The organism is Maribacter spongiicola, assembly GCF_052119685.1.
Lineage (GTDB): Bacteria > Bacteroidota > Bacteroidia > Flavobacteriales > Flavobacteriaceae > Maribacter > Maribacter spongiicola_A.
In genome coordinates this window covers 1-57,671 of record NZ_JBGQOO010000016.1, presented here as the reverse complement: position 1 = coordinate 57,671, position 57,671 = coordinate 1, and the positions used below count along the sequence as shown (strand labels likewise).

The 57,671-nt window shown below is 34.6% G+C and carries 51 protein-coding genes and 1 tRNA gene (1 of these 52 running past the window's edge); 30 read left to right on the top strand and 22 right to left on the bottom strand.

Annotation, left to right across the window (positions count from 1 at the left end; translation table 11 throughout):
* Positions 1-3,096 carry the 3' portion of a thrombospondin type 3 repeat-containing protein gene (locus tag ACEN2N_RS17625; protein WP_441825552.1) on the top strand. 1,179 nt of this gene lie to the left of the window's left edge, so 3,096 of the gene's 4,275 nt are visible here — the last part of the coding sequence; its start codon lies off the left edge, out of view; its stop codon occupies positions 3,094-3,096.
* Entirely contained in the window at positions 3,093-3,821 is a 729-nt protein-coding gene (locus tag ACEN2N_RS17620; protein ID WP_441825551.1) for a hypothetical protein, read from the top strand. The genes ACEN2N_RS17625 and ACEN2N_RS17620 overlap by 4 nt, the downstream gene beginning before the upstream one ends.
* Before the next feature lie 65 nt (positions 3,822-3,886).
* On the opposite strand, the gene ACEN2N_RS17615 is transcribed toward ACEN2N_RS17620, so the two are convergent.
* The 4 genes from ACEN2N_RS17615 to ACEN2N_RS17600 all read right to left on the bottom strand — a co-directional run bounded on the left by ACEN2N_RS17615 (position 3,887) and on the right by ACEN2N_RS17600 (position 10,464).
* Complete coding sequence (locus tag ACEN2N_RS17615) at positions 3,887-4,588, bottom strand: hypothetical protein (RefSeq protein WP_441825550.1); 702 nt, start codon at positions 4,586-4,588, stop codon at positions 3,887-3,889.
* A gap of 603 nt (positions 4,589-5,191) precedes the next feature.
* Positions 5,192-5,923: a hypothetical protein gene (locus ACEN2N_RS17610; RefSeq protein ID WP_441825549.1), complete on the bottom strand. Its 732-nt coding sequence runs from the start codon at positions 5,921-5,923 to the stop codon at positions 5,192-5,194.
* 13 nt (positions 5,924-5,936) lie between these two features.
* Positions 5,937-7,379: a RagB/SusD family nutrient uptake outer membrane protein gene (locus ACEN2N_RS17605; RefSeq protein WP_243835435.1), complete on the bottom strand. Its 1,443-nt coding sequence runs from the start codon at positions 7,377-7,379 to the stop codon at positions 5,937-5,939.
* A 19-nt stretch (positions 7,380-7,398) separates the two neighbouring features.
* Entirely contained in the window at positions 7,399-10,464 is a 3,066-nt protein-coding gene (locus ACEN2N_RS17600; protein ID WP_441825548.1) for a SusC/RagA family TonB-linked outer membrane protein, read from the bottom strand.
* A gap of 208 nt (positions 10,465-10,672) precedes the next feature.
* On the opposite strand from ACEN2N_RS17600, the gene ACEN2N_RS17595 reads away from it, so the two are divergent.
* The 3 genes from ACEN2N_RS17595 to ACEN2N_RS17585 all read left to right on the top strand — a co-directional run bounded on the left by ACEN2N_RS17595 (position 10,673) and on the right by ACEN2N_RS17585 (position 14,566).
* Positions 10,673-11,260: a ribonuclease HII gene (locus ACEN2N_RS17595; protein ID WP_441825547.1), complete on the top strand. Its 588-nt coding sequence runs from the start codon at positions 10,673-10,675 to the stop codon at positions 11,258-11,260.
* 36 nt (positions 11,261-11,296) lie between these two features.
* Positions 11,297-13,756 (top strand): ribonuclease HII, encoded by a 2,460-nt coding sequence (locus tag ACEN2N_RS17590; RefSeq protein ID WP_441825546.1) that lies wholly within the window; start codon positions 11,297-11,299, stop codon positions 13,754-13,756.
* Between the two features lie 117 nt (positions 13,757-13,873).
* The gene (locus tag ACEN2N_RS17585; RefSeq protein WP_441825545.1) at positions 13,874-14,566 is read left to right on the top strand and encodes a TapB family protein; all 693 of its coding nucleotides are present in this window, start codon (positions 13,874-13,876) and stop codon (positions 14,564-14,566) included.
* 33 nt (positions 14,567-14,599) lie between these two features.
* On the opposite strand, the gene lipB is transcribed toward ACEN2N_RS17585, so the two are convergent.
* From lipB to ACEN2N_RS17570, 3 genes are read right to left on the bottom strand one after another with little or no spacing between them, the layout of a single operon-like run.
* Positions 14,600-15,313 carry a lipoyl(octanoyl) transferase LipB gene (lipB, locus tag ACEN2N_RS17580; protein WP_441825544.1) on the bottom strand — a complete coding sequence of 238 codons (714 nt, stop codon included), beginning with the start codon at positions 15,311-15,313 and terminating at the stop codon, positions 14,600-14,602.
* A gap of 26 nt (positions 15,314-15,339) precedes the next feature.
* Positions 15,340-16,077, bottom strand: coding sequence for a hypothetical protein (locus tag ACEN2N_RS17575; protein ID WP_441825543.1), 738 nt, complete (start codon positions 16,075-16,077; stop codon positions 15,340-15,342).
* Between the two features lie 11 nt (positions 16,078-16,088).
* Positions 16,089-16,244 (bottom strand): YqaE/Pmp3 family membrane protein, encoded by a 156-nt coding sequence (locus tag ACEN2N_RS17570; RefSeq protein WP_073240341.1) that lies wholly within the window; start codon positions 16,242-16,244, stop codon positions 16,089-16,091.
* A 96-nt stretch (positions 16,245-16,340) separates the two neighbouring features.
* Here ACEN2N_RS17570 and ACEN2N_RS17565 point away from each other — a divergent pair, with 96 nt between their 5' ends.
* The 10 genes from ACEN2N_RS17565 to ACEN2N_RS17520 all read left to right on the top strand — a co-directional run bounded on the left by ACEN2N_RS17565 (position 16,341) and on the right by ACEN2N_RS17520 (position 30,535).
* Positions 16,341-17,393, top strand: a complete 1,053-nt coding sequence (locus ACEN2N_RS17565; protein ID WP_441825542.1) for a helix-turn-helix domain-containing protein — start codon at positions 16,341-16,343, stop codon at positions 17,391-17,393.
* A gap of 106 nt (positions 17,394-17,499) precedes the next feature.
* The gene (locus ACEN2N_RS17560; protein ID WP_441825541.1) at positions 17,500-18,063 is read left to right on the top strand and encodes a TlpA family protein disulfide reductase; all 564 of its coding nucleotides are present in this window, start codon (positions 17,500-17,502) and stop codon (positions 18,061-18,063) included.
* An 87-nt stretch (positions 18,064-18,150) separates the two neighbouring features.
* Positions 18,151-18,876: an SGNH/GDSL hydrolase family protein gene (locus tag ACEN2N_RS17555; protein ID WP_441825540.1), complete on the top strand. Its 726-nt coding sequence runs from the start codon at positions 18,151-18,153 to the stop codon at positions 18,874-18,876.
* A gap of 39 nt (positions 18,877-18,915) precedes the next feature.
* Positions 18,916-20,607, top strand: coding sequence for a lysine--tRNA ligase (gene lysS, locus ACEN2N_RS17550; RefSeq protein ID WP_441825539.1), 1,692 nt, complete (start codon positions 18,916-18,918; stop codon positions 20,605-20,607).
* A 55-nt stretch (positions 20,608-20,662) separates the two neighbouring features.
* Positions 20,663-22,093, top strand: a complete 1,431-nt coding sequence (locus ACEN2N_RS17545) for an SLC13 family permease (protein WP_441825538.1) — start codon at positions 20,663-20,665, stop codon at positions 22,091-22,093.
* Positions 22,094-22,287: 194 nt separating this feature from the next.
* Positions 22,288-24,777: a zinc-dependent metalloprotease gene (locus tag ACEN2N_RS17540; protein WP_441825537.1), complete on the top strand. Its 2,490-nt coding sequence runs from the start codon at positions 22,288-22,290 to the stop codon at positions 24,775-24,777.
* Positions 24,778-24,957: 180 nt separating this feature from the next.
* Complete coding sequence (locus ACEN2N_RS17535; RefSeq protein WP_133688013.1) at positions 24,958-25,137, top strand: hypothetical protein; 180 nt, start codon at positions 24,958-24,960, stop codon at positions 25,135-25,137.
* A 162-nt stretch (positions 25,138-25,299) separates the two neighbouring features.
* Positions 25,300-25,755: a hypothetical protein gene (locus tag ACEN2N_RS17530; protein WP_441825536.1), complete on the top strand. Its 456-nt coding sequence runs from the start codon at positions 25,300-25,302 to the stop codon at positions 25,753-25,755.
* A 254-nt stretch (positions 25,756-26,009) separates the two neighbouring features.
* Positions 26,010-29,939 (top strand): DUF2194 domain-containing protein, encoded by a 3,930-nt coding sequence (locus ACEN2N_RS17525; RefSeq protein ID WP_441825535.1) that lies wholly within the window; start codon positions 26,010-26,012, stop codon positions 29,937-29,939.
* A gap of 221 nt (positions 29,940-30,160) precedes the next feature.
* On the top strand, positions 30,161-30,535 hold the full coding sequence (locus ACEN2N_RS17520; RefSeq protein ID WP_441825534.1) for a hypothetical protein: 375 nt from the start codon (positions 30,161-30,163) through the stop codon (positions 30,533-30,535).
* Here ACEN2N_RS17520 and hemL read toward each other — a convergent pair.
* From hemL to ACEN2N_RS17500, 4 genes are read right to left on the bottom strand one after another with little or no spacing between them, the layout of a single operon-like run.
* Complete coding sequence (hemL, locus tag ACEN2N_RS17515) at positions 30,532-31,812, bottom strand: glutamate-1-semialdehyde 2,1-aminomutase (protein ID WP_441825533.1); 1,281 nt, start codon at positions 31,810-31,812, stop codon at positions 30,532-30,534. The genes ACEN2N_RS17520 and hemL overlap by 4 nt on opposite strands.
* Positions 31,813-31,830: 18 nt before the next feature.
* The gene (locus ACEN2N_RS17510) at positions 31,831-32,658 is read right to left on the bottom strand and encodes a glucosaminidase domain-containing protein (protein WP_441825532.1); all 828 of its coding nucleotides are present in this window, start codon (positions 32,656-32,658) and stop codon (positions 31,831-31,833) included.
* Positions 32,655-33,560, bottom strand: a complete 906-nt coding sequence (locus ACEN2N_RS17505; protein WP_441825531.1) for a 1-aminocyclopropane-1-carboxylate deaminase/D-cysteine desulfhydrase — start codon at positions 33,558-33,560, stop codon at positions 32,655-32,657. Before ACEN2N_RS17505 ends, ACEN2N_RS17510 begins: the two co-directional genes overlap by 4 nt.
* A gap of 11 nt (positions 33,561-33,571) precedes the next feature.
* Positions 33,572-33,901 (bottom strand): hypothetical protein, encoded by a 330-nt coding sequence (locus ACEN2N_RS17500; protein ID WP_441825530.1) that lies wholly within the window; start codon positions 33,899-33,901, stop codon positions 33,572-33,574.
* Between the two features lie 196 nt (positions 33,902-34,097).
* Here ACEN2N_RS17500 and ACEN2N_RS17495 point away from each other — a divergent pair, with 196 nt between their 5' ends.
* Positions 34,098-34,256 carry a DUF5522 domain-containing protein gene (locus tag ACEN2N_RS17495; RefSeq protein ID WP_441825529.1) on the top strand — a complete coding sequence of 53 codons (159 nt, stop codon included), beginning with the start codon at positions 34,098-34,100 and terminating at the stop codon, positions 34,254-34,256.
* A 73-nt stretch (positions 34,257-34,329) separates the two neighbouring features.
* The gene (locus ACEN2N_RS17490; RefSeq protein WP_441825528.1) at positions 34,330-34,902 is read left to right on the top strand and encodes a DUF4136 domain-containing protein; all 573 of its coding nucleotides are present in this window, start codon (positions 34,330-34,332) and stop codon (positions 34,900-34,902) included.
* A 58-nt stretch (positions 34,903-34,960) separates the two neighbouring features.
* Here ACEN2N_RS17490 and ACEN2N_RS17485 read toward each other — a convergent pair whose 3' ends face one another.
* Positions 34,961-35,428, bottom strand: a complete 468-nt coding sequence (locus tag ACEN2N_RS17485) for an Lrp/AsnC family transcriptional regulator (protein WP_441825527.1) — start codon at positions 35,426-35,428, stop codon at positions 34,961-34,963.
* Positions 35,429-35,597: 169 nt separating this feature from the next.
* On the opposite strand from ACEN2N_RS17485, the gene ACEN2N_RS17480 reads away from it, so the two are divergent.
* Positions 35,598-37,355: an aromatic amino acid hydroxylase gene (locus tag ACEN2N_RS17480; RefSeq protein ID WP_441825526.1), complete on the top strand. Its 1,758-nt coding sequence runs from the start codon at positions 35,598-35,600 to the stop codon at positions 37,353-37,355.
* Here ACEN2N_RS17480 and ACEN2N_RS17475 read toward each other — a convergent pair.
* The 5 genes from ACEN2N_RS17475 to alaS form a co-directional block, all read right to left on the bottom strand.
* A complete protein-coding gene (locus ACEN2N_RS17475) occupies positions 37,345-37,959 on the bottom strand; it encodes a DUF4230 domain-containing protein (protein ID WP_441825525.1) in 615 nt (204 codons plus the stop codon). The two genes, ACEN2N_RS17480 and ACEN2N_RS17475, sit on opposite strands and share 11 nt — an antisense overlap.
* Complete coding sequence (locus ACEN2N_RS17470) at positions 37,956-38,912, bottom strand: GSCFA domain-containing protein (protein ID WP_441825524.1); 957 nt, start codon at positions 38,910-38,912, stop codon at positions 37,956-37,958. The genes ACEN2N_RS17475 and ACEN2N_RS17470 overlap by 4 nt, the downstream gene beginning before the upstream one ends.
* Positions 38,909-39,760, bottom strand: a complete 852-nt coding sequence (locus tag ACEN2N_RS17465; RefSeq protein ID WP_441825523.1) for a tetratricopeptide repeat protein — start codon at positions 39,758-39,760, stop codon at positions 38,909-38,911. The genes ACEN2N_RS17470 and ACEN2N_RS17465 overlap by 4 nt, the downstream gene beginning before the upstream one ends.
* A 193-nt stretch (positions 39,761-39,953) precedes the next feature.
* Complete coding sequence (locus ACEN2N_RS17460; RefSeq protein WP_441825522.1) at positions 39,954-40,997, bottom strand: hypothetical protein; 1,044 nt, start codon at positions 40,995-40,997, stop codon at positions 39,954-39,956.
* A 72-nt stretch (positions 40,998-41,069) separates the two neighbouring features.
* Positions 41,070-43,685 (bottom strand): alanine--tRNA ligase, encoded by a 2,616-nt coding sequence (gene alaS / locus ACEN2N_RS17455; protein WP_441825521.1) that lies wholly within the window; start codon positions 43,683-43,685, stop codon positions 41,070-41,072.
* A 104-nt stretch (positions 43,686-43,789) separates the two neighbouring features.
* Here alaS and ACEN2N_RS17450 point away from each other — a divergent pair, with 104 nt between their 5' ends.
* From ACEN2N_RS17450 to ACEN2N_RS17430, 5 genes are read left to right on the top strand one after another with little or no spacing between them, the layout of a single operon-like run.
* Positions 43,790-44,767 carry a M23 family metallopeptidase gene (locus ACEN2N_RS17450; RefSeq protein ID WP_441825520.1) on the top strand — a complete coding sequence of 326 codons (978 nt, stop codon included), beginning with the start codon at positions 43,790-43,792 and terminating at the stop codon, positions 44,765-44,767.
* A complete protein-coding gene (locus ACEN2N_RS17445; RefSeq protein WP_424002408.1) occupies positions 44,767-45,096 on the top strand; it encodes a MerR family transcriptional regulator in 330 nt (109 codons plus the stop codon). The genes ACEN2N_RS17450 and ACEN2N_RS17445 overlap by 1 nt, the downstream gene beginning before the upstream one ends.
* A gap of 10 nt (positions 45,097-45,106) precedes the next feature.
* Entirely contained in the window at positions 45,107-45,706 is a 600-nt protein-coding gene (locus ACEN2N_RS17440; RefSeq protein ID WP_441825519.1) for a LemA family protein, read from the top strand.
* Positions 45,707-45,712: 6 nt separating this feature from the next.
* Entirely contained in the window at positions 45,713-46,150 is a 438-nt protein-coding gene (locus tag ACEN2N_RS17435) for a TPM domain-containing protein (RefSeq protein WP_441825518.1), read from the top strand.
* Positions 46,131-46,925 (top strand): TPM domain-containing protein, encoded by a 795-nt coding sequence (locus ACEN2N_RS17430; RefSeq protein ID WP_441825517.1) that lies wholly within the window; start codon positions 46,131-46,133, stop codon positions 46,923-46,925. The genes ACEN2N_RS17435 and ACEN2N_RS17430 overlap by 20 nt, the downstream gene beginning before the upstream one ends.
* A gap of 301 nt (positions 46,926-47,226) precedes the next feature.
* Here ACEN2N_RS17430 and der read toward each other — a convergent pair whose 3' ends face one another.
* From der to ACEN2N_RS17410, 4 genes are all read right to left on the bottom strand, one after another.
* A complete protein-coding gene (gene der, locus ACEN2N_RS17425) occupies positions 47,227-48,531 on the bottom strand; it encodes a ribosome biogenesis GTPase Der (protein WP_441825516.1) in 1,305 nt (434 codons plus the stop codon).
* A 51-nt stretch (positions 48,532-48,582) separates the two neighbouring features.
* Entirely contained in the window at positions 48,583-49,314 is a 732-nt protein-coding gene (locus ACEN2N_RS17420; RefSeq protein WP_441825515.1) for a NeuD/PglB/VioB family sugar acetyltransferase, read from the bottom strand.
* A gap of 228 nt (positions 49,315-49,542) precedes the next feature.
* Complete coding sequence (gene era / locus ACEN2N_RS17415; protein WP_441825514.1) at positions 49,543-50,427, bottom strand: GTPase Era; 885 nt, start codon at positions 50,425-50,427, stop codon at positions 49,543-49,545.
* The gene (locus tag ACEN2N_RS17410) at positions 50,414-51,778 is read right to left on the bottom strand and encodes an alanine/glycine:cation symporter family protein (protein ID WP_441825513.1); all 1,365 of its coding nucleotides are present in this window, start codon (positions 51,776-51,778) and stop codon (positions 50,414-50,416) included. Before ACEN2N_RS17410 ends, era begins: the two co-directional genes overlap by 14 nt.
* Positions 51,779-51,972: 194 nt before the next feature.
* Between ACEN2N_RS17410 and ACEN2N_RS17405 the strand changes: the two genes are divergently transcribed.
* From ACEN2N_RS17405 to ACEN2N_RS17390, 4 genes are all read left to right on the top strand, one after another.
* A tRNA-Met gene (locus ACEN2N_RS17405) sits at positions 51,973-52,045 on the top strand.
* 54 nt (positions 52,046-52,099) lie between these two features.
* The gene (locus ACEN2N_RS17400) at positions 52,100-53,419 is read left to right on the top strand and encodes a tyrosine-type recombinase/integrase (protein WP_441825512.1); all 1,320 of its coding nucleotides are present in this window, start codon (positions 52,100-52,102) and stop codon (positions 53,417-53,419) included.
* Entirely contained in the window at positions 53,412-54,155 is a 744-nt protein-coding gene (locus ACEN2N_RS17395) for a hypothetical protein (protein ID WP_441825511.1), read from the top strand. Before ACEN2N_RS17400 ends, ACEN2N_RS17395 begins: the two co-directional genes overlap by 8 nt.
* A gap of 37 nt (positions 54,156-54,192) precedes the next feature.
* Positions 54,193-54,615, top strand: coding sequence for a hypothetical protein (locus tag ACEN2N_RS17390; RefSeq protein ID WP_441825510.1), 423 nt, complete (start codon positions 54,193-54,195; stop codon positions 54,613-54,615).
* Between the two features lie 46 nt (positions 54,616-54,661).
* On the opposite strand, the gene ACEN2N_RS17385 is transcribed toward ACEN2N_RS17390, so the two are convergent.
* A complete protein-coding gene (locus ACEN2N_RS17385; protein ID WP_441825509.1) occupies positions 54,662-55,060 on the bottom strand; it encodes a hypothetical protein in 399 nt (132 codons plus the stop codon).
* An 89-nt stretch (positions 55,061-55,149) separates the two neighbouring features.
* Here ACEN2N_RS17385 and xerA point away from each other — a divergent pair, with 89 nt between their 5' ends.
* From xerA to ACEN2N_RS17370, 3 genes are all read left to right on the top strand, one after another.
* Positions 55,150-56,280 carry a site-specific tyrosine recombinase/integron integrase gene (gene xerA / locus ACEN2N_RS17380; RefSeq protein WP_441825508.1) on the top strand — a complete coding sequence of 377 codons (1,131 nt, stop codon included), beginning with the start codon at positions 55,150-55,152 and terminating at the stop codon, positions 56,278-56,280.
* Between the two features lie 109 nt (positions 56,281-56,389).
* A complete protein-coding gene (locus ACEN2N_RS17375) occupies positions 56,390-56,932 on the top strand; it encodes a hypothetical protein (RefSeq protein WP_441825507.1) in 543 nt (180 codons plus the stop codon).
* Positions 56,933-57,033: 101 nt separating this feature from the next.
* Positions 57,034-57,582 (top strand): hypothetical protein, encoded by a 549-nt coding sequence (locus ACEN2N_RS17370; RefSeq protein WP_441825506.1) that lies wholly within the window; start codon positions 57,034-57,036, stop codon positions 57,580-57,582.
* Positions 57,583-57,671 lie beyond the last annotated feature (89 nt).

Here is a 57,671-nt window from a genome sequence, read left to right as displayed (position 1 = left end):
ACTGGCTGCCTAAATGTTTGGAAAAGCACAAACGGTGGTGATATCTTCACTAGAATAAACAGATGGAATGTTAGTGACCAAGGTTATACTCATGCTGACATACATACCATAAAAATTTTCAACAATAAATTATATATTGGTAGTGATGGTGGTATCTATATGTCTGAAAATGGCGGTAGTTCTTTTATTGATTATACAGCTGGTATATCTATTAGTCAATTCTACAGAATATCTGTAGCTAAAAATAATTCTGGCAAAATAACAGGTGGATTGCAAGATAATGCTGGTTTTATTCGTGATCAAAATCAATGGAATGTTTTCACTGGCGGTGATGGAATGGATTATGAAATTGACCCCAATAATAGTAGCTTAGTTTATGGATTTGTACAATTTGGGGGTAGTTTATTTATATCTTCCGATTCTGGGCAGTCTATTGGTGTGATTGGTGCACCAACTGATGCAAATGGAAACACCATTCAAGGGAACTGGGTAACTCCATTAACAATAAGCTCTGACGGCTTCGTTTATGCGGGTTTTGATGCGTTATATAGATTAGAAAATAATCAATGGAGTAAAATATCTTCTTCCATTGGCTCAGGAAATATTGATGATATTGAAATTGACCCAACAAATCCTGAAACGATATTTGCCGCTGAAAGCAACATATTATATAGAAGTCGAAACAGCGGAGCCACATTTAGCCTTATTAAAGTGATGGATTCTGAAATTTCTGATATTGCAATTAATTCTAACGACAGCAATATTATTTACCTAACAACTTCTGACAGGGTGGGTATAGCCCAAAGCGACCAACCCTCGGAAAGAGGCATCTTCAAATTAACTATCGGAGAAACTGTAACAACTTCTGAAAATATAACATTTGATATACCTACAGATCAAGCATTTTTTTCGATTGCTCATCAAGGCAGACATACTGACAACCCAATTTATGTAGGTACAAGTTTAGGTGTATATAGACTTGATGACACATTAACGGAATGGGAAGAATACTATACCAACTTTCCGAATGTAGCTGTTAGCGATATTGAAATTAATTTAGATGACGAAAAAATTATAGCTTCAACTTATGGTAGAGGAGTGTGGGAATCTACAATACCAGTTCAAATACCAGATAATGAAATTAGATTAGTTTCTATTACACCTAATTCAAATGACGTATTATGTAACGACTTTGCACCAACTGCCACTATAGAAAACCAAGGTGTAAATGCCATTACCGCTGTAGATATTGAATATTCTATTGATGGCAACACCTCACAAACCTTCAACTGGACAGGTAATTTATTAAGCAATGAAACAGCTACTTTAGAACTACCTTTAGAAACAACCGTTAATTTTGGCGAGTCTACAATTGAGATAACTGCCATAATTGCTAATGATAGCTATGATGACAACAACACTTTACAAAATAGATTCTTTTTAAACACGCCTAGTTCAGGCGGTGAACTAAAGACTTTTGAAACTGAACAAGAATCTTTGATTTCATATAATGATGGTAATTCTGAAAGCGTATGGCAAAGGGGTATACCTACAGGCTCAAACTTAAACACAGCTACATCTGGTAGCAATGTTTACGGAACCAACTTAAATGGCGATTACCCAAATAGCACCAAAGCCATCCTTCTTAGTAATTGTTATGATATGACCTCTATTATCGCTCCGGTTCTTAAATTTAATATGGCATATGACCTTGAATTAAATTTCGATATAGTATATGCTGAATACTCGATTGACGGGGGAAGTAACTGGAATATTCTAGGAAGTATCGATAGTGAACCAAATTGGTATAGCAGTGATAGAACTAATGCACTTTCTGAAGAAGCAGATGATTGTCAAAACTGTCCTGGAGCACAATGGACAGGTGAAAGTACCGAAATGACAGAATACGCTTATGATTTTAACTTAAATGCCGCTAATGGTGAACAAAACCTTACTGGCGAAACGAATGTACTTTTTAGAATCGTATTTCAATCTGACCCTTCTGTTACAGAAGAAGGTGTAATTATTGATGACTTCGTAGTTGATGGTTCACCCGACGACGACGACGACGATAACGACGGTATTTTAGATATTGATGATAATTGCCCTTTAACCGCAAATGCTAATCAATTAGATACTGATAGTGATGGTGAAGGTGATGTTTGTGATACCGATGATGACAATGACGGTATTTTAGATATTGATGACAACTGTCCTTTAATCGCAAACCCAGGTCAAGAAGATGATGATTTAGATGGTATTGGTAATCTTTGTGATAATGATAGCGACAATGATGGAGTACCAAATGATATTGACCAATGTGACGATACACCTAACGGAACTATAGTTAATGTTGAAGGTTGTGAAGTTTTCTCTTTACCGAATACTAACTTTCAAATTCAGACTACAGGCGGTGCCTGTAACGCAAGTAATAATGGAAGCATTTTAATTACTGCTGCAAATACTTCGTATACGTATAACGCAGTTTTATCAAATACTGGCGGCACAACAAATGATAGCTTTACAGACGAAAGTACATTTACTAATTTGTCTGCAGGAGATTATCAATTATGTATTACAGTTGAAGGTCAAGTTGATTATGAAATTTGCTTTGATTTAACCATATCCGAACCAGATGCTTTATCTGTTTCCGCTAAAATCAGTTCGCTGAATAATGAGGTTACATTAAGCTTCTCTGGCGGTGATTTATATACTATTTTCCTAAACGAGAAAATGTATTCTACAACGGCTAAAGAAATTACTTTGCCGTTAGAAGATGTAACCACATTGATTACTGTAAAAACCGGATTAGATTGTCAAGGAGTTTATACTGAAAAAATAGTATTAAGTGATGATCTGTTTATCTATCCAAACCCAATTGAAGGTGGAGATTTAACTATCTACCTAGGTACGAATGCTGCACCAGAGGTCACTATTTCATTATTTAATGTAAATGGCACAAGTATTCTATCAAAACAAATGAAATCGACTAACAACGAAATTAAACTAAGTGTAGATGGACTAGCAACCGGAGTCTATATTTTAAACATTAAATCTGGCAACACGCTATCTAATTACAAAATCATAAGAAAATGAGAACATTAAAATATATAACTTTTACATTTCTGCTTGCCACACTTTTCATATCATGTGGTGGTGGCTCTGACAGTGAACCAACCCCGGTTGACCCAATTGCACCAGTTGTATTAAATCCTGCTGCAGCTGGTTTAGTTTTCCCTGAAGATAATACTGAATGTAACGAAGGTGTCATAAATACAAACGACGAAACAAAAAGTACTGTAACTTTTCAATGGTCTGCTTCTGAAAATACAGATTCTTATGAAGTGAAAGTAAAGAATCTTGAAACAGGCAGTATTACTACAGCCATTTCTAATACCAGCCAGAAAGAAATAAGTATAAATAGAGGCACACCTTATGAATGGTATGTTATTTCTTTAGCCAATGGAACATCTTCTACTGCTACCAGTGAAACTTGGGCTTTTTACAATCAAGGACAAGGAATAGAAAATTACGCCCCGTTCCCTGCAGTTGCTATTAGCCCGCAGAGAGGCGCTACCATTTCTAGCGCTATAACAACCATTACTTTAGAATGGTCTACATCAGATGTTGATAATGATATTGTTTCTTATGAAGTATTGTTCGACACCTCTGAAACACCGGTAACATCTTTAGGTGACACAACAGAATCTTCTATAGAAGTAACAATTACTGCTGGTACTACATACTATTGGAAAGTAATTACCAAAGATTCTTTTGACAATACCTCAAATTCAGAACTATTTGAATTTAGAGTAGATTAGTAGAAATTAAAAAGCCAAAGGTGCAATTGCATCTTTGGCTTTTTAATTTAATACTTAAGTTTTCCTTATAACGAATTGAAGTAATTAAGAAAATTTATTACATCTTTCTCGTGTCTAAGATTTAGATTGTTTTCTTTTATATACGTTTTCATTTCTTCCTTTCTTGTTCCTGTAAAATCTAATATCTGATTCTTGGTTAACCGAACCTTCATCGCATGGTTCTCCTTATCCGCATTAGTTTGGTCTAACAAATAATAAGAACTATTCCAAACATATGTTGGCGGAGAATACTTTTCATAAGAGGTACTAGGGCTACGTGCTTGTTTTAATAAAGCTTCTGGTTTGAACAATAATTTTAACTTACCCTCATTTAAATCTGTAAAATAACTTGTTTTAATAGACTCATCAGTATCAACATACGTATATATACTATACATTTTACCTCCTATCTCTACTTTTATATAGGCACGTTTTAATAACGAATAAAATGAATCTTTAGATATATTATCTAATATTTCCACTTCATTTCTATATGCGTTATAACGCATCTTTCCTATTTCTTCAACTTTTCCGTGTACAATAACCTCTCCATGAACAAATTCCTCATTTAAATATGGAGTTCCCTTTGCTTTTGTAGGTGCTATTTCAGTGCTACTAGTAACAAAATTAACAATGCCCTCTTCTGGCACTGGAGAATATGCATTTTGCGCATTTACACTATTAAAAGCAAAAGCAGCGATTGTAAAGATTGTAAACTTTTTAATCATTTTATTCATAATTTTTTTCAATTTAATTGTTTATAATTGATTCGTAGATTTAAAAAATGTTATTAAAAACTTAAATAAGGATTAGTAGTTTATATAATTACCGAACATCCATTTAATACGGAATTTAGCTTATTTGATAAACGAAGAATAATAAAACTGAACTGTCAAAATTGAAATGATTTAAAATATAATAAATCCTAAACCTTAAAATTAGAATACTAGTGCTTTATATTTTGTAGCTTCTATTAAACTAGATTTACATGAGGTAATGAAAATGTTATAATTATCTGATGGAATTGTGCATAAAATTTTCGATAAATACAAATCCTTTCTCTATAATATAAAACTATTTATCATTGAAAATCTTGCTTTAACTTAAATTTAGATGCATATATAATTCATAAATCGCTGGTTGCGCTGAAACACAATTACCATTTGCAAAAACTAAAATATTAACATTACCGGTAGCATCATTTTCTAGAATAGAAATAAAATGATAATACTTATAATCGTTAATAAAAACTAAAAATATATTTAAAAAAAATCAGGCTAAATTGCTTCAGCCTGATTTTTTTTAAATAATAAAATGATGTATTTAAATCACTATTGATTTATACAAAATTCTTTAGCTTCAGAGGCACCGAATGCCCCACCACCATCAAGAACTTTCAATATAGAACATGTAATTGTATAATTACCAGTAACTGTACCATCTACTTGACCATCACCATAAGCATCAAATATCGTGAATGTATAGCATCCATCTTCTAAGAACACTTCTTCAACATAAGTTTCTACACCGCGACCAAAAGGACCAGCAGAAGCGACAACAGCTCCATCTGCATCTGTAATTTCCCAACTTGTCTCATCACCGTATAAATCTGTATTTACGGTAACAACAATATCATTACAAATAATTTCCTTAAAATACTCTATTTCTAAAGTTTCATCAAATGCAACACCATTAGCCGGAGCATTTAAGTTAACAATTAGTTTGTAAACTTCACCTTCAGTTAATGGATCAAAATTTAAAGAAACATTTAAGATCCCAGTGTAAGCCCCTGCAGGTATAGTAACAGAACCCAATGCATAGTTAGCTGCTGCACCAACTGAAGAATCATCAACTGAAACGTCAAATGTTCTATCTGCCGTAGAAACTGTAGTTACATTAACAGGTACTTCTAAACCTAAACCTTCGGTGGGTACTGAAACGTTATAAGCTGCTGTTGCAAAAGAAACACCAGTTTGTCCATTTTCATTATCAAATACTATATTCTCTTCTTCACAAGAAACAAAAGCAAATAGTACTGCAATTATTAAAATATATTTTTTCATAATTCTATTGTTTTTAGTATCCAGGATTCTGAACCATGTTTTGGTTAGCATTAATTTCTGCTATTGGAATTGGCAATTGAAATCTAAAATTGTCAGCAGCTAAAGTTGGGAAATCTGGAGGTGTTCCAGTACCATCAATAATGTCTCCCATCGTAGAACGCATAACAGGTTCTCCCCTACGTTTTAAATCAAAGAATCTATGACCTTCAAATGACAACTCAACTCTTCTTTCGAACTGAATTGCATCTTCAAGATCTTGACCTGCTTCACCACCATCATAAGCTACATATCTTAAATCTCTAAGCTCATTTAATGTAGATAATGCATCTTGGCCTAATTCGAATTGTGCTTCTGCTTTATTTAATAAAACTTCTGCAGCTCTCATAACCTTAACATCAACGCGACCGTTAACCTGTCCTGTTTCTCCCAAAAATTTTGAGATAGCGTTATATTGATTATCTTGATTTAAACCAACAAAAGAAATAACATCTTTTCTTAAATCATCTTCATCAATACTATTGATAAAATCAAAATCGAAAACATATTCTGAAATTGTAGAAGTAGCATTTGACTGGCTGTATAATACACCGACATTGTTGCCATTACTTTCAGAAGAAGTATTAATTGCCAACTTAACAACGATACCCGCTTCATTTGCATCAGTATACAAACCTTCTAATTCTTCTGCAGTTGCCAATGGAACACTTACTTCATCAGCAGCATCAATAACCTTTTGATATTCACCATTATATAAGTAAACTCTAGACAAAAGTGCATAAACACCATCGGTATTTAATTTTCCTTGACCGTTATCTGCACCAATTAACTGACTTGCTCTTTCTAAATCGCCGATAATTTCAGCATAGTTGCTAGCAACAGTTTCTCTTACAGGTTCTGCAAAAGGATCTTCTGTATCCCCATCTTCAACTTTAATATAAACTACACCTAAGGAAGCATTTGCATCTGCAGACTGAGTTGGTATTTTACCATAGACCCTAACAAGATCAAAATGCGCCCAAGCTCTAATAGCTAGTGCTTGACCTAAGATATTGTTTTTTTCATCACCGTCACCTAAGTTGTCGATTTGAGCAATTACTAAGTTGGCAACGTTTACAGCCTCGTAAGCCTCACTCCAGTACAAATCAATCGCACCACCAGTACCAGCTACATATCTGTAATTGAAATAATCTTGATTAGAACGTCTACCTGTTTGTGCAATAATTACGTTATCGGATAATATATCTGGAATACCTTGCAAACCTGAACCAGTGCTTGAATAATAGTTCCACAATTGTCTGTAAGCACCATCTACACCATTCTGAAATGCAGAAACACTATTAAAAAATGTTTCAGGATTTCCTTCTACAAACGGTTGTAGGTCATTCAACTCATCATCGCAGGACATAAAGAACCCGAACGAAAATAAAAGAACTAATAATTTTATGTTATTTTTCATTTCTTACTTTTTTTTGTTTTTAAAATCCTACTTCAACACCAAAAGTATAAGACCTTGTGTTTGGATAGCTAAATAGGTTAAATGATCCTGGTACGAAACCTACATCTCCTGGCTCACCTGATTCTGCAGAACCTAAACCTACTTCTGGATCACCGCTGAAATCGGTGATTGTAAATAAATTCTGTCCAGCTACAAAGAACCTCAATGAATTTAGACCCATACCATCAATCATGTCTCTTGGCATGTTGTAATCTAAAGTCATGGTACGTAATCGTAAATAATCTCCTTTTTCTAAGAATCTTGTTGAAGTTTGATCAGCAGTACCTTGAAATAAAGGACTAGGTAAAACATCAGTATCACCAGGCTGTTTCCAGTAATTAAAAGCATCAGTTCTTTGATTGCTATCAATGTTACCAATTGCAACACCTTCTTGCAGTTGGTTATTAAAGATATAATTACCTCCTTTATAGACAAAATCACCTCTTAGACCAAAACCTTTATAAGAGAATGCAGTGAAGAAACCACCCTCAAAATCAGCTATTGGAGATTTACCTTCTTGAATTTGTTGAAAGCTATCACTAAACTCATTTGTAATATTACCGTCTAAGTCATAATATAATGGCTCACCATTTGCAGGATTAACACCAGCATATTCAACTGCGTAATAAGAGTTAATCTCTTCACCAACACGCAGTATGTTATCACCAAATGTACCAGTAACGATATCTTCACCATCAACTAATTCAATAACTTCATTATCAATGAAAGTGATGTTACCACCAAGTGTCCATTTAAAGTTTTGAGTTCTAATAACATCTCCACTTAAAGAAACTTCAATACCTGAGTTCTGAATTTCACCAATATTAGAGAATATAGAGTTGTTCTCATCACCAACTGTGTATGAAATAGGTCTATCTAAAAGTAATTCATTTGAATTTTTCTTGAAGTAATCTACTACACCATTCAATCTATTATTGAATAATCCAAATTCTACACCTACATCAAATATCGCTTGAGACTCCCATTGAATTTGTGGGTTACCCACACCTACAGGCAAAGCTGTTGTTTGACCGTTATATGTATTTGCGAAATCTAGTAAGTTTAAATATTGAAAATCACCAATATTCTGGTTACCAGAAGTACCATAAGACGCTCTTAATTTCAGGGTATTGAAAATAGAGTTCTCCATGAAGCTTTCGTTTGCAATGTTCCATGCTGCACTACCACTATAGAAATAACCATATTTATTATCAGGTCCGAATCTTGAAGAACCATCTCGTCTAACTGACCCAGAAACGATATATCTACCATCATAGTCGTAATCAACAAATAAACCTTGAGAGAATAAAATTCTTCTTGATTCAGTTGACCCTACAGATGTTGCTTCTGCAGCTACATCTAAATATGGTATACTTGGTGAAGGGAAACCTCTACCAGTTGCAAACATATCTGTTGCAATATTCTCGTTATATTCCAACAAGAAACTAGCGGAAAGATTATGAACACCATTAAAAGTATCTGCATACGTAAATACGTTGTTAACATTGTATTCAAAATCTATGTTCAAATTATCAGTTTGAGTACCAGGAAAGTTAGCATCACCAACAAACCCTTGCAATACACCACCCGCTATAGAACGTGAAGTTCTATTATATCTGTTACTAATTAAACCAACACTAAAATTGTTAGAAAATTTTTCACTGAAGGTCATACCAGCAGTTATGTTACCTATCAACAATAAGTTTCTCGTATCTTCTTGCTCAGTCTGTAGTGCCAAAGCAATTGGAAAACCTGTTCTTGTAGGGTTATAAACATTATTACCTTGATCATCAGTCACTATCGAACCATCGTCATTAGTTCTGAATAATGGATCGTAAGGATTGTAATCATACATTGCCCTAAACGGGTTCTGCACATTGTTTCTATCTCTTGGTAAATCTGTAGTACTACGAGATACTGAAACATTGGCACCAATATTCAACCAATCTTTTGCTTGGTAATTTGTATTTAAACGAGCAGACATTCTTTCAAAACCATCTATGTTTTTGATAATACCCGTATTCTTGTCATAACCTAAAGACATGTAGTACGTTAATTTTTCATCACCACCAGAAACAGAAAGATTGTTAGACTGAATGATTGAATTCTTAAGTAATGCATCTTGCCAATCTGTATCTAACGCAGTTAATCTTGCAATTTCTTCAGGAGTAGCATTTGCACCAGGCAAACTACCTGCAGCACCTACACCTAAAGCAGCATACTGACGCTCTAACTCTAATTTCTGGGTAGTATTCATGATATCGAAGTTATTCGGAATCATTTCACCAAAACCGTAAGATGAAGAAAACTTAATTCGAGCATCACCAGCTTTACCTTTTTTCGTCGTAATTAAAATAACACCGTTAGCACCACGAGAACCATACTTAGAAACGGTAGCCGCATCTTTTAATATTGAGAATGTCTCAATATCACTTGGGTTCAAGTTACTAATTGGGTTGAAATCTCTTTCTGTATCGATAGGAATTGGAACACCATCAATTACGTATAAAGGAGTAGTTTGTGCGTTAATAGAACCAACACCTCTAATTTGAACAAAAGCAGTGTTGCCTGGTCTACCGTTTGAAGCAGTAACCTGTACACCTGCAGCTTGACCCTGTAGAATGTTATCAATACTAGTAGAAGGAACGAATGCTTCAATCTTCTCTGTACCTACTGTTGATACTGCTGAAGTTGATAGCTCTTGAGACCTTGTCCCATAACCTACGACAACAACTTCTTCCAACGCCTGAGCATCTTCTTCTAATTGTACATTAATGGTATTGGAGGCACCAACACTCATCGTCATTGTTTTTTGACCTAGGTAAGAAAACCTCAATTTTTCACCTGAATTTACGTTAATGGCATAGTTACCATCAAAATCTGTTTGTGACCCGTTAGTTGTACCAACAACTACAACGGACACTCCCGGTAGCGGTAAACCACTTTGATCGGTTACAACACCGGTCACTGTTTTTTCCTGTGCAAAGGAAAATGTCATGAAGAGCACCAATAAAGGTGTCAACATCCACGTCAACTTCTGTTTCATAAAATTTGTTTTTTGAATTAGCTTGCGCCAAAAGTCCAAAAATTTGCTTAGTATTCCAAAAGCTATCTTAACTCAAAAAAGTTATATGTTAAAAAAACACTTATTATTATTTTTTTCTTTTTAAATAGTGAAATTTGTTGAAAATAAAACAATTATTTAACATTAAATCAATGTTCAAAAATCAATATTTTAAGTTAAAAAAATCATAATGCTTCTTAAATATTACCAAAATACTAACGAAACAGGTACCGATGAGGCTGGCAGAGGTTGCTTAGCAGGACCTGTTACCGCTGCAGCGATCATTTTACCGGAATCTTTCGAAAACGCCATTTTAACAGATTCAAAGCTTCTATCTGAGCACAAAAGAGACCTTCTAGAACCACTTTTAAAAGATGAGAGTATATGTTTTGGCATTGCCCACATTCAACCTAATGTAATAGATGAAATCAATATTTTAAATGCTTCAATTCTGGCAATGCATAACGCCATTGATTCGCTGTCTCAAATACCCAAATATATAATTGTGGACGGTAACAGATTTAAACCTTTAAATGATATACCTTATTCATGTATAGTTAAAGGTGACTCGAAATACCTAAGTATTGCAGCAGCTTCAGTTTTAGCTAAAACAGCACGTGACGCTTATATGCTTCAACTACATGAAGAATACCCAATGTATAATTGGAAGAAAAATAAAGGTTACCCTACCAAAGAACATAGAGCCGCCATAAGAAAATATGGCCCCACTAAACATCATAGAATGAGTTTTAAGCTTTTACCTGACAACTTACTCTAATTATACAAATAGTATAACTTTGCACAAACTTGACGCATGAGGCACACTTTACTATTTGCAGCACTTTTACTTCTATGTTTCAGCTGCTCAACTAAAACAGAATCCGAAAACTCAATATTAGAGCTAGTCCCTACCAATGCAAGTTTCGTTTTTAAAATCAATGATTTTGAAACTTTGATAAATGAATTGTCATCTAACGAAATTTTCGATGCTCTAGAAGGTCAAGAGCCATTCATACAAATTAAGAAAAGTATAACCTCATTAAAATATATTGCTGATAAAAAAAAAGGCCTACTTGCCTTTTCTTCAGATAGTACGTTAATTGAATATACCTACATTACAACTGATAGCCTTAAAATACGAGACGGAGATAGCCTGCAAAATAAAAGTATTGAGACGCTTAGTTATGATAACCTAAAAATTATAAAATACGAGATTGAGAATTCCATATTTTATAGTATACATCTTGACAACTACTGGGTAATAAGTTCGTCACAAACTTTACTGCAAAATATTATAACAGCTGCTGAAACTTCAGCTATTGATGAATCGCTTCAGCAATTCTACAACGTTGCCAATAAAGATAAGGTCATGAATATTTGGCTAAATATTCATGATGAAAATTATAAACCACTATTTGACCATCTTTTAGGAGCAGATCAAAATATTTCTAATTTTGCTAGTACGATATCTTTAGACCTAACTTTAAACGATACCGAAATTTCACTAAACGGAATTGCTCAAGCCAACGGCACTAAAAACCTATTTTTAAATCTTTTTAAAAACACTAAACCTATACAAAACAAGACATCTATTTTAGCCCCAAGTGATGCTGAGTATTTGACCTCTTTTGGCTTAGATGATTTTAAATTATATACCGCTAATAAAATTGCCATCAACCAACCGGCAACTACTTTAGATTCTTTGCTAAATACGGTTGAAGAGATTGGAGTTGCAGATTATGATAACGAACATGTTTTATTTTTAAGAACATTCGGTACCGAAACACTACTTGATTATATTAACGAAGAGAAAATATCTACCGAAGAATTTGGCAGCAATGAAATTTGGGGATTAAAGCCTAATCTCAAAATATTTGAACCATTAATCCCATTAATTGGAGAGCATACTTTTGAATATGCGAGCATCATTGAAAATACTTTTCTCTTTTCTACGTCTAAGAGCACTTTAGAATCTGTTATTTCTAAAATAAAAACTGGAGATACTTTTGATAAAACGAACTTATTTAAAAATGCCGAAAATAAACTTACCTCATCATCAAGTGTGCTTTCAATTTCCAATTCAAAAGGCTTCTCATCCTTATTAGAAAAATCAGTTTCTAAAACCTTAGCCGAGACATTTCGTGAAAGCAATTTGAACGACTATGTTTTTGGGACTCAAATAATCGCAGATGCAGGATTCTTTCACACCAATTTTATAATAAAAAAAATAACTGCAGAAGAAAATTCAAATTCTGTCTCGTCGGTTTTTGAAGTAAAGTTCGATACTGACCTTGCTACCCTACCTCAGTTTGTTACTAATCACAGTAATGGTAGAAAAGAGATTATAGTTCAAGATCAAGAAAATATGCTCTATTTGATTTCTAATAGCGGAAAAATTCTTTGGAAAAAACAACTTAATGGAACTATACAAGGTAAAGTTCAACAGGTTGATTTGTTTAAAAACGGGAAATTACAATTGGCATTTACCACGAACAACGAGTTCTTAATTTTAGACAGAACCGGGAAAGAGGTTGAACCGTTTACAAAGAAGTTTTCTGGTGGAAACTTAAATCCGTTAGCAGTATTTGATTATGAAGGACGTAAAAATTATCGCTTTGTTGTCACTCAAGATAAGAAAGTACTCATGTATGATGGTAAAGGAGATATTGTCAAGGGTTTCACTTATGACACCGCCGAAGCTTCTATAGTAGCAGCTCCTCAACATTTTAGAATCGGAAAAAAAGATTATATTGTTTTTAAATTAGAAAACGGTCAATTAAAAATTACCAACAGGGTAGGCAAAACCAGGGTAAACGTAAAAGATAAATTCTCTTTTTCTGATAATGACATTAAGCTATATCAAAACAAATTTACATTTACCTCAGTCGAAGGTATATTATATCAAATAGATACGCAGGGTAAAATTTCATCTAGCAATCTCAACCTTGCCAAAGACCACGGCATAGATGCCACTTCTAAAACTTTGGCAATCATGAATGATAACGTACTTACTATACGAGATAAAAAAATTCAATTAGAATTAGGTGTATACTCTAAACCAACGGTTTTTTACCTGAACGATAAAATTTATGTTTCGGTAACCGATATACAAAATCAGAAAATATACCTCTTTGATAGTCAAGCCGAATCAATTCCAAATTTCCCGATTTTTGGTAGCTCAGTAATTGATATGGCTGATATAAACGCCAATAAACAACCAGAATTCGTATTTAAAGATCAAGAAAACAGTATTAGGGTTTTTAAAATACGATAATACAGTTGATAGTTGAATTCACAAGCATTTAATTACCGATCATACATATCGTTCAAAATACTGAAATGTTTTTCATATATTCAAATAGTTATTAATCAGAACTTTAACTATATAGAAATGAACTCTAAACTATTTTCAGTATTATTATTTTTAATCGGAACCATATCCATTACCGCTCAAGACAACTGTAGCAAGTTTTACCCAATGAACAAAGGTGTTTCAATGGAATACACCAACTACAACAAAAAAGGGAAAGTTGAAGGCGTTAGCAGGTACAAAGTAATTGAAGCAAACCATAATGGCGATACCACTACTGCTACTATGTCTATAAACTTAAAAGACGACAAAGGTAGAGATGTTTATAGTACAAGCTACAATCTAACTTGTAAAGACAACATGGTTACTTTAGATTACGAATCTTTATTACCTACTGAAATGATGGAACAGTACGGCGATATGGACATTGAAATATCTGGCAATGATATCGAAATACCCAATTCGCTCAGCGTAGGTCAAAATTTAAAAGATGCTAACGTTGCCATGAAAATTAGCATGAGCGGCATTAATATGAATATGACCGTTGATATGACCAACAGAAAGGTAGAGAAAAAAGAAAGCGTTACTACTACCGCTGGTACTTACGATTGCTTTGTTTTATATAGTGAAAATCGCTCTAAAATGATGATGGCCAACCAAGTGTACCCGTCTAGAGTTTGGCTCGCAGAAGGGGTTGGCATGGTAAAGCAAGAAACTTATAAGAAAAACGGCGAAGTTATGAGTAGCACCTTGCTAACGGCACATAGTAAATAATAACTAAATCAAATACCAACTTTGAACCGAGGCTTACACCTCGGTTTTTTCATTTATTTTGGCTTCAAAAAGCACTTGAAAATGTTTGAGGAGTTTTTGTTTTACCACAGCCACATCAACTTCTTTCTTACCTAATTCTATGTTTAAAGAAGTAACGGCTTTGCCTTTTATTCCGCATGGGATCATCATATCAAAATATCCTAAGTCGGCATTTACATTCAATGCAAAACCGTGCATAGTTACCCATCTACTGGCTCTTACCCCCATTGCGCATATTTTACGTGCAAACGGAGTACCAACATCTAACCACACACCAGTTTCCCCTGGTGATCGTTCAGATTTTATTCCGTATTCAGCTAAGGTCATAATGACCATTTCTTCTAAAAAACGAAGGTATTTATGAATATCTGTAAAGAAGTTATCTAAGTCTAAAATAGGATAACCCACTATTTGTCCGGGACCATGGTAAGTAATATCTCCTCCCCTATTTATTTTATAAAAAGTAGCTCCTTTTGCTGCTAAGACATTTTCATCTACTAACAGATTAGAAATGTCTCCGCTTTTACCAAGTGTATACACATGTGGGTGTTCTACGAACAGAAAATGATTCGGAGTTTCTAAACTCAATTCCTCTCTTCTATTTCGTATTTTAAGGTCTAGGGTTTCTTGAAATAGTTGTTCTTGATAATCCCAAGTCTCCTTATAATCCTTCAGACCTAAATCTTGTACGTGCACCTTCTTATTCATCTTACAAAGATATGAAAAGGAATATCCTATTTTTCTAACTCTACTTCGATGACCATAGATTCTGGATCTTTCATCATCTCTAAGAAATTTACTTCATGCACCATAGTTTTTCCATCCATAGAAAAAGTTGCTTCTTCAATATTGGTAGACTTTACACGTCTTGGAAAATGGTACTTAAAGGTATAGGTAGAACTAGATAGAAACATTTCTGCACTTGCCAAACTGTCTATACTTTTTTCAAATAATTCTTGATCTAAAATTACCGTCTCTCGTTTAAATATGTTCTTTTCAAAACTGTAATTAACTGTAGTAGTCTCTTCTGTTGCACCACCTGGTATTGATTTACCGCCAGCAATAGGACCTACAGCACTAGCATTTTGAAAAGCATTAAATGCATCATTTACCTCAGATACTTTTTTAAAATCGGTATACATGTCAAAATTCATGACCCCACCTTCTGAATCTACCTTCATATGAAGACTAAAATTCTCTAATTTTTTCAATTTAGCTTGCTCCTCTGGTGACAATTGGGCTATACTATCCTTTTTTTCGCGCAATAAATCTTTAAAAACCAAAGTAGAATCTATCGCCTTGTCTAATTGGGTAGAGTCTGATTCTGGTATCATTTGCATCATCTCACTACCATCGAAGATTATACTCATTTTACCTGATCCGTCTTCATTGAAGTAAATTTCTTCGGTAAAATTACAGGCAGCGAAAAGTACTGTTACAAGAACAGTAGTAAGAATTTTGAAAAGTCTCATGTATTTTGGTTCTAGTTCGGATTATTCAATATAACTAAGGCAGCGATTACCCCTGGCACCCAGCCGCAAAAAGTCAAAAGTAGAACAATTACAAAAGAACCGCAACCTTTACCTAAAACTGCTAAAGGAGGAAAAAATATGGCTAGTAATACTCGAATTAAACTCATTTGATTATTATTTTGATTGATTGATGTACCTTATAAGTCGCAATTAAAAATACTTTGTTACAAAATCTACTAATTTTATTCCCTAGAACCCGACCAATGCTTAGAACAGTATTTTTTATTTTTATTATTTTCTCCTGTTTTAAAGGTTTATCTCAATATAGTTTTGAAGGTCAAATTTCAGATGAGCAAAGCGGAAAGACCATTTACCTATCTATTATTGAAGATTATAGGAAGTTTGGCAGAATTTCGATGGAACAGATTCTTAAAAAAACTACCACCGATTCAATAGGATATTTTAGTTTTAGAGGAAACAACCTTAACGATGACAATAGAATTTACAGAATTCATTTAGATGATTGTTCTGACGCTTCTACAAACTCTGAACACTTTTTTGGTAGTTGCGAGTTCAGCAAAAGCATTTTATTTATAGCCAATAATAACGACACCATAACTTTCCCTACTTCTTTTGCAAACGAAGCACTCTGTGAAATTACCTCAACAAATAGTAAATCATCTACCTTTTTAGATATAGATGTTTTAAAAGAAGAAATGGCTTTCGATTTTAGTGACTTTAGAAGTGATGCGAATAGAAAGCTGAATTCTAAAAAGTGGTTCTCGACCTTGCAAGATTTCGGAGAAGATTTAGATGAACCACTAGCCGAACTCTATATTTTTAACTTTTTGTCAGATAAAAGAAATGATACCTATAGCTATTACCTAAAAGATATTAGCAAGACAAACTATTATAATGAACTTGGCGGGCGATTAATAGCGAAATATCCAGACGCAGCATTTACCGACTTGTATTTAAATGAAATAGCCATAGACCAACATTTAACAAATGGCAATACAACCAAGTCTAATTTCTGGAAATGGCTACTTCTAGCCCTACTGTTACTCTCTATATCGCTGAACGTATACTTTGTATTCAAACAAAGAAGCACTTCAAGAAACTTGCAAAACGAATCTCTTGCGAAACTCACCGACCAAGAACATAACATTGTTCAACAAATTCTTGAAAACAAAACCAATAAAGAAATTGCAGCTGCCATGTTTATTAGTGTAAGCACCGTAAAGACCCATATTAACAATGTTTACAAGAAATTAGCAGTATCAACAAGAGACGAAATAAAGCAGCGCTTTCTATAACCTTTTAAATTTCCACCTAGGGTCTAGTACTTATTTCCACCCCACGAAATCAATTTTCAACTAGTAATTTCTAGAATTTTCAGATCTAATATAAAAACTGAAAATCATGAAATTATCATTTGTATTGACCACACTTCTTTTAAGCTTCTCCTTCAATACATTCTCTCAGAACACCAACCAAGAGGTTATTATTGAAAATCAACAACCCTTTTTATTGGGACAAATAACTGTTGGCGGACTCTCAGCCAACTCCTACAAAACATGGTTCGAACCAAATTTTAAAAACTATGAGACTGACCAAAAACAAATTGATTTATTTAAAGACCAGCTAGCTTCTTATAAAATCTTAATTTTTATGGGCACTTGGTGTGGTGATAGCAAACGCGAAGTGCCTAGGTTCATCAAAATCTTAGAATCCGCAGATTATCCTAGGGAAAACTTAAAAATAGTTGCTCTTGACTATCGAAAAGAATCGTACAAGAAAAGTCCGCAGGGTGAAGAATGGGGATTAAACATTCGCAGAGTTCCTACATTTATTTTTTACAAGAACGGACGAGAAGTGAATAGAATTATCGAAACGCCCATTACGTCTTTAGAAGACGATATTCTAAAAATTATTTCGCAACAAGAATATATACCCAATTACTCATCGTCATTTCATTTCGACTAAGAAAATTCATCAATCAAAAGCATGCGATAAATAGCGTATTTATAGTAACTTATAAAACCTTTCTAATCATAATTACGTTACATTATCATGAAATACGCTCACATGCTATATAAAATTCCCTTATTTATTTTTCTATTTGCCATGTTACCTTCATGTAGCCAAACAGAAAACATACGATCTGAACAAATTGCAGATGAAACCCTAAATCAAGAAATTATCACCTATCTAGCAATTGGCGATAGTTATACTGTAGGCGAAAGTGTTGATTTTGAAGATAGTTTTCCTGCCCAACTCAGCGTCAAAATTGAGGAAAACAAAAATCTTCAAGTCAATACAACAATAATTGCACAAACCGGATGGAGAACAGACCAGCTTATTTCAGCTGTTGGTGGTCGCGAATCTGCAGATTATAATTTAATTACGCTATTGATTGGTGTAAATAACCAGTTTCAGTCAAGACCTTTTTCTCAATATGAGATTGAATTTGTCGAACTTTTAACCAAAGCCATTAGCCTAGCAGGCAATGATGCTAACAAAGTAATCGTGCTTTCAATACCTGATTACTATTACACGCCATACGGTCAAAATAATGGTGACGAACTCATCTCTTTACAACTTGATGAGTATAATAATTTTGCCAAATCTACAGCCAGAGAAAAGGGAGTTACTTTTCTCGATATTACCGATATCACTAGAAAGGGATTAGACGAAACGGATTTGGTGGCTTCGGACGGATTGCATCCTTCTGGACTCGCTTATGAAAAATTTGTAGAAAGACTCTATCCTTTAGTGTCTACAAGATTGAAAGATTAATACATATCGATTATATTTGCCAGCTAAATAAACGACGGCATGCAATTATCGGAGCAAGAGCTTATCAGAAGAGAAAAATTGGACAAATTAAGAGCACTAGGTATTAATCCTTATCCTGCTGCTTTATATCCTGTAGACGCTACATCTGCAAGTATCAAATCTGATTATGTAGAAGGTAAACAGGTTATTGTTGCCGGTAGACTTATGTCTCGTCGTATTCAAGGTAAAGCATCTTTTGCCGAACTTCAAGATAGTACCGGTCGTATTCAGGTATATTTCAACAGAGATGAAATATGTACTGGCGAAGACAAAACCTTATACAACGAGGTTTACAAGAAATTACTTGATATTGGTGATATTATAGGTATAGAAGGTGAACTTTTTACCACTCAAGTAGGTGAAAAAACAATTATGGTGAAGAAATTTACCATGCTTAGCAAATCGCTTCGACCTTTGCCATTACCAAAAAAGGATGCAGAAGGTAACATTTATGATGAATTCAATGATCCTGAGCTACGTTACCGTCAACGTTATGTTGATTTAGTAGTGAACCCAAAGGTGAAAGAAACCTTCATCAAAAGAACTAAAATAACGACCAGTATTCGTGAGTTTTATAATGCAGCTGGGTATTTAGAGGTAGAGACTCCAATTTTACAGCCTATACCTGGTGGTGCAACTGCGCGTCCGTTTTTAACGCATCATAATGCATTAAATATTCCTTTATACTTAAGAATTGCAAACGAACTTTATCTTAAAAGATTAATAGTTGGTGGCTTTGATGGTGTCTATGAATTCTCTAAGGATTTTAGAAACGAAGGAATGGACCGTACCCATAACCCAGAATTTACCGTAATGGAATTGTATGTTGCATACAAAGATTACAACTGGATGATGGATACCACCGAAAAATTATTGGAGAAAATTGCGATGGATTCTAACGGCACCACAAAAATAACCGTTGGTAAACATGAAATTGAATTTAAAGCTCCATATGCTCGTGTGCCAATTCTTGAAGCTATAAAAATACATACGGGTTACGATGTTGCCGGTATGCCCGAAGATGAACTTCGTGAAACGGCTAAAAAATTAGGTCTAGAGGTCGACGAAACTATGGGTGTGGGCAAACTGATCGATGAAATTTTTGGTGAAAAATGTGAGCACCATTACGTGCAACCAACATTTATTACAGATTACCCAAAGGAAATGAGTCCGTTGACCAAAGAACATAGAGACAACCCTGCATTGACAGAGCGTTTTGAGCTTATGGTTAATGGTAAAGAGTTGGCAAATGCCTATTCTGAGCTTAATGACCCTATTGACCAAAGAGAGCGTTTTGAAGAGCAATTGAAGCTTTCTGAAAAAGGAGATGATGAGGCAATGTTCATAGACCAAGATTTTCTTAGAGCTCTTGAATATGGTATGCCTCCAACTTCTGGTATTGGTATTGGTATTGACCGTTTGGTGATGTTAATGACCAACAATGCTTCTATTCAAGAAGTATTGTTCTTCCCACAAATGAGACCAGAGAAAAAACCATTACAACTATCTGAAACAGAAAAAGTAATTTTCGATATACTTAAGGCAGAAAAGAAAATGGAGCTTGATGCCCTTAAAACGAAATCTGACCTAAGCAACAAAGCTTGGGACAAAGGCATCAAAGGGATTACAAAGCAACAATTGGCTAAAATCTATAAAGAAGACGATGTTCTTTTTGTTGAAATTATAAAATAGTCATTTCAAGGGACGTTAAAAAACAGTAGCTTAGAAGCTGGCAAAACCAACCAGCATGAATTTAAGTAGCAAAATAGGCCTGTTCGCAGGTCCTATCATATTTTTTGTAATCCTTTTTTTACCCAATGTACTTATCTCTGAAAATGCAGATGCCGTAATTGCTGTTGCACTGTGGATGGTTATTTGGTGGGTTACCGAGGCGGTTTCTATTTCTGTAACCGCACTACTACCCCTTCTTCTATTTCCTATTTTAAAAATAATGCCAATTGGCGATGTTGGCGCAAACTACGGAAGCCCCATAGTTTTTCTATTCTTTGGCGGCTTTGTCATGGCATTAGCGTTAGAAAAAGTTAACCTTCATAAACGCATTGCCCTAAACATTATTAGACTTACGGGTACAACAGCTAATAAAGTGGTGCTGGGTTTTATGATTGCCACCGCCGTGTTAAGTATGTGGATCAGTAACACCGCGAGTACCGTAGTTATGCTACCCATTGCCATGTCGGTAATTAATCTATTGATCGAAGATGAAGACGGATTTACAAAACGAGATAGAAACTTTGCTTTAAGTGTGATGCTTGGTATTGCTTTTGCCGCTAATGCCGGTGGTATTGCAACTGTTATAGGCACTCCGCCAAATTCAGTTCTCATTGGCTTATTGGAAAATGAATACAATATTGAAATATCATTTCTTAAATGGATGATCATAGGGCTTCCGTTTTCCGTAATCATGATTAGTATTTGTTATTTTGTATTGGTGAAGGTCTTTTTCCCTACTCACGGCTTAAAATTTAAAGCGTCAAAAACTATTATTCACGAAGAGCTTGACAAATTAGGTCCTACCTCTGGAAAAGAAAAAATGGTTCTTTCCATATTCGGAGTTACTATTTTCCTTTGGGTATTTAGAACTTTGATCAATTCCATATTTCCGAGTTTGGGGTTATCAGATACACTGATCAGCATGTTTGCGGCCATAACGCTATTCGCACTCCCTTATAATCTCAAAAAAGGTGATTTTATATTGCAATGGCAAGATACCCAAAAGCTCGCATGGGGAATTTTAATTCTATTCGGTGGCGGACTCTCGTTAGCCAACGGTATGTCGGTTTCTGGTATTGTAGATTTAGTAGCTGAAGTTATCGGGCAAAGTGATTTGAGTATTCTACTCACCGCATCTTTATTGATTATACTAATGTTATTTATGACAGAGCTAATGAGCAATGTAGCCCTTGTCGCCGTACTTGCCCCAGTAGTTGCAGGTATTGCGATTGGTCTTGGCATACCCATCACTTATTTATTGATACCTATTACTATTGCCAGTAGCTGTGCTTTTATGTTACCCATGGCGACACCACCAAATGCCATCGTATTTGCCAGTGGCTATATTAAGGTTCATGAAATGGCGCGCGCAGGTGTCATCTTAAACTTAATTGCAGTACTATTATTAATAGGTCTATTTCAATTTGTTCTTCCGCTCATATTTTAAAGTCCCCTAAAAAAAAATAAAGCCCTTGCAGATGCAAAGGCTTTATAATCGACTAATTCAGAAATGAAAAAATGTTTATTCCTACTTAATAGACGCCTTTCTCTGGTTATTGTTACAAATAGCCTTAAGAAATTATTAACTATTTGTTCCAGATATTATTTCAATCTTTGAAAGATTACCAAACTAACTCACAAATGAAAAGAAAATTACTCGTAAAATTATTACTCTTTGTATGTGTTTTCGGCTACCAAAATGCCGAAGCTCAAATTTTTAAAAAGAAGAAAAAAGATACTGAACAAGAAGCCAGCAAAACATCAAAAGACAAAATTCAACCTTACAATAAGGTTATTACAAAAGATGCTGTTAGCGATACGGGACTTTTTACTACCCACGTAGTTGACGAGAATCATTATTTTGAAATTCCCGACTCATTATTCAACAAAGAAATGTTGATGGTAAGCCGTATTTCTAAAACTGCCTCAGGCATCGGTTTTGGTGGCGGAAAAATAAATACCCAGGTTCTACGATGGGAAAAGAAAGATAAAAAAGTACTACTCCGCGTAGTTTCTCATGATGTGGTTGCGGCAGATTCTTTACCCGTACATGAAGCAGTTGTAAACTCGAATTTTGAGCCTGTATTATTCTCGTTTGATATTAAAGCGGTACAAAAAGATTCTTTAAACCCGACTACGGTTATTGAGGTCAATGATATTTTCATCAAAGACACAAAAGCTTTTGGCATGCCAGAGCAGTATCGCAAGCGCTATAAGGTGTCTCGTTTAGATGAAGGCAGAGGGTATATTGAATCAATCAAGAGTTACCCATTAAATGTGGAAGTACGTCACATTAAAACATATTTGGCAAGTGCCGCACCCAGTAACGAAAGTCTAGGTTCTATATCTGTAGAAATCAATAACTCTATGGTATTGTTACCTAAAGAACAAATGAAACGCCGTTATTTTGACGAACGTGTCGGCTGGTTTGCTCGTGGTCAAGTAGATTATGGTTTAGAAGCGCAAGAAAGTAAGACCATTAAATTTCTAGACAGATGGCGTTTAGAAGTGAAAGATGAAGATGCCGAAAAATTCAAGAATGGCGAACTGGTAGAGCCTAAAAAACAGATTATCTATTATGTAGATAGGGCTACACCTAAAAAATGGGTTCCATTTATTAAACAAGGTATAGAAGATTGGCAAATTGCTTTTGAAGCTGCTGGTTTTAAAAATGCTATTATCGCCAAAGAAGCTCCGACCAAAGAAGAAGATCCAGAATGGTCTCCTGAAGATGTACGTTATTCTGTAGTACGTTATTTAGCATCACCAATACCAAATGCAAACGGACCACATGTTAGTGATCCTCGTAGTGGCGAAATATTAGAGTCAGATATCAATTGGTATCATAATGTCATGACTCTTCTAAGAAACTGGTACTTCGTGCAAACAGCAGCTATTAACCCTGCAGCAAGGGGCGTTTCTTTCGATGATGATGTTATGGGTCGTTTAATTCGATTTGTATCGTCTCACGAAGTTGGGCATACCTTAGGTTTACCACACAACATGGGTAGTAGTGTTGCATACCCTGTAGATTCGCTTCGTTCTAAATCATTTACAGAAAAATATGGCACTGCACCATCGATTATGGATTATGCCCGTTTCAACTATATAGCACAACCTGGTGATGAAGGTGCGGCTTTAATGCCAGACATTGGTGTATACGATAAGTATGCTATTCAATGGGGATATAAACCTATACCAAATACCACTGCTGAAGAAGAAAAATCTACTTTAGACAAATGGATCATGGCACATGCAGGCGATCCTTTATATCGCTTTGGACACCAACAGGTAGGTGATATCGTCGACCCTAGCTCACAAACTGAAGACTTAGGTGATGATGCCATGAAAGCTAGCGAGTACGGTATTGCCAACCTTAAAAGGATTGTACCGAAACTTATTGAATGGACAGCCGAAGACGGTAAGAATTATGAAGATCTAGATAAGTTATACGGACAAGTATTTTCTCAATTCAACAGATACATGGGTCACGTCTCTAATAATATTGGCGGCGTTTATGAAAACCATAAGACATATGACCAAGAAGGTGCTGTATATACTGCTGTACCTAAAGAGAAACAACAAAGAGCAATGGCCTTTCTACATGAACAACTTTTTGAAACGCCTATGTGGATGTTAGATCAAGATATTTTAAAGAGAACCGAGTACTCGGGATTTTTAGAGCAAATGCGATCTATGCAAGTTCGTACCTTGAATAATGTATTGAGCTTAGGTAAAATGGCACGATTAATAGAAAATGAAACTATTGATTCGGCGGATGCATACTCACTTACCTTAATGATGAATGAACTAAGAAAAGGTATTTGGTCTGAAACTAAAAACGGGAAAACCATTGATACCTACAGAAGAAACTTACAAAAAGCGCATATAGATCGTTTAGCATATTTATTGACCGCAGAAAATCAAGCGAAAGCTTCTGATTTCGGTGGCTACAGAAAATCAACAGTTGTCAACACTAGCCAATCTGATATTCGTACCATCGCAAGAGCTGAACTAAACATTTTAAAGCGAGATATTAGTAATGCAAGAAATAGAACTTCTGACATGATGACAAAATATCATTACGACGATGTTATTGAGCGTATTAACGTCATTCTTGACCCTAAATAAGAAGTCAAAAAAAGATCGATTAAATGCATCTATCGATGAACAACCAATAACATCGGTGAATGAAATGTATTAACCACATTTTAAATATTCTAGACATCAAAAAAAGCCCATTACACAACAATGGGCTTTTTCGTGCGTTATTCTTTTTTAGATTAGCAATGAATTTAAAACCCCCAAATCATGACCAGTAAATTAAAAAGTCTTATTTATCTAGCTTGTTTCATTTTTGCTTCTGTTGTATATCATCAAAGCACAACTGAAACTAATCAAGAAGAGATTGTAACTAACACTTACGAACAAGAAGCTGATATCGTAATCAACCCTTACAAAACAATGGAGGGAAGAACACCAGCGAATTAACATATTAACAAAATTTACCTACTTAAAAGCGCGGCTACCTACAGCCGCGCTTTTTTATTTTAAGCATTTTACCTAGCCGTTAATGTTTTACTAAAAAGAGGTTCGACTTTAAACCTTTTAGAAATATTCATGTCAAAGAAGCAAATAATAAAAACAATAAACATGAAAAAAATATTAATGGCCATTTTAGTAATGGCGACAATTTCAGCAACTGCTCAAGATCATAATATGAAGGGTAAAAGAGGCGACATGAAAGATTTATCTCCTGAACAGGTGGCTTCCTTACAAACAAAAAAAATGACCTTGGCACTAGATTTAAATGAATCTCAACAGGCTAAAATAAAAACTATTCTTACTGAAGATGCTACAGCTAGAAAAGCAAAAATGGAAGAAAGAAAAGCCAGTAAAGAAGATGGTAAAAAGGTAATGACTTCCGAAGAAAAATACGCAAAGCAGAATGAAAGATTAGATCATCAAATTGTACGTAAGAAAGAAATGAAATCGATACTTACTGCTGATCAATTTGAAAAATGGGAGAAAATGAACCACAGAAAAAAAATGCGTGGCCATGGTAAAGATAAAGGTGGTAAAAAAGGAAAACACTCATCTAAACAGTAAAATCAAATCTAACATAAATAAAAAAGACCTGCTTTTAGCAGGTCTTTTTTGCTTTTAATCGGTTCGTAATTTCTGCTACAACGCACCTAAAATCCAGTAATAAGCACATAAATGATTCATTCATGGATGAATTTGAATACTTAACCAATAAATTTCATGATACTGCTATTATTGAGGTAATTAGTTAGTTCGAATTAAAGACCAAATTAATTTATAACCAGTGGTCTACAATTAGAATTTTAAGATACTAAGCCATGATATCAAAAAAATTAGGTTATTTATTTCTTCTTATAACCTTTAGTTTAGCGACCAGTTGTCAACAAGAACTATACAAGTCTAATAACAAATTCCATATTCCAGAAAAGAGTACCGAAGAACCTCTTGTTCAGTTTCTCATAGAGCCTACAAATTATAGCGCCATTCTCGAAACCGAGAATTTAGCTAAAGCTTTTGACTATTCTAAAATTGCCCATAAAACCTTATGGGTAAACCAATTTAACGAGAAACTGAATATTGCACCAACGACAAGAGTAGTAACAGTTCATGAAACTGCTGGTCTAAGTACTATTGCCATAGACAGTCTATTAAAGTTTGTTTCTAAAGGTGGTACATTATTCGTTACCAAAGCTACTAAAGATGAGCGTTTGTCTTACTTTTTTGGAATGACACCAGATGCCGACTGGAGCACGAACAGAGAAGCTTCTGGACTGTACTTTAACAAAGCTCTTTTTCCTGGTATGCAAGGGCGTAGCTTTGATAACAAAACGGTTCATTTAGGTTTCGACGGGTCAAACTTTTCTAGTAGTGTAAATGTTTTAGTATCCGCACACAATAATGAAGATTATCCAGTTTTAATAGAGAATAGAATTGGTAACGGTAAAGTAGTACTCTACAACTCATCTCAAATTCTTAAAAAAGAAATGAGGGGACTCCTATTTTCAGCGAGTTTATTGGGGTTAGAAGGTATTCCATATCCTATTGCTAACATCGGCACATTATTTCTTGATGATTTTCCTTCTCCTGTATATGATGACCAAGGAAAAGCTATCAACATACAAAACGGCATTAGTAAATCTGAGGTGTTAAAATCTGATTGGTGGCCCAAAATGAAAGAATTGGCAAAAGAAGAAGATCTTAAGTTTACGGCCTATGTCACTTTTAACTCTAATAATAGTAATACGAGCGATGCTAATTTTAAAAGTTGGGACCAAACTGGACTACTAGATGGTAAAAATGAAAATGGCACTAATAAATGGATTACCAATGAATTTACAAATGCCGGTCATGAATTAGGTTTTCGCGGTTATAATGACCTTCCACTTTCTAAAAAATTATGGGAAGACACTGATCTTATCTTAGACAACACTAAAGCTTCAGCATCAAAATGGGAAGATAATGTTTCAAAAACGTTACCTGTTTCTTATGTGGCACCAAACGATCAAATAGACAGCTTAGGTCTTATTACGCTTAAGAAAGGGTTTCCTAGTTTAAATTTCGTGCATACATCATTTTTAGGCGATAAATATGAAGGTGGTGATAGAGAGTTCGACCCAGACCCACTAAATAACCGCTTTTTTGACTATCCGAGATTAAGTAGTGGTTATACCATTTCACAAAAAGAGCAATGGGCAATAGAGTCTACCTATCTATATACGGGCATATGGTCGCATGCATTAAACACAAAAGATGTCTTAAAAATCGGCAGCACCTCAAATGCTATCGGTGAATTAAAAAAACATCTTGTAGATTATAAAAAAAGACACCCATATATTCAATTTTTAACTGCTAAAAAATCTACTGAGGCGGCGATGGATTGGCGTTACCAAAGTATTCGTCATTTAAGTTACGAAGGGCAATATGAGATTTCCAGTTCTTTAAACTCTGATGAAAAAAAAGAATCGTATTGGTTGATGTATGTTGAAGAGCACAATAATGTTAAGATACACGAAAACTTAATTTTTAACGAGATAGAATTTACTTCTGTCCCGTTATTGAATGGCTTTCTTTATAATATAAAAACGAAATCGCCGAATGTCAGTGTTCCAGATATTAGACCAGAAATTAGAACCTTAATCGGTACGACCTCAACCTTAATTACAAACACCAATAGTGATTATAAATCGTACAACAAGAGCAAGCAAACCATGGTTCCTTTAAAGCAAAAAATCGACAGATTGGTTGTTGAGGAAAAAACGGAAGAGGCTACAAATTTGATGGAGAAATTATTTAAGGATAATAAATTCATTAACACCCAACAGATAGTGTCTTACGCCGAAAGTATGGAGAAACAAGGCAAGACAGATGAACTTTGGTCGCAACTAAACGGTTTATACTTAAAGAATCCGTCTAGCTCTTATGCAGATTTTTCTAGAGACATTAGTAGTGTAAGTAATTACCCTTCACCTGCAGTTAAAAAATTGTGGATGGAAAGACAAATGGAATGGGGAAAAAACGACGTTACGATATTAAAAGATTATTTCCAGAATTTTAATACCGAAGACAATTCAAAAATAATTGAACAAGTTTTAGAAGTGATGTACACTTTAGAACCTACCGAGAATAACAAATTGACCTACTACGAATTTCTAGTAAAATCAAATCATGAGGATCTTTTGAAGAAACTTGATGCTATTGAACCATGTAGTATTTCTAATAAAGATTTAGCTACATCAATTAGCCAATTGTATGCCGATAAATTGAATTTTGAGAAAGCTGAATTATGGCAAAAATGTGGAAATATTTCTGCTGAAATTGTTAAAGAATGGAAAGAAAAAACGAAGACTATAGAAAGTAAGAAGTTTACAGATTTCGAGTATTATACAAGATACTTATTAGTAAATGATCCAAATAAGGCAGTCGAGGAATTACAGGATATTGAAACTTGTAGACCTGATCTAATACGGTTATCTAAAAACATTGCCTTATTATTCGCCGAATATGCACAATACCAAAAGGCATTAGACTGGAGCACTTGTACGAACACTATACCTGTGGCAAAATTGCTAGACTGGAATTTAGAATTTGCTAATGGCAGGTATTTAAAACAAGTTTACAAAGACCATATAGAAAAAAATCCAAGAGACTATAATACTATGAACCATATGGTGAAGTTGTTATTGTTAAAAGGAGATGTAAATGCAGCTGGGGAAATTGCCGTAGATATACCACCATCGAAAATTGATCCAGATTTTAAAATTGCTTTTAATAATGAAGTAAAAGCAGAATCTAACGATAAGCAAGCTCTTTACATTAGTAAGTTTAAGGTTTTAATGGATGATGCCATTGTTAAAAAAACAGAGGTTGAAGCAAGAAAAAAGAAAGGGCATTCGATCGGACTTACTTCTTCGGCAATTGCAGATGAATTTAACCCTACGCTATTCAACAACGAATTATTCTTCGGTTTTTATAACAAAAAATTGAATTTTCATAAATTCTCAATTGTTCAAGGTGCCGCTTATTCAGTTTTAAAAGACACCATTGTACCTAATGATATTGATAGAGATTTATTAGGTATTGAATATATGTACAAAACCGAATCTAATAAAAAAAGACCCTTTTTTGTTGGTGCAAAAGTAGAGCTAGATAACTTTAATAAAGTATTCTTCCATATTAAAACGGGAATAAATTTCATTGGTGAAACTAGCAAATCTTCTTTAGCATTAAAAGCAAACCCAGTTACAACTGGCCCAGGGTATAATTTAAACATTTACGACATACAACTAAAAGCAACGCAAGAATTTGAATACTCATCGAATTTAAACCATGAGTTTTATGTTAATGCCGATTACTATACCGATAGTCAATATTATGCCATTGGCGGTACACGGGTCGAATACAACCTTTTAAACATAAACAATTTTAAACTTGGACCATTAGTGGAAGGTGCTTATGGTGTTGGTTCTGAAGACAGAAGAAACGGATTCCCATATTGGTTGACCGAATACAGGCTTTTTGCCGGTGGCGGATTGCAATTTCAACTTGGAAATGATGATTCTGATTTTAACTTAAAGAGTGATTTCTCTCTTTTCGCAGAACAAGATGAAGACAACTTTCAACGGTATGAAGGCGAGTTATCATATAGAATTAAGAATTTTACCACTATTAACTTAAACTACTCTTACTTTACTATTGACCAGTTTTTCTCAAATGCTGTTCAGTTAGGTATTCAGTACAACTTTAAATAGAATTTTAACTAACTCATAAAAAAAAGAGCCCTCAAATGAGGGCTCTTTTGCTTTAATGCAACTAAACAATACTATGCTATTATTTAGAATTTCCACACTACTTATATCGCCGTTGTCTAGACAACAGCACTTTCAAACATAAGTAATAGTATATTTGAATAATTCTTATGTTTTAGCAATAATCATTAGATTGATACTTACTTCTAATTTAAATACGCATCATGAAAATTATACAACTAGTTCTAATATATTTATTTGCCTTCTTAATGCTTGCAGGTGCATTCAATCATATCTACGCACCTGAAACTTATAAAGATTTTATACCAAATTTCATACCTGAACAATTAGCAAATATACTTTCAACCATTGCTGAAGCTATAGTTGGTATTGCTCTAATTATTCCAAAATATAGAAAATGGGGCGGACTAGGTTTTTTTATACTGATGATTATATTCTTACCTATTCATATTTGGGATTTCACTAAAGAAATACCCGCGATTGGGTCGAAGGTTGCAGCCACCGTCCGTATTGCTGTTCAACTATTATTTATAGCTGCCGGTTGGTGGATTTACAAATCTTATCAGTCAAAAGATTAAAATTCTATTTCTTTCAAGGCGCTTATGGTTGCGTCTATATCTTCATAGCTTAAAGCATCGTTAAGAAAATAACTTTCAAAAGCACTTGGTGGCAAGTAAATACCGCGTTCTAACATACCATGAAAATACTTCTTGAAGGTTTCATTGTCACCTTTCGCTGAAGAAGCAAAATCAACTACGGGCTCATCGGTAAAATGAACCGAAATCATACTCCCGTATCGATTAATTTGATGCGCTACCTTTTTTTCTGTCAATACTGCAGCAATACCTTTATGTAGGTATTCTGCCTTATCAGCAAGGCTTTTAAACACTTCTGGGTTATCGTTCAATGCCGTCAACATTGCTAAACCTGCACTCATCGCTAACGGATTTCCACTTAACGTACCTGCTTGATAAACGGGACCATCGGGTGCAAGAAAATCCATTATTTCTGTTCTTGCTGCGAAAGCGCCTACTGGCAATCCGCCACCGATTACTTTACCATAAGTAACAATATCAGCCTTAATATTCAATACTTCTTGAGCTCCGCCTTTCGCTAAACGAAATCCGGTCATTACCTCATCGAAAATTAATAGAATGCCTTCTTGGTTACATAGCTCACGTAGCCCTTTCATAAAGTCGTCCGTAGGTACAATACAACCCATATTACCGGCAATTGGCTCAATGATAATTGCTGCCAACTCGCCTTTATTTGCAGCTACCAATTCTATCACTCCGGCTAAATCATTATAATCTGCCAACAAGGTATCTTTTGCTGTACCTTGAGTAACACCCGGGCTATTAGGACTACCAAAAGTTACCGCACCACTACCCGCTTGAATCAAAAACGAATCTGAATGACCGTGGTAGCATCCGGCGAATTTTATAATCTTGTCTTTACCCGTAAACCCTCTAGCCAAACGAACTGCACTCATACAAGCTTCAGTACCGCTATTTACAAACCTAATTTTATCCATATTAGGCACCATTGAGATAGCCAGTTTCGCAAGATCTGTTTCTATTTCAGTTGGCATACCAAATGAAGTACCGTTCTGTGCCTTTTCTACCACTGCATTAATTACAGGTTCGTAGGCATGACCTAAAATTAATGGACCCCAAGACGCGATATAATCAATTAGCATATTACCATCTTCATCATACAAATAAGCACCCTTAGCTTTCTTAACAAAAATTGGATCTCCGCCTACAGCTTTAAATGCACGTACTGGTGAATTTACTCCGCCAGGTATATATTTTTTTGCCTCTGCAAACAAGGCACTACTTCTTTGATAAATCATTTTTCTAAATTGATTATACTACTTTTTCACTTTAATCGGCTGCCCAATAGACAAATCTGCACTGCGTAAATTATTCAACTGCATTAACTCATCTACACTCAAATAATATTTTCTTGATAAAGAATATAAGGTGTCGCCCTTTTGTACCGTATGTATATTATTTGAATCGTTAGATACTATAGCTGTAGTCGGTTGATAACTACCTTTTCTACCCTGCTTATCGAACTTATGTAACTCATATTTTTCAATTAAATAAATCAGCTTTTGCGGGTATTTTGGATCTGTAGCATACCCAGCTTTTCTAAGACCTTTCGCCCACCCTTTATAGTCGGTGTGTTTTAAATTAAATAGAAACGCATACCTAGATCTTGTTGTCAAGAAGATACTATGGTCTCTAAATGAGTACATAGGATGGTTATATTTTCTAAAGCATTCTCCCTTTTCATCATCGTCATGAAAGTCGTAATCACCTTCCCAACCTTTATGGCACTTTATACCAAAATGATTATTGGTTTTCATTGCCAATTCACCTTTTCCGTTTCCACTTTCTAAAAGTCCTTGTGCTAGGGTAATACTTGCCGGTATACCATACCCCATCATCTCTAACTGGGCGGTCTCTGCAAATGTGTTAATGTATTCTGAAGGAGAATCTATACTGAACCGAATAAACTTTGAAGGCTCTGCAGGCAGATTCGCTTTTGTAACTTTTTTAGAACTCTCGGTACTGGTATTTCTACGTTCGTTTTGAACATTTTTAGTACGTAACTGGTCTGAGTACCTTTTTTTAGATTTACACGATGATAACCCGATACCCACCAACAACACCAATAAAATTATCTTTTTCATATATGCAACAAAGGTAAATTTTTCTTTTTCAGTACACTATTCATGCCAGCAATACCTTGCAAACCGCCTGTATGTATTGCTAAAATTTTTGTTCTAGGTGCAAAAGTATCGCGCTTTAGCATATCGAACAACCCAAAAATCATTTTTCCGGTATAAATTGGGTCTAAAGGAATACCCGTTTTTTCTTTAAACTCATTTATAAATAGAATAAGTTCTTCGGATGTTTTTGCATAGCCCCCAAAATGATAATCGGTCAATAGCTGCCAACGTGTATTGTTTACCATTTTTTCAATTTCATCTTTCAAAAAATCACCTTTCAATGCTGAAAACCCCAATACATTCTGATGCGAAAAAGATGCATTTATTAATCCGGATACCGTGCCACCAGTTCCTACACTGCTACATATCACATCAAACTCCACATCAACTTCGGTAATAATTTCTTCGCAACCTTTTATGGCCAAACTATTTGTACCACCTTCTGGCACCAAATAGAATGCTCCAAACTCATTTCTTAAAGTCTCAATAAATTCTAAACTTTCTTTTTCTCTATAGTCGCTTCTGCTTATGAATTTAAAACGCATTCCGTCATCATAAGCTTTCTTTAATGTAGTGTTTGTTTGCCAAGAATTTTCAAGCTCATCGCCTCGAATTACCCCAATAGCACGAAATCCTTTTTCTTTTGCCGCGTAAGCTGTCGCCGCTATATGATTTGAGTATGCACCACCAAAAGTTAATATGGTATTCTTGCTTTTTCTTGTTGCAGCCAATAAATTATACTTGAGTTTTCTGTATTTATTTCCAGAAATAAAAGGGTGTAGAAGGTCTTCGCGTTTTATAACAAGGGCTACTTGCTTTTCCGCTAATAAAGGATGTTCAACAAGTTGATTGATGCTTTGCAAGTAGGGCGAATTTAACGCCAAAGATATTTAATAAAGCTGAACGTTTTTCGATTCTCTAGATAATCCATATCATTTTCATGTATGTAAGCTTCACGTTCAAAGCTTAAATTTTGGTATGCCTTGTAGGTATCTAAGTAATAAATTGCACGAATTGCCCATTCAAATAAATACAGAATATAAAACGGAAGAATCAATAATTCTTGTTGCTGGCGCAAATGAATTTTCTCATGATTGATCAACACATCATCATTTTTTAAACTTCCATTTTTTAAAAATATAAAGGGCCATAGTGAAAGCCCCACATAATTTTTATAGAAGAAATGTCTAAAAACTAATATCATAGATTTACTTTGGTGATACTATTACAAAGATAAAGCCAAAAATAGGTTGTCAGAAATTTACTGGTTTTTGTTGCCAACAAAACCGTTCAAAGGTCAATATATGGCTTAAGCGCTTTAATAACTATCTTCTAAATAACATGCCTTTAGGTTATCAACAGAAAGAAGTAACTTTATGCTATTAAAAGTTGTTGGTTACATGAAAGAGATAATACCCATAGAGGAAGGTGATTTTTATTGGTCTGAAAACGGATTTAGAGTCTTCACAAAACAATTTCACATTAAACGAGGATACTGTTGTGAAAGCGGCTGCAGACATTGCCCTTATGGCTATGACCCAAAAACAAACATGCAATAAGTTTTAACATACCTCGGCATGATATTTGTAATTAATTTTAATAGAAAATTGAGTACTTAAAAAATATAACGTTATGAAAAACATCAAATTACTTGGCTTACCGCTGCTACTTTTAGTTTTTATTACTTCTTGCTCATCAGTTAGTGTACTTTCTGATTATGACCAAAAAGCAGATTTTAACGGTTACAAATCTTACGCCTTCTATAAAACAGGTATTGATAAAGCACAAATTTCTGATTTGGATAAAAAACGCATTCTAAGAGCCATCGAAACAGAAATGAGTTCTAGAGGATTTGTAAAGTCTGAAACGCCAGATATTTTAGTTAGTATTTTCACCAAAGAACAAGAAAGAGTCGATGTGTACAACAATAACTATGGCTGGGGCGGTGCTTGGGGCTGGGGTTATAACCCGTGGGCATGGGGTCCTGGATTTGGTTGGGGAGGCGGTACGAGCGTAAGCGCAAGTACACAAGGTTCTTTGTATATTGACCTAATAGATAACAAAACAAATGAATTGGTTTGGCAAGGTAAAGGTGTTGGCACACTATCTAACACTAAAAACATAGCTAAAAAAGAAGAACGTATTAGAGAATTTGTTTCTCAGATTTTAGAGCAATACCCGCCTAATGCGGTTGCAATGAAATAACAATAGTACACACTTATAAAAAAGGGTTGTAGATAAATTTATCTACAACCCTTTTTTATTATAGCAACGGAAAGTGAGTATTGTTCTTTACTTCATTCAAAACGAATGCACTTTTAACTCCGCCAATACTTGGCAACGAAGCTATTTTAAACTTAGCAAAATTATAATAGGCATCAAGGTTTTTGACGACTACTTTTAACAGAAAATCAAATTCACCACCTACCACAAAACACTCTACCACTTCTGGGTATTTCATCACTTGTTCAAAGAAATCATCCATCATGGCTCCCTTTTGGGCTTCTAATGAAACAAAGCTAAAGACCGTAATACTTTCTTCAATTTTATCTTTATTTAAGATAGCTACATAGTTCTTTATAAAGCCATCTTGCTCTAATCTTTTAATACGCTCATAAACCGGAGTTTTAGTTAATCCTAATTGTTCTGCAATAGACTTTGCCACCGTCTTGGCATCTTTCTGCAAAATTTTTAATATCTCTCGATCTATATCATCTAATTTCTCCACCATAACTTTTTCCTGTTTAAAGATTATTTGTCTATACAAAAAAGAACTTATTCCTTTAATAATATAATTAAAAAGTAATATTTCCTAATTTAAATAATATTAACAATTAATTGGTCTGCATATAATATATTTAATAGAAATATTGTGACTTCACAGTTGAAAAGTTAAGCGTATGAATACTTCTGAATATGAAAGCAATCCTATTTTAGATAAGCTTCCTAAGCATTTAAGACAATACATTAAACCTCAGAACTATGAGGATTATACGCCAATCAATCAAGCTGTGTGGCGCTATGTAATGCGTAAGAACGTAGATTACCTAAGTAAGGTTGCTCACAAATCTTATTCCGAAGGATTACGCAAAACAGGCATTTCAATTGAAAACATCCCCAATATGTACGGTATGAACCGTATTCTCAAGGATTTAGGCTGGGCTGCTGTTGCGGTGGACGGATTTATACCACCTGCTGCTTTTATGGAGTTTCAGGCATATAATGTTTTGGTAATCGCGTCAGACATTCGCCAGTTAGAAAACATTGCTTACACACCTGCCCCAGATATTATTCACGAAGGTGCCGGGCATGCACCCATTATTGCAAACCCCGAATATGCCGCTTATTTAAGACGTTTTGGAGAAATAGGATGCAAAGCAATATCTAGTGCTAAAGATTTTGAACTTTACGAAGCTGTACGCCATCTGTCTATTATTAAAGAAGCCAAAGGTACGCCTGTAGAAGAAATTGAAAAAGCTGAAAAACATATAGAATTTCTTCAAGATAATATGGGCGACCCTAGTGAAATGGCTTTTATTAGAAACCTGCACTGGTGGACAGTTGAATACGGACTTATAGGCACTTTAGATGACCCTAAAATTTATGGTGCCGGACTTTTATCTTCTATTGGTGAAAGTCAGTGGTGCATGACCGATAACGTCAAAAAACTGCCATATTCTATTGAAGCGGCAAAAACATCTTTTGATATTACCAAACAACAACCGCAACTCTTCGTAACTCCCGATTTTGCATTTTTAAGTCAGGTGTTAGAAGACTTTGCCAATACCATGGCATTACGAAAGGGCGGGCTCTCAGGTTTACAGAAACTTATCGACGCTAAAGAATTAGGTACTATCGAACTAAGTACTGGCTTACAAGTATCTGGTAATTTCGAATCGTTGATTTCTCATGAAGGCAAACCTATTTACTTTCAAACGAAAGGGAAATCTGCGTTGGCATACCGAGAAAAAGAATTGGTGGGGCAAGATGTCAATCAGCATGAAACAGGATTTGGTTCTCCTATCGGCAGACTTAAAGGCATCAATATTCCTATAGAAGACATGAGTCCGAGAGATCTTAAAGCCTATAAAATTTATGAGGGAGAAATTGTTTCATTAGATTTTGTTGGTGGCGTTAATGTTACGGGAAGAATTATAACCGGCACGCGTAATCTTCAGGGTCGCATTATTATTATCACTTTTGAAAATTGTAAAGTGACACATAATGGAATCACACTTTTTGAATCTAACGAAGAATTATACAACATGGCTATTGGCGAAGAAATTGTTTCTGCCTACCATGGTCCTGCTGATTTAAAGAGTTTTGACCTTTTAGACCATTCATTAAGTACCGGCAGCCAAGATAAAGGTCAAGTAGGTTTAAGTGAACTGGAATCGTACTACAAACTAATTCGCGATTTTAGAGAAGGCAACAACACCATTATCTCTCTAACTAAAGTCTTTGAAGTAATACAAGAAAAGTACCCGAAAGACTGGTTACTACCCATTGAAATTTATGAGCTGGCAATTTTGAGTAACGAAAAAATACTAGCGGAGAGCATAAAAGTACATCTTGAAAATATTAAATTAGACCAACCTAACCTCGGACAATTAATTGATGACGGATTAGAATTGGCAACTATAAAAACTAAGGTTTAATAACTTGCAAGCCATCTAAAGATTCAATGGTCTTCTCTTGATACGTCAATCGCCACCCCATTGAGTTGGTAAGAATATAGAATTTCTGTAACTCGCTAATCAACCTATTTTCTGCATTGGTACGCAATGCAGAAGCTTCTACCTTTTTCATTAGAGAGGCATTCACAGTTTTCTTTATTTTGTTATAATCTGCGGCATCAAACTGGTTCAGGTAATCTGCAGTTACGTCGTAATATTCAAAATCAGGATTCAGATTTATCTCTGCATCGGGTATGCTTTTAATTTTCACCGTTTTGGTTGCCTCGTCAATTTCAAAGTCAACCTTACGTAAATCATAAGCGACGGTTACATCTGCATTTACGACTACTAACGCTTTCTTCTCTGCTCTTAAAAGCGGACCAAAAAGTTCTTTCGAGTCTTTATAATTATAGACCTCAGCAAAATGCCCTTCTGTTACCACTAATTTAGAAACATTGGTAATTTCTTGCTGAATGAGCATAGAATTTTCTTCTAGAATAGATTTATCTTCTTTGTCATTATTACAAGAACGAACAATGAAAACAATTGCCAAAGTGATTAAAACGCCAGCTACAAATTTTCTCATGTTTTTGAAATATTAAAATCCATAAACGGATAGTCTTTCTTTATATACGCAATTTTCTGTGCTAACGATTTTAAAAAAATTTGATGAGCATCTCCTTCGGGATTAAAAGCTCTATGTTGCAAACCTCGTTGAACTTCATCAACCTTTCTCATCACGGCAGTGGGATCATCAATCCACACCTCAACAAATCTCTCCCAGATATAATCTATTGCCACTTCATTTGGGTGAACCATATCTTTAGCATAAAAACGATAATCTCGAAGCTCATCCATCATTAGTTCATAACTAGGGAAATATGAGATTTTATTCTCCTCTAAAACTTTATTAATAGCAGAAATCAAGTGCGATTTACTTAATTGATTTTCTACAAAACCGTCTTTCAAATGCCGAACAGGAGAAACCGTAAAAATAAATTGGGCCGAAGGATTTACAGACTGTACCAAAACAATAATTCGTTTTAAACTTTCGGTTACCTCATCAACACTTAACAATTCTTTCGTAAAATTGGATTGTGGTACTTTATGGCAATTTGCGACTACTTCATTACTTGACGTATTTCGATACACCCACGCTGTACCTAAAGTGATAATGATATGACTGACTTTTTTTACTTGAGCTGACGTACTTTCTACAGCATCATTTATATCTGTAATAATTTTTTCTTTGGACGGATTACTTAGGCAAGAATGCGCATCGAAACTATGCCATTGCTCATGCTCATTAAACACATCTTTTTCAGTAAATAGCCCTTGATGAACAGACTTTTGAATCAGTTTTTCAATTGCCAAAGGATGAAACAATATCCCAAACGGATTCTGTAACCCCTGAAATTTATAGTATTCTAATTTTGCTCCAATATTCTCAGAAAAACAAGAACCCAAAAGTAACAACTGACTTAAATAATCAATTGGATTTTTAGATTTTGATAATGGTATTTTGGTTAAGAGATTCATTTAGGTCGCACACTCTCGTTTAACTTATGAAACACTTGATATGGATAAATTTCATAGATAACATTATCCTCATTTATAGTATTTTCTCCGTTTTCAAAGGCTTTTTTCTCCCAATCCATTCCTTCTTCATTACCTAACTTCGTCATACTTCTTCCCTTAAAATAAAGTGCATCTGCAAAATTATCGTACACCAATAATGACATATCAAAAGATGAAATAGCTTCCTTATAATTACCTAGCTCAAAATCTGCGATTCCCAAATAATACCAATCTAAGTAATGACAGGCTTCTTGCGGCGAATCGTTAGGGAAATCTTTAAATTGCTGCTCTTTACTTAATAATAAAAACTCTTTAGCTTTAGAGAATTGGTTTAATTGAAGATAATCTAGCCCAATGTAAAAGTTATAGGTATGATCCATTACATAACCATCGCCGTACTCTTTTTTGGCTCTCATAAATTCAGATATCGATTTTAGGTAGTCTTTTGAAAAAATACAACTCATGAAGCCGCTATAATCTAAATATTTTTTAGGGTCGTGTTCAACTGCCTTTTCTAAAAAAGGTTTACCTAATTGGTATTTTCTAGCTTTATACAAAGGCATTGCCTTTTGTTGCCAAAGCCAAGCATTCGTAGGATCTATGGTAAGTGCAGAATCTAAATACTGCTGATGCTCTAGAGAATGCAACGGAGTTTGAAAAGATTTTTCAACATACTCCCTAATATGCATTGAATCTATACCTGACATAATATTTGTTTCAACATCATCAGCCCCCTTAGCACTATCTTGATTTTTATCTGAAAGATTACAAGATGAAATAATCAGTAATAAAATAAAATATCTTTTCATAAAACTATTGTTTTAAACAGCTTCATAAGCTGTCTTTTGAATTCGATTTATCAATAGCTAGATGATAAAACAAGGAATGTTAATTCCGTTATTATCAAAAAAATAAAAATCTATAAGAAATTATTATAATCTCTTATAGATTTTCGCCTTTAGCACATATATTTTCTGTACAAAATTTCATTTTTAAGCTATGCTATTTCGCTAACTTCTTTGCAGACTTAGCTATTACATCACTAAGGTAACCTAAATTTTTCGCTTTTAAATTGTAACCTAAACCAGTAATGTATTCTCTAAAAATTACTTCTCCAGTTTTTGAATTTACTACCTGAACAAATCTTTCTGCATTAGCTCTCGCATAACGCAAATAATAGAATTCTTTATTTCCTTCAATTGCTTTATCTAAATCTTCGGTAGAAATAAACTCATAGTCATAATCATATTTACTAAAAAGCTTCTCGACTTCTTTATCTTCACCATCATTAATTTCTGCGGTAAAAGCATTTGTTCTTTGAGTGATATAGGTTGGTACATATAATTTAGCAGTAGTCAAGCTTGCTATCTTTTTAGCATCATAATCTTTCTCATACATCCAATATGTTTCACCTTTGTCTATAAGATCGTTTGTTTGTTGAAAGTAATTTTTTAAAAATCCTGTTGAATAATTAAAGAAAACGTTTTCAGTATACATTTTTTCTACAATAACTTCCTTCTCTTCAGAAAGAGCAGTATTTACAAAATCTGATGTTGGGAAAAGATAAATTTTAGCTATGGGCTTTTTATTATTTCTGAAGATCTCATTAATCTTTTCTTCTCTTTTTTTCTCTTTTTTCGGCTTAACCTTAGACAACTTTTCATCTATGGTTTCAGCATCATACAATCCGATATTAATATAGGTATGCAATGAATGCACAACACTACCCATTTTGGTAGTTTTAGAACGCTTGAATCCGACAAGCTCTGCTATAGAGTAATTTTTGTTATAATACTCTTGTAAATCATATTCATTTTGAGGAACTATTTTATAAGGGGTCACTGTCCAAGTTTCCTCTAAAATTTTAGCATATTCGTCAGCGTCAATAACATCTGATAAGACAAAAATGGTTGTTGATGCTTTAAATTCTTCTAATGCTTTAGGTTTTAAATCTGACGGCTTACCTACATGGCGTGCACCAAAAGAGACTTGTGAAAAGCCTGAGAAACTTAAGAACGTCAGTAATAATAAAATATAATTCTTCATGATTAAATGTTTAATTGGTTGATATAGAACCACATTTAACCATGAATATTGTATTTTATGTCGCTTTAGAACTTACCCCAAATAACCTTCAGCCTTTGCCAATGCCTCTTCTATACCTGCCGGATTTTTACCACCTGCCGTTGCAAAGAATGGCTGACCACCGCCGCCTCCTTGAATATACTTTCCAAGTTCTCGAACAATAGTACCTGCATTCAAATTCTTAGAAGCCACTAGTTCTTTAGATATATAACAAGACAATAAGGCTTTACCTTCATGCTCGGTACCGAACAACAAAAAGAGATTATCTTTTTGGTTGCCCATTTCAAAACTCAAGTCTTTTAAACCGGCAGCATCTAAATCTATCTTTTTTGCTAGAAATTGAATTCCGTCAACTTCCTTCAACTCTGAAAGCAAATCTCCTTTTAAGTTCTTGGCTTTGTCTTTCAACAATTCAGCTACTTGTTTTTTAAGACTTGAATTTTCTTCTTGAAGACTTGAAACCGATTTTACGGGATCTTGGGTGTTACCCAAAACAACTTTTATTCTTGATAATAACTTATCATTATCTAAATGAAAATCTTTAACCGCGTCGCCTGTAATTGCTTCAATTCTTCTAATACCGGCAGCTACAGCACCTTCTGACTTAATTTTAAATTGCCAAATGTCTCCGGTATTCTTTACATGTGTACCGCCACATAATTCTATCGATTGACCAAAACGAATTGTTCTAACCGCATCGCCATATTTTTCACCGAACAATGCCATGGCGCCATCTGCAATTGCAGACTTCATAGGTACATTTCTTTCTTCTTGTAGTTGTAACTGTCCGTCTATACGAGCATTCACAAACTTTTCTACTTCATACAATTCTTCTTGAGTCATTTTAGAAAAATGAGAAAAATCGAATCGTAAATATTTAGAATGTACCGCTGAACCTTTTTGTTCTACGTGCGTACCTAACACCTCTCTTAATGCTTGATGCAACAAGTGTGTTGCTGTATGGTTAGCTTCGGTTCTGCCACGTTGTTTTTTATCTACTACCGCCTTAAAACTTTCCCCTATGTGTTTTGGTAGGCTTTTAGCAAAATGTATGATTTCGTTATTCTCTTTTTTGGTATCGGTAATATACACGACATCGCCATGAGTATCTTCTAAGTACCCCTTGTCACCTACTTGCCCACCACCTTCTGCGTAAAACGGAGTAAGATTGAATACCAACTGAAACTGTGTTCCTTCTTTCTTAGAAACTATTTTACGGTATTTGGTAATCTTTACTTCTACATCGAGCATATCATAACCAACAAATTCTTGTTCATTGTCTTCTTGTAAAATTTCCCAATCTTGCTTTGAAACTACAGAAGCCGATTTAGAACGATTTTTCTGCTGCTGCATAGCTACATCAAAGCCAGCTTCATCTAATTGATATCCTTTTTCACTTAGGATCAAGGCGGTTAAATCTATAGGGAATCCAAAAGTATCATACAGCTCAAAAGCTTTTCCGCCGTCGACCGTTTTTCCTTTTGTATTTTTTATAATCGTATCTAACAACAACAATCCTTGATCTAACGTTTTCAAGAAAGAATTTTCTTCTTCTTTTATTACATTTTCAATTAATTGCTTCTGAACTTTTAATTCTGGGTAGGCATCACCTAATGAATCTGTGAGCACATTTACCAAACGAAACATAAATGGCTCTTTGGTGTCTAAAAATGTGAATCCGTAACGTACGGCTCTTCTCAATATTCTTCTGATTACATAACCTGCACCTGTATTGCTTGGCAACTGACCATCAGCAATTGAAAAAGCAACTGCACGTATATGATCACTGATTACACGTATCGCTATATCAATTTCTTCATTTTTACCGTATTCAGAATCTGTAATCGTTTCTATTTCTCGAATTAACGGCGTAAAAATATCGGTGTCATAGTTCGATTGCACCCCCTGTAAAACCATGCATAAACGCTCAAAGCCCATACCGGTATCTACATGCTTCGCCGGTAAACTTTCTAATGACCCATCTGCTTTACGGTTGTATTGCATAAATACGAGATTCCAGATTTCAACAACTTGCGGGTGATCTTGGTTTACTAGACTAGCACCAGCAACTTTTGCTTTTTCTTCCTTAGAACGTATATCTACATGAATCTCTGAACATGGCCCACACGGACCTTGATCGCCCATTTCCCAGAAGTTATCCTTCTTGTTTCCCATGATAATTCTATCCTCGGGCACGATATTTTTCCAAAGCTCAAAAGCTTCTGTATCCAACGCTAAATTATCTGCATCATCGCTTCCTTCAAATACCGATACATACAAACTGTCTTTATCAATTTTAAAAACATCGGTCAATAATTCCCAAGCCCAAGTAATGGCTTCTTCCTTAAAATAATCACCAAAACTCCAGTTGCCCAACATCTCGAACATCGTATGGTGATAGGTATCTTTACCAACTTCTTCTAAATCGTTGTGCTTACCACTTACACGTAAACATTTTTGAGTATCTACTATTCTAGAATTTTTAGACTGACTTATACCTAAAAAATATTCTTTAAATTGGTTCATGCCCGCATTTGTAAAAAGCAGGGTCGGGTCATCTTTTATGACCATTGGTGCAGAAGGCACTATTTTGTGTTCTTTACCCTTGAAAAAATTCAGAAATTGAGTTCTTGTATCTTTTGAATTCATCTAAAATGCTAAGCTTTTACAAATTTTAACCGTTTATATAAAACTATCTTTATATTTGTTTGTTCCCTAATAATTAAAAAACAAAAATAGGATAAATAACATACATGTCTAAGGTAAAATACTATTACGACCCAGATACACTGTCGTACCGTAAAATAGAACCCGAAAAATCTAAGCGTTATAGAAATATAACATTCTTTATTTTGGGCGCATGCCTTTTTGGTTTTTTAGGTCTTATTCTTCTTTTAAACACCAATCTTGTTAATACCCCAAGGGAACTTTCTTTATCTCGTGAAGTAAAAAATTACGAGCTGCAATACGAGTTATTGAATAAGAAAATGGAACAGATTGAAGAAGTTCTAGGCAATATCGAAGAACGAGACAATAATATTTACCGTTTATATTTTGAAGCCAACCCCATACCAGACGAACAGCGTAAAGCAGGTTTTGGCGGTATTAATCGGTATAAATCATTAGAGGGATTCAATAATTCTGAAATGATCGTCTCTACCACAAAGAGGTTAGATATCATAAAAAAGCAAATGGCCATTCAATCTAAATCGTTAGATGAGATTACTAAATTGGCGGAAGAGAAAGAAAAGTTACTAATGTCAATACCTGCCATTCAGCCTATAAATAACGAAGACCTTACCCGCATGGCTTCTGGTTACGGCTGGCGTTCCGACCCATTCACTAAGGCTAGAAAAATGCATTATGGTATGGATTTTACAGCGCCAAAAGGCACTCCGATTTATGCTGCAGGTGATGGTAAAATAACACGCGCAGACAATAATTCTTCTGGTTATGGCAAGCATATTCGTATTGAACATGGATATGGTTACCTGAGCCTTTATGCCCACTTAAGTGAGTATAATGTTAAATCAGGACAAAAAGTTAAACGCGGAGATTTAATCGGCTTTGTAGGAAGCACTGGTCGCTCAGAAGCACCTCACCTACATTACGAGGTGTGGAAAGAAAATGACAGAATAAACCCGATTAACTTCTATTATGGAAGTTTATCTCCTGAAGAATTTGAAAACATGTTGAAATTCGCGAATCAAGAAAACCAATCATTGGATTAATGCAGATAGATCTCCCAGAAAAAAGATATTACGGTATTGGCGAAGTTGCCAATGCCTTTGGCGTAAACGCTTCACTAATTCGTTTTTGGGAGAAAGAATTCGACGTGCTTCAACCTAAGAAAAATGCAAAGGGAAATAGAAAATTCACTCCCCAAGACATAAAAAACCTTCAGTTAATATATCATTTGGTAAAAGAGAGAGGTTTTACTCTTGACGGCGCCAAAACCCACTTAAAAGAAGAAAAGCAGAAAACGTTGTCTAATTTTGATATCATTCAAAAATTAGAACGCGTTAAAGCAGAACTCAATAAAATTAAAGACCAACTATAAAACAAACATTATGAAAAAAGGACTTATAGCAATAATCGTAATCGCTGTCATAGCATTCGGACTATACCAATGGGGCGTAGGCTTCAATAATACCGCCGTTGCTTTAAAAGAAACATCGACAAAAACTTGGGCAAACGTTGAAAGCGCATACCAACGTAGAAACGATTTAATTGGCAACCTTGTTAAAACAGTACAAGGTGCGGCAGATTTTGAAAGAGGAACGTTGACAGATGTTATCGAAGCTAGAGCGAAAGCAACCTCGGTTAGTATTGATCCATCTAATATTACACCTGAGCAATTAGCACAATTCAATCAAGCGCAAAGCGGACTTAGTAGTGCACTGAGCAGATTATTGGTAACCGTTGAACGTTACCCTGACTTAAAAGCTAACCAGAATTTTCTAGAGCTACAATCGCAATTAGAAGGTACAGAGAACAGAATAAATGTTGCAAGAGATAGATTTAACGCAACCGTTGAGCCTTATAACCTTCACATTAAAAAATTCCCGAATTCTATTTTGGCAGGTATTTTTAACTTTAGCGAACTAGCTTACTATAAAGCGGATGCAGGTTCTGAAAACGCACCAGATGTTGATTTTGATTTTGATTAATAACCTATGTCAAGAGTAGAAGATTTCTTATCGGCAACAGAAGAGCAAGAGGTAGTAGAGGCTATTCTTAAAGCAGAGAAGGATACTTCTGGGGAAATTAGAGTACATATTGAGGCACATACCCGTAAAGACCATTGCGAGCGCGCTAAAGAGGTATTTCATTTATTAAAAATGGATAATACCAAACAAGAAAACGGAGTCTTAATCTATGTTGCCGTAAATGACAAGAAATTTGTTATCTGTGGAGACAAAGGTATTGACAACGTGGTACCTAAAGATTTTTGGCAGACAACTAGAAATAGCATTCAAACACATTTTGAAAAAGGAGCGTTTAAAGACGGGCTTGTTGCCGGTGTATTAAAAGCTGGCGAAGAATTAAGAAGTCACTTCCCGTGGCAATCAAATGACACCAACGAATTAAGCAATGAAATATCTAAAGGCTAGCCTTTTACTACTTTTTCTTTGGTGCGCCCCGTTATGGAGTCAGTTTGAAATACCTGAAAAGCCCGCACTAGAAACTAGTGTTTACGATTACACCAATCTTCTGACCGATCAGCAAAAAGTGGCTTTAAGTCAAAAACTGGTTCGCTATTCCGATAGCACCTCAACACAAATTGTAGTTACCATTATTGCCAGTACTAATGGAGAAAACATCAATTACCTAGGTGCAAATTGGGGACAAAAATGGGGAATAGGGCAAGAAGGCAAAGACAATGGCATTCTGATTATTCTAGCAGAAAACGATAGAAAAGTAGCCATTAGCACCGGATACGGAGTTGAAGGCTCTTTAACCGATGCACTTTCTAAACGCATCATTGAAAATGTAATTCTCCCTGAATTTAGAGTCGGAGATTATTATGGCGGACTGAACAAGGGATCTGATGTGATTTTCCAAGTTTTAACCGGTGAATTTCAGGAAGACAGAACTTTTGGAGATAATAGTGGTACTCCATTTTCATCTCTTCTACCATTTATCATATTCGTGGTAATTCTTTTTATTCTGTGGAGTCGCAAAAATGACGACAATGGTAATAATGGCGGCAGGAGACGCGGCGGATTAAGTCCGTGGGATATGATTATTCTCAGCAACATGGGACGCTCTAGCGGTTCTAGTGGCGGATTCGGTAGCGGTGGAGGAGGAAGCTTTGGCGGTGGCGGATTTGGAGGAGGTTTCGGCGGCGGCGGCTTTGGCGGCGGCGGTGCATCTGGGGGTTGGTAGTTTTGCTACTACAAGTGCTACTTAGTCTGTTTTACCTAAAATTTTAATCCTAGTCAGAAACTGTTCCTCTTTAGGGAGAGGTTAGTCGTGAATATTTGTTAGTGAGTTTGTTGCAATTTTCACCATCGTAGAACCCACCCCCTTTACCCCGTCTCGAGAATATAGGTTTGAAAATTGGCTAAAACTCAAAAAAAATGATCAAATAATTCTGCTTAGCAGAATATTTGATCATTTTTTCTCTAACCTAAGATTAGAGTTTATTCTTCAAACCTAAAACCTCAATCGTAAGTCCTTAAATAAATTACTTCTTTCTCATAAACACAGTGATAGGCACCCCAGTGAAATCGTACTCTTCACGTATCTTATTTTCGAGATAACGCTTGTAAGGCTCACGTACATATTGTGGCAAGTTACAGAAGAATGCAAATTGCGGATACGGAGTCGGTAATTGAGTACAGAATTTAATTTTAACGAATTTACCTTTATAAGCCGGTGGTGGATAATTTTCTATTATCGGCAACATCGTCTCATTAAATTTTCTAGTAATTATTTTCTTATTTCTATTGTTATAAACCTCAACAGCAGTTTCTATCGCTTTGAAAATACGCTGTTTTGTCAATACAGATATGAAAAGAATTGGCACATCTACAAATGGCTCAATAGCTTTTTTAATTTTTTCAGTGTAATGCTTAATGGTATTGGTTTCTTTATCCTCTACCAAATCCCATTTATTCACAAGAATAACAATACCCTTATGGTTACGTTGAGCTAGCCAAAATATATTTTCTACCTGCCCATCAAAACCTCTAGTTGCATCTAAAAGTAAAATACAAACATCGCAATGTTCAATAGCTCTTACTGAACGCATTACTGAATAAAACTCCAAATCTTCCTTCACCTTCGCCTTACGACGTATGCCAGCAGTATCTACAAGATTAAATTCAAAGCCGAATCTATTATATTTCGTATCAATACTATCTCTCGTAGTACCCGCGATATCGGTAACGATATATCGATCTTCACCAATTAGTGCATTTATAAAAGAAGATTTACCAGCATTTGGTCTACCTACTACAGCGAATCTTGGTAATTCACTTTTTTCTTCAACTATATCTGGCAATTCTTGTACTAGAGCATCTAATAATTCTCCGGTTCCACCACCATTCATACTTGAAAGCGTATAATATTCTCCTAATCCTAAAGAATAAAATTCAACGGCATCTTCTGCACGCTTCGCATTATCAACTTTATTAATCGCTAAAAAAACAGGCTTTTTAACTCTTCGAAGTAACTTAGCAACATCTTCATCCATACCGGTAACACCGGTCTCCACATCTACCATAAAAATTATGGCATCAGCCTCTTCAATTGCCAGCTCTACTTGCTTATCGATCTCTTTTTCGAAAACATCATCACTACCAACAACATACCCACCTGTATCAATAACCGAAAATTCTTTGCCGTTCCAATCACTTTTTCCATAATGACGATCACGCGTAACACCACTTACTGCGTCAACAATAGCTTCACGCCTCTGTATCAAACGATTAAAAAAAGTAGACTTACCTACATTAGGTCTTCCTACAATGGCAACAATAGCACTCATAGCTTAAATTTGGCGCAAAGGTAGTACTTATAGTTGCAATTACACTATAAGTTAAATAGAGAGATTTGATTGTACGTTATTTAACGACTTTAATTCGCTAAAATATTGTTTTTTAGGAGTTGACAAGTAGGGCTCGCCGATAGTTCTATTTCTAATAATTCTAGCAGGTGAACCATAAACCACAATCTTATCGCCGAAATGATCAACCACAAGAGAACCAGCACCTATAACTGCATGTTCACCAATTTCAATTCCATTAATAATATTGACACCTAAACTAATTGCAGAAAATCTTCCAAGTTTTAAACCACCTCCCGCACAAACCGATGGGGCTAAACTTGAATATGAATCCATAATACCATCATGACCTAAAGATGAATTGGTGTTGATGATACAAAAATCGTGAATTATTGAATTGGCATTTACTATTGCTCCTGGCATAAATACATTACCGCATCCCAGTAAGACATCTTTACCGAGTATCGCCTTAGGGTGAATGGTGTTTATGAAATTAAAATTAGGGACTACCTTAGATATTTTATCTACAATTAATTTTCTAGTCCAATTGTCACCGATGGCAACTATTCCGCCAGAAACATTAAATCGATTTATCAAATATGGCAAATCAATTTCACTACCCAGAACCTGATAGCCATTTATTCTATATCCTTTTGATTTGTATGAATCTACAAAGCCAACCACATTGTATTTACCCTCTTTTTCAAGACAATCCAAAACAACACTTCCATGACCTGAAGCTCCAAAAATAATCACATTTTGCATTTCATCGGGGTTTTAATACACTTAATCGATAATTCAAATGTAATCTATTCTTTTTTAAAGGAGGAATTAAAACTCAATTTGAGCCAATAATTTCTTGAAAAAAGTCAAAACATAACTACACAAAATGACAACTTATTGATACTTAAGCTATCCTAAAAAAATGAAAATAATTTAAAAAACGGAAACCTTGAATGGATAAATTATATTGAGCTAAATATCTAAATGAGGTTATTTATTATATCCGAATCGCCTTAACTGCTTGGCATCACTTCGCCAATTTTTATTCACTTTTACATACAGTTCTATATGCACTTGTTTACCGAAGAATTTTTCTAAGTCTTTTCTCGATTCTACACCTACTTTTTTCAATGCTGCCCCTTTATGCCCTATAATAATCCCCTTTTGAGAATCACGTTCAACCATAATTACCGAACGCATACGAATAATGTCTTCATCTTCAAAAAACTCTTCAGTTTCAATTTCTACTGAATATGGAATTTCCTTTTTGTAGTTTAATAAGATTTTCTCGCGGATGGTCTCATTTACAAAGAAACGCTCTGGCTTATCTGTTAACTGGTCTTTAGGATAATACGCAGGTGACATCGGCAATAATTCGATAATACGTTCGAATACGCCTTTTATATTAAAATTGGATAATGCAGAAATAGGATGCAACTCAACACTAGGCAACATTTCTTGCCAATACTGAACTTGCTCTTCTAACAACTCTTGGGTAGCTATATCTACCTTATTTAACAGCAATAAAACAGGAATTTTACTATTCTTTATTTTCTCAAAGAATGCTTCATCTTTCAATGCCTTCTCCCCTATCTCTACCATATAAAGAAGTACATCGGCATCTTCGAACGCAGATTTTACGAAATCCATCATACTGCTTTGAAGCTGATAAGCTGGTTTAATAATACCGGGAGTATCAGAAAGAATCATTTGAAAATCATCCCCATTTACAATTCCTAAAATACGGTGCCTCGTTGTTTGTGCCTTTGATGTAATTATGGATAATTTTTCACCCACAAATGCATTCATTAACGTTGATTTACCAACATTAGGATTACCAATAATATTTACGAAGCCTGCCTTATGATCTGCCATCCTTATACTTAATTATATATTTCTTCAATTCTACGTTTACCTTTGGAGCTAACAAAAGTACGGCAATCATATTGGGTATTACCATTAGTGCATAAGACAAATCAATTAAATTCTTCACCAACTCTAATGATGCCACTGCAGCAAAGACGATCATAATTACAAAATACCAGTTGTAAAACTTACCGATTTTGGCATTTGTCAAGAATGACAGAGATTTTACCCCGTAATAAGAATAGGTAAATAACGTAGATAATGCAAAGGCTGTTACGATAACCATTAGCAGCACATCGCCCCAACCAAACAAGGTTTTTTCGAAAGCGGACAAAGTCATGACTATACCACTTGAATCTTCTAAATATGCGCCGCTCAATATGATAACGATTGCCGTAAACGTACATACCAATATGGTATCGATAAACGGACCTAGCATGGCCACAAGACCCTCGCGAATAGGTTCATCATTTTTAGATTGCCCATGATACATTGGTGCACTACCCAAACCAGCCTCATTAGAAAACATTGCTCTACGAACCCCGATAATAACAAGCCCCCAAAACCCGCCGGTTGCCAGTGATTTAAAATTCCAAGCTTCCGTAATTATCATTTTTAGAGCTGGTAGTATTTGTTCAGAATTCAGCGCCATTACCACTATTACCGCTATTAAATATACGGCCACCATAAAAGGTACAATCGCAGATGCTACTTTAGCTATATTTTTTAACCCTCCAAAAATTACCAAAGATGTTATGACAGCTAAAACAATACCTATCGTCCATTTCCAATTTACCTCACTCATTTCAAATAATGTAGATGATGGTTTAACTACACTCATGAATGTCTCGGTAAATTGATTTGCTGTAAATACTCCCAAAAAACCAAAAAGACCACAAACAGCAAAAAATATTGCTAACGGCCTAGCCTTTTCGCCTAATCCTTTGGTGATGTAATACATTGGCCCCCCTTGCAAATGGCCATCCGAATCTGTACCACGATACATAATTGCCAAACTACACGAATAGAATTTAATGCACATACCAATCAATGCGGTCATCCAGATCCAGAAAACCACCCCCGGACCACCATCATGTATTGCGATTGCAACACCAGATATATTCCCTAAACCAACCGTAGCCGCAACAGCTGCCGATAAGGCTTGAAAAGAACTCACATCTCCTTTTGAGTCTTTATTATCATACTTACCCGCTGTAATTGCGATTGCATGACCGAAAAAACGGTACGGCATTAGTTTTGAATAAAAAACAAGAAAGAGTCCGCCCCCTATTAATAAAAGGAACATTGGCCACTCTGTATACGGTAGTGCGCTGGCTATAAAGTCGTTAATTGTATCCATAGAATTGTAAAAAACCGAAGTTATGGATTAAATGTTTTTTAAAAGATAATGGTCTTAAAAAATATTATTTAAATAAGTTTTGAATATAGAGAAAATGTGTTGTATATTTGCAGCCCGTTACAAATAGTAGCGCACCTTTATCTCGTCAGCTTAATGACCTGAAGTCGCAAGACAAGTGAGATAAAAACCCATATCGCGGGGTAGAGCAGTAGGTAGCTCGTCGGGCTCATAACCCGAAGGTCGCTGGTTCGAGTCCAGTCCCCGCTACTAAGTTTAAAGTATTCAAAAACAACGGTTTAGTTTTCGCTAAACCGTTTTTTTATGCCTAATTTTAAGGAATTAGTTACCTTTGAATACGAAAATGAATACGAAAGTGCATACGATTTGTCTGTAAAGAGAAACTTTTCCATCCCTAAAATATATTCTGCCAACGGCGATTTACAAAAACGCTGGTATGTCTATTTTTCTTTTCGGGACCCTAAAAGTGGAAAATTAAAGCGTCAAACTCCTTTCTACGGGGACGCAAATAAATATAAGACCAAAGAAGATAGAATGTCCGTTTTGGTCATCTATAGAAAAGTTTTATTAAGACTCCTAAATAAAGGCTATAATCCATATTCCGATAATCTAGAGCTACACCAAAGTTTAACATCTAAAAATAATTTAGCCAATAATTTAAATTTACCAGATAAAGTTTTACCGAAATCTGAACCCATAATGGAAAAGCCAAAAATGACGATTCAAGAGGGATTTAAATTTGGAATCAAGCTTAAAGAAAAATTGGTTAGCCCTAGTACTAAAAGAGATTATGAAAGTAAAATAAAAAATTTTTTAGGTTGGCTTTCAATTAATCATCCTGAAATAAAGTTCATATCTCAACTAAATAAAAAACTTGTCTTAGAATTCTTAAATGATGTTTTGGACAGAAATAGTGCAAGAACAAGAAATAATTACAAAACCGACCTAAGTAGTATTATACAAGTACTTGTCGATAATGAAATCATAGAACAAAATTTCGTAAAGAAAATACCTAAATTAAAATCTACACCAGAACGTAACAAAACATATTCCCAGAATATTCAAGAGGAAATTTTTGAATATTTAGAAGTTCAAGACCCAATTCTATTACTCTACATAAAATTTATCTCTTACAACTTTTTACGACCAATAGAAGTCTGCCGACTTAGAGTAAAAGATATTGATTTAAAAAATAGACGAATACAATTTAAAGCAAAGAACAGCCCATTAAAAACCAAAATTATACCAGAGCTGTTATGGAACGATTTGCCAGACCTCACGAAATTGGATAAAGAAGCCGTCTTATTTACACCGGAAAAAATTGGCGGCGAATGGGATACCCTTGTAGATAATAGGCGAGACTATTTCAGCAAACGTTTTAGAAAAGTCGTTAAAGAGCATTTTAAATTAGGAATAAATTATGGGCTATATAGTTTTAGGCACACTTACATTACTAAAGTTTATAGGGCTTTAATGAAGGACTCCTCCCCTTTTGAGGCTAAAAGTAAGTTGATGTTGATAACAGGCCACTCTTCCATGACCGCCTTAGAAAAGTATTTAAGGGATATAGATGCAGAACTACCCGAAGATTATTCAACAATGTTAAAAAATGTACATGAATAATACGCCTTTGGAAATATTATATAAGAACCTGATTTCAAGGCTATGGGAAGAGCTATTATTTTTCATCCCTGACAATGAAATTTCAAATGAATTCTTAGAAAATCATGAAGAAATAGAATTTGAGAAATTTCGCAATAAGATTATAGTTATAGATTATTATAAGGGTCCTACACTCTACAACACAGATAGAGATAATAACTTGATAATACTTAAAAACAGTTCATTAAAAAAAAGTACTCGTCAATTATTAAATGCAAAAGCAAATTTCGATGAACAGGAATTTAATTACATTTTAGAGCTATATTATGAGCAGGTTGAGTGCTTATATTTTATTACAAATTGGCTGAATAAAAATATTACCCAAGTACTTCCTCAAGAGGACACTATTCTAGGTTTGTTTAAACTCCAATATAATTTTCACAAGTCACATTTTGAAACTATTCTAAAACAGTTTTATCCCGATATGCATTCTTTGCCTAAAGGTAATTTTAATATCGGAAAATCGTTAGAGTCATCTTTACCTCAAATCACCAAACTATTTAATACTGATAACAAACAAAATATTATACTTGAAGCTTCAAATTTACAAGAAGAAAGGCATGAAAACTTACCCACTTCTACAAATAAAAAAACACAGCGCAGCAAAAATAAAAAACTACCTCTAATTTCTGATTCTGAGGCAGAAACGATTTTATTAAAACGTATTTTCAATATTGATTCAAAAGTACTTAAATAAATTATGCGTAAATTAAACGTTTAATTTACGCATAATTATGACAAAAACTGAAATTTGCAAGTATTGTGGTGGTGACTATGTTCCAAAAAGAAGAGGAGCACAAAAATTTTGCAGTAACTCTTGCCGTAGTTTAAACTGGAAAAGTAACCAACATATTAAAGAATTGAAGGTACCAGCAGTAAACTCTATAGATGAGAAACCTGTTTTAAGACAAAAGTCGAGCTTACATGAAAAAATGTCTCTAGCGGGAATTGGAAATGCTGCTGTAGGAGTTGCTGCTGTAGAAATAGCAAAAAACATTATAACTCCAAACGCTAACAAACCTGCTACTAAAAAAGATATTGAAGATTTAAAAGCATTTCTTAAATCAAGATATTTTTTAGTAAAAAATATGAGAAGAGATATTTATGATAGACAAGCATATTTTGATATAGTTACAGGTAATATAATTTATAAATAAACTTCAATAATTAGTTGTTCTTTAAATATCAAAAAAAACTAACACTTCAGTTAGTAGATTTCGTATTCTTAGCCATATAATCTTGCCATAAGATTAAAACATATTTTTCTTTGCCATTTTCTTTCCTAATTAAAAAACCATACTCATAAATAAAAAAATAAACTTGCCCATTTTGATTTTTCCAATAATGTGTAAAGAAATTTGGATTAAATCCTAATTCTAGCAAAACATTGCTTCTTATTGTAACCTTACCCCCTTTATTATACTCTTTAAGTAACTTACGGTTCAATTTCAATTGATTATCAACCTTATTATAAAAGCGTTCAGGATTTTGCTTTTCAAATTGGTATTGGTAGGCACTTTTACATTGAGGATCGCAAAATTTCTTATCCGTCCTACCTCTTAATTCTTTACTACAATGAATACATTCCTTATAAATTCTCATGATAAAAGATTTAACAGTATACTATACGTATCCTATTCGTATAAGGTACGATTAAATCAATTGCATCAATTAGATTGCTAAAAAAAACCATGGAAAAAGGTAGGAGCGTTACTTTAAAGCATCTTTTAATTCAAGAAAGACGCTACATTGGTTTGCAATTCAACACAGATAAAGTTATTCATGCGCTTGTTAAACAGTTACCAGATGTTAAATGGAGCAATACCTATAACATGGCTTACATTTTGAACACCAAACAAAATCTTGATGAAATATTCAAAATATTTAACGGTGTTGTATGGGTTAATTGCAATCATTTTTTTGATCGAAACATTGCCAAAGAACATAACGAGACAATCGATATTACATGGTTTAGAAAAAGGAAGCTTCCAGCAACATATCGTGTTTGCCCTTTAAGTTATTTAGATAAATTAGAATTGAGGAAATATGCCAATAACACAGTGAAAACATATGTTAATGCTTTTGAAACATTCATAAATTACTATAACACTAAAGATTTAATATCTATTAATGAAAGTGATGTTAGAGATTATATCTTGAAATTAATTCAAGAAGACAAATCCAATGCATATATAAATTTAGCAATCAATAGTATAAAATTTTATTATGAATCAGTTCTAGGTATGCCCAACAGGTTTTATAAAATAGAAAGACCTAGAAAAGAAAAAAAATTGCCTAAAGTTCTTTCCAAAGAAGATGTTCTCAGCATCATTGCAAACACCAATAACTTAAAACACAAATGTATTATTAGCCTTCTCTATTCCTCTGGAATACGAAGAAATGAATTGGTGAATTTAAAAATCAGCGATATAGATAGTAAAAGGATGTTGATACGGATTGAAGCCGCAAAAGGCAATAAAGACCGGTATACCTTGCTTTCACACTCATTGTTGAAAGATTTACGAGAATATTATCAACAATATAAACCAGAAAAATATATTATTGAAGGTTTATACGGCAATCAATATTCAGGTCAAAGCATTGGGAAAGTTGTACTTAATGCTGCTATAAAAGCGGGTATTAAGATTCCTGTAACTCCACATATGTTAAGACATAGTTTTGCAACACATTTATTAGAAGCAGGCGTAGATTTGAGACAAATACAGGTCTTATTAGGTCATAGTTCTAGCAAGACAACTGAAATTTATACACATGTTGCCACAACAACTTTCAAAAAAATAAAAAACCCTCTTGACTCCTAGAAATTTATAAAAGATATATATAACATATGTTATATATATCCTATATTGGAGGTATATATAACATTAATGTTATATATACCATTGTTGTATTGCATTTGACCATTCTTAAATGAAAAAATTAAACCACTGTGAGATTTGCGACCTTCACTCATTCAATCTTGAGGATGGAATATTATGCAGTTTGACAAGTAAAAAGCCTGATTTCCAGAAAAAATGCCCTGATATTAAACTGGACCAAAACCTAAAGGACAAAATAATCGAAGTAAATACGGAATTCGAAGATTCCAAGTATGTAAAGAAATTAGCAATTGGAAACTTTATTTTTTACAGTTTAATTGGAGTTGGAGTACTCGGAATATGTTATCTTTTAATTATTTCACTTTTTAGATTAGCAAGAATACACACTTTTACAATCGCAGTTTTTTGTATCGGAATTGGATTTTTTGGAATTGCAATCGGAGCTCTAAACTATTCTAGAAGAAAGAGGCAAATAATCTCGCCGAAAAAACAGACTCTGGACAAATTAACCGAATTATATAATGTTCGTTATCAATTTGACTCTAAAATATCGACTGACATAATGGGAATTAAAGAAACGAAAATAAATTTGAGATTGAATGGAGAAAAAATTGAACAAACGTACCGATACTAAAAACGCAATACAACACCGGCTATAATTCATTGTGGCGGATTTCCTAAACGAAAATCCTTACTTTTAAGCTAAGGTTAGATTTCGGGCGGAATGTTCACTGCGTGAAATTCCACAACGAAATCATAGCCGAGACCGTTGTACACCATATGAAAAACGCATCCGTAATCATATTAACCTTAATTGGATTTTTAGCATTTGGACAAGAAAAAAACCTTGACCGAATTGATAACGAAGTGAAATCTATAGAATCGGACTCAACTCTTGTGGAAAAGGAATTTGATTGGGTGGAACTGACTGGAATTACTACAGATGGTGGAGGATTTTTAAAAGTTTGGCGGAATGAAAAACAGATTTGTAAAATTGTTGAGGAAATCGGACTTTCATATGGTCGAATAAGGACAGTTATTTACCTGAATAACGGAATACCAATTAAAATACTAGAAACGGAGGAAAACTTTGGTCACGAAAATGGAGAGTTGAATTATAAAGAACTGAACGAAGTTTTCAGAGCAAATATTTACGTATTTGATTGGGAAAATGACGAGAGTAAAATAGAACGGACAGGAAAAAGAGTTTTAAGTGAAGGTTCGTGTTCAACATTTGATTACGAACCGACAATTGAACGTGCTAAAAAAGCGACAACGGAATGAAAAAATACGGTGTACAATCGAGTAGACGGCCGTGAGCTGTAAAGCCCACGGTGCGCCTCTCACACCACCGTGCGTACGGGTCTCGTACA

What these genes read in the sequence shown, in the direction of transcription:
- ACEN2N_RS17620 (WP_441825551.1), top strand. Translation starts at nt 3,093, where the DNA reads ATGAGAACATTAAAATATATAACTTTTACATTTCTGCTTGCCACACTT.
- ACEN2N_RS17615 (WP_441825550.1), bottom strand. Translation starts at nt 4,588, where the DNA reads ATGATTAAAAAGTTTACAATCTTTACAATCGCTGCTTTTGCTTTTAAT.
- ACEN2N_RS17610 (WP_441825549.1), bottom strand. Translation starts at nt 5,923, where the DNA reads ATGAAAAAATATATTTTAATAATTGCAGTACTATTTGCTTTTGTTTCT.
- ACEN2N_RS17605 (WP_243835435.1), bottom strand. Translation starts at nt 7,379, where the DNA reads ATGAAAAATAACATAAAATTATTAGTTCTTTTATTTTCGTTCGGGTTC.
- ACEN2N_RS17600 (WP_441825548.1), bottom strand. Translation starts at nt 10,464, where the DNA reads ATGAAACAGAAGTTGACGTGGATGTTGACACCTTTATTGGTGCTCTTC.
- ACEN2N_RS17595 (WP_441825547.1), top strand. Translation starts at nt 10,673, where the DNA reads ATGCTTCTTAAATATTACCAAAATACTAACGAAACAGGTACCGATGAG.
- ACEN2N_RS17590 (WP_441825546.1), top strand. Translation starts at nt 11,297, where the DNA reads ATGAGGCACACTTTACTATTTGCAGCACTTTTACTTCTATGTTTCAGC.
- ACEN2N_RS17585 (WP_441825545.1), top strand. Translation starts at nt 13,874, where the DNA reads ATGAACTCTAAACTATTTTCAGTATTATTATTTTTAATCGGAACCATA.
- lipB (WP_441825544.1), bottom strand. Translation starts at nt 15,313, where the DNA reads ATGAATAAGAAGGTGCACGTACAAGATTTAGGTCTGAAGGATTATAAG.
- ACEN2N_RS17575 (WP_441825543.1), bottom strand. Translation starts at nt 16,077, where the DNA reads ATGAGACTTTTCAAAATTCTTACTACTGTTCTTGTAACAGTACTTTTC.
- ACEN2N_RS17570 (WP_073240341.1), bottom strand. Translation starts at nt 16,244, where the DNA reads ATGAGTTTAATTCGAGTATTACTAGCCATATTTTTTCCTCCTTTAGCA.
- ACEN2N_RS17565 (WP_441825542.1), top strand. Translation starts at nt 16,341, where the DNA reads ATGCTTAGAACAGTATTTTTTATTTTTATTATTTTCTCCTGTTTTAAA.
- ACEN2N_RS17560 (WP_441825541.1), top strand. Translation starts at nt 17,500, where the DNA reads ATGAAATTATCATTTGTATTGACCACACTTCTTTTAAGCTTCTCCTTC.
- ACEN2N_RS17555 (WP_441825540.1), top strand. Translation starts at nt 18,151, where the DNA reads ATGAAATACGCTCACATGCTATATAAAATTCCCTTATTTATTTTTCTA.
- lysS (WP_441825539.1), top strand. Translation starts at nt 18,916, where the DNA reads ATGCAATTATCGGAGCAAGAGCTTATCAGAAGAGAAAAATTGGACAAA.
- ACEN2N_RS17545 (WP_441825538.1), top strand. Translation starts at nt 20,663, where the DNA reads ATGAATTTAAGTAGCAAAATAGGCCTGTTCGCAGGTCCTATCATATTT.
- ACEN2N_RS17540 (WP_441825537.1), top strand. Translation starts at nt 22,288, where the DNA reads ATGAAAAGAAAATTACTCGTAAAATTATTACTCTTTGTATGTGTTTTC.
- ACEN2N_RS17535 (WP_133688013.1), top strand. Translation starts at nt 24,958, where the DNA reads ATGACCAGTAAATTAAAAAGTCTTATTTATCTAGCTTGTTTCATTTTT.
- ACEN2N_RS17530 (WP_441825536.1), top strand. Translation starts at nt 25,300, where the DNA reads ATGAAAAAAATATTAATGGCCATTTTAGTAATGGCGACAATTTCAGCA.
- ACEN2N_RS17525 (WP_441825535.1), top strand. Translation starts at nt 26,010, where the DNA reads ATGATATCAAAAAAATTAGGTTATTTATTTCTTCTTATAACCTTTAGT.
- ACEN2N_RS17520 (WP_441825534.1), top strand. Translation starts at nt 30,161, where the DNA reads ATGAAAATTATACAACTAGTTCTAATATATTTATTTGCCTTCTTAATG.
- hemL (WP_441825533.1), bottom strand. Translation starts at nt 31,812, where the DNA reads ATGATTTATCAAAGAAGTAGTGCCTTGTTTGCAGAGGCAAAAAAATAT.
- ACEN2N_RS17510 (WP_441825532.1), bottom strand. Translation starts at nt 32,658, where the DNA reads ATGAAAAAGATAATTTTATTGGTGTTGTTGGTGGGTATCGGGTTATCA.
- ACEN2N_RS17500 (WP_441825530.1), bottom strand. Translation starts at nt 33,901, where the DNA reads ATGATATTAGTTTTTAGACATTTCTTCTATAAAAATTATGTGGGGCTT.
- ACEN2N_RS17495 (WP_441825529.1), top strand. Translation starts at nt 34,098, where the DNA reads ATGAAAGAGATAATACCCATAGAGGAAGGTGATTTTTATTGGTCTGAA.
- ACEN2N_RS17490 (WP_441825528.1), top strand. Translation starts at nt 34,330, where the DNA reads ATGAAAAACATCAAATTACTTGGCTTACCGCTGCTACTTTTAGTTTTT.
- ACEN2N_RS17485 (WP_441825527.1), bottom strand. Translation starts at nt 35,428, where the DNA reads ATGGTGGAGAAATTAGATGATATAGATCGAGAGATATTAAAAATTTTG.
- ACEN2N_RS17480 (WP_441825526.1), top strand. Translation starts at nt 35,598, where the DNA reads ATGAATACTTCTGAATATGAAAGCAATCCTATTTTAGATAAGCTTCCT.
- ACEN2N_RS17475 (WP_441825525.1), bottom strand. Translation starts at nt 37,959, where the DNA reads ATGAGAAAATTTGTAGCTGGCGTTTTAATCACTTTGGCAATTGTTTTC.
- ACEN2N_RS17470 (WP_441825524.1), bottom strand. Translation starts at nt 38,912, where the DNA reads ATGAATCTCTTAACCAAAATACCATTATCAAAATCTAAAAATCCAATT.
- ACEN2N_RS17465 (WP_441825523.1), bottom strand. Translation starts at nt 39,760, where the DNA reads ATGAAAAGATATTTTATTTTATTACTGATTATTTCATCTTGTAATCTT.
- ACEN2N_RS17460 (WP_441825522.1), bottom strand. Translation starts at nt 40,997, where the DNA reads ATGAAGAATTATATTTTATTATTACTGACGTTCTTAAGTTTCTCAGGC.
- alaS (WP_441825521.1), bottom strand. Translation starts at nt 43,685, where the DNA reads ATGAATTCAAAAGATACAAGAACTCAATTTCTGAATTTTTTCAAGGGT.
- ACEN2N_RS17450 (WP_441825520.1), top strand. Translation starts at nt 43,790, where the DNA reads ATGTCTAAGGTAAAATACTATTACGACCCAGATACACTGTCGTACCGT.
- ACEN2N_RS17445 (WP_424002408.1), top strand. Translation starts at nt 44,767, where the DNA reads ATGCAGATAGATCTCCCAGAAAAAAGATATTACGGTATTGGCGAAGTT.
- ACEN2N_RS17440 (WP_441825519.1), top strand. Translation starts at nt 45,107, where the DNA reads ATGAAAAAAGGACTTATAGCAATAATCGTAATCGCTGTCATAGCATTC.
- ACEN2N_RS17435 (WP_441825518.1), top strand. Translation starts at nt 45,713, where the DNA reads ATGTCAAGAGTAGAAGATTTCTTATCGGCAACAGAAGAGCAAGAGGTA.
- ACEN2N_RS17430 (WP_441825517.1), top strand. Translation starts at nt 46,131, where the DNA reads ATGAAATATCTAAAGGCTAGCCTTTTACTACTTTTTCTTTGGTGCGCC.
- der (WP_441825516.1), bottom strand. Translation starts at nt 48,531, where the DNA reads ATGAGTGCTATTGTTGCCATTGTAGGAAGACCTAATGTAGGTAAGTCT.
- ACEN2N_RS17420 (WP_441825515.1), bottom strand. Translation starts at nt 49,314, where the DNA reads ATGCAAAATGTGATTATTTTTGGAGCTTCAGGTCATGGAAGTGTTGTT.
- era (WP_441825514.1), bottom strand. Translation starts at nt 50,427, where the DNA reads ATGGCAGATCATAAGGCAGGCTTCGTAAATATTATTGGTAATCCTAAT.
- ACEN2N_RS17410 (WP_441825513.1), bottom strand. Translation starts at nt 51,778, where the DNA reads ATGGATACAATTAACGACTTTATAGCCAGCGCACTACCGTATACAGAG.
- ACEN2N_RS17400 (WP_441825512.1), top strand. Translation starts at nt 52,100, where the DNA reads ATGCCTAATTTTAAGGAATTAGTTACCTTTGAATACGAAAATGAATAC.
- ACEN2N_RS17395 (WP_441825511.1), top strand. Translation starts at nt 53,412, where the DNA reads ATGAATAATACGCCTTTGGAAATATTATATAAGAACCTGATTTCAAGG.
- ACEN2N_RS17390 (WP_441825510.1), top strand. Translation starts at nt 54,193, where the DNA reads ATGACAAAAACTGAAATTTGCAAGTATTGTGGTGGTGACTATGTTCCA.
- ACEN2N_RS17385 (WP_441825509.1), bottom strand. Translation starts at nt 55,060, where the DNA reads ATGAGAATTTATAAGGAATGTATTCATTGTAGTAAAGAATTAAGAGGT.
- xerA (WP_441825508.1), top strand. Translation starts at nt 55,150, where the DNA reads ATGGAAAAAGGTAGGAGCGTTACTTTAAAGCATCTTTTAATTCAAGAA.
- ACEN2N_RS17375 (WP_441825507.1), top strand. Translation starts at nt 56,390, where the DNA reads ATGAAAAAATTAAACCACTGTGAGATTTGCGACCTTCACTCATTCAAT.